The sequence below is a fragment of the Pseudomonas sp. GM102 genome (genome assembly GCF_000282555.1).
Taxonomy (GTDB): domain Bacteria; phylum Pseudomonadota; class Gammaproteobacteria; order Pseudomonadales; family Pseudomonadaceae; genus Aquipseudomonas.
On sequence record NZ_AKJB01000058.1, the window covers coordinates 57672 to 114566 of the forward strand.

Genomic DNA, 56895 nt, shown 5'->3' on the forward strand with positions numbered 1-56895 from the left:
CAGCCAGTCAACTGGCTAGCCAGACGCACGTTCTGACCACCGCGACCGATGGCCTGAGCAAGATTGTCTGCGCCAACGGCGATGTCCATTGCATGGGCATCTTCGTCAACAATAATTGCCGCCACTTCAGCCGGCGACATTGCATTGATCACGAACTGCGCCGGGTTATCGTCCCACAGGACGATGTCCACACGCTCGCCGCCCAATTCGCCCGACACTGCCTGAACGCGCGAACCGCGCATACCGATGCAAGCGCCTTGCGGATCAATGCGTTTGTCCTTGGAGCGGACCGCGATCTTGGCGCGCGAACCCGGGTCGCGGGACGCAGCCATTACTTCGATCAGGCCTTCAGCGATTTCCGGCACTTCGATGCGGAACAACTCGATCAGCATTTCCGGCGCGGTACGCGACAGGATCAGCTGAGGGCCGCGGTTCTCGGTGCGGATTTCCTTGAGCAGCGCACGCAGACGCACGCCAACCCGGAAGGTTTCGCGAGAAATGATGTCTTCACGGGCCAGCAACGCTTCAGCGTTATTGCCCAGATCGACGATCACGTTGTCGCGGGTGACTTTCTTCACGGTGCCGGAGATGATTTCTCCCAGGCGCTCGCGATAGGCGTCAACGACTTGAGCACGCTCGGCTTCGCGAACTTTCTGCACGATGACTTGCTTGGCAGTCTGTGCAGCAATGCGGCCGAACTCGATGGATTCGATCTTTTCTTCGACAACGTCACCGACCTTGGCACCAGGATGCGTTTCTGCAACCTTGCTCGGCCAGGTTTCGATGGCCGGATCGTCCAGGTCTGCTTCTTCGACGACCGTCCAGCGACGGAATGTCTCGTAAGCACCGGTGTGGCGATTGATTTCCACACGCAGATCGACTTCGTCCTCGAAACGCTTTTTGGTAGCAGTGGCCAGGGCCAGCTCCAGCGCTTCAAAAATTACGTTTGCCGGTACGCCCTTTTCATTGGATACCGACTCAACAACCAGCAGTACTTCTTTGCTCATCGTACGCCTCGCCTTTCGCAAGCCATTGGATCCGCGGGATCCGCGTCTCAGTCAAAACTGGGAATAATGTTGGCCTTGTCGATCATATCGATCGGCAACAGGAACTCATGGTCTTCAACCTGCACCACAACGTCCTGCTCTTCTACACCGCGCAGAAGGCCCTGAAAGTTGCGCCGACCTTCAAAAGGCGAGCGCAGCTTGATCTTCACTTGTTCACCGGCAAATTTTGCAAACTGCTCAATAGTGAACAGTGGGCGTTCCATGCCAGGCGAGGAAACTTCAAGGGTGTATTCAACGGCGATCGGATCTTCAACATCCAGTACACCGCTGATCTGACGGCTGACGATGGCACAATCGTCCACCAGCACGCCGCCCTCTTTATCAATATAAACGCGCAACATTGAGTGGCGACCTTGAGCCGAAAACTCAATACCCCAGCATTCATAGCCTAGGGCCACGACCACCGGGGCCAGCAAGGCCTGCAACTCTTCTAGCTTGCTCGACACCTGAACCCCCTCGTGCATGTATGTGCATGCTGTGCAAAATAAAAAAATGGGCGAAACGCCCATCCTTGAAACGCCGTTGAACAGCGGCGTTGAAAGTGTCCAGCTAACAAAAAGCCCCTGAAAAGGGGCTCCTTAAACTGGTTGCGGGGGCCGGATTTGAACCGACGACCTTCGGGTTATGAGCCCGACGAGCTACCAGACTGCTCCACCCCGCGACAAAGCTGGGGCGGAAGTATACGACCGATCCCTGACAGGGTCAATGTAACCTTCCACCTACAAGAAAGCCCGCAACAGCGGGCTTTCCTGATAATTGGTACCGAGAAGGGGACTCGAACCCCTACACCCTATGGGCACAACCACCTCAAGGTTGCGTGTCTACCAATTCCACCACCTCGGCAATACTACGCTTGAAACCCTTCTTACTTCTGCTCTTGAGCTGGAGGTACGTCAGTCGCTGGAGTAGCCGACTTTTGCTCTTGAAGCACCGGGACATCATCAGAAGCCGGTTGTTGCTTTGGAACTTCTAACACTGCCGGGTTTGGCAAACCTACTTGAGTCAGCTCATGAGCCTTCTCTTTAGCAAAGTAACCTAACCCCAAGCTGGTTATGAAGAAACCGGCGGCAAGTATAGCAGTAAACTTACTAAGAAAGGTAGAGGAACCTTGGCTTCCGAACACAGTATTTGAAGCACCTGCTCCGAAAGACGCGCCAGCATCCGCACCTTTACCCTGCTGCAGCAAAACCAGAGCAACTACGCCCAATGCACCCAGCAGATGAAAAACGACTACGACTGTTTCCAGCATTTTTTCAGTTTCCCGCGGCGCGACAAATCGCACCGAACTCATCTGCATTCAGGGAAGCCCCACCAATGAGCCCCCCATCGATATCCGGCATGCCGAACAGTTCGACCGCATTGGCCGCCTTCACGCTGCCGCCGTATAGAAGCCGCACACCTTGCGCGACCTCAGAATTCTCTGCCGCCAACTGAGCGCGAATGGCTGCGTGCACATCCTGCGCCTGTTGCGGCGAAGCAGTCAGTCCGGTGCCAATGGCCCAGACCGGCTCGTAAGCGATTACTGCCTTTGCAAAGACACCTACACCCAGCTCCTCAATGATACCGCCAAGCTGACACCCGACAACATCAAGAGTTTTTCCAGCTTCGCGCTCTTCAAGGGTCTCCCCTACGCACAACACCGGAATCAAGCCACATGCCTGCGCCGCCGCGAACTTGCGAATCAGCATTCCGTCCTGCTCGCCCATTATCTGGCGGCGCTCGGAGTGCCCGACAAGCACCAGGGAACAACCTGCATCCACCAACTGACTCGGCGCAACTTCACCGGTCAATGCACCTTGCATGGATTCCACTGCAGAATTCTGCGCGCCGACCGAAATCGACTTGCCTTTCAAGCCATCAATCACTTGATTGATATGCAAGCAAGGCGGGAATACCGCGACATCAACACCGCTTGGCAAGGCCAGATGACTAAGGCCATTGATCAGCTCAGCGACGCTGGCGCGGGTACCGTGCATCTTCCAGTTACCAGCTACCATAGGGCGACGCATGCTGTACCTCGTCGGTCAAAGTGGGCGCAGATGTTACCCAACACAATCATGGCTGGCAAGCCGAAATCAGACAGAAACTTCAGTTACCAGTTTTGCCAGCTCTTCGGCGTAACCGCGAACCTGCGTTTCGTCCTCGCCCTCGACCATGACCCGCACCAGCGGCTCTGTCCCGGACTTGCGCAACAGTACGCGCCCACGACCGGCCATCGCCTGGGTAACACGATCACTGGCCTCTTTGACTTTCGGATGCTCGAGCGGACTCGCACCACCGCCAAACCGGACATTGATCAACACTTGAGGACACTTGCGCAGCGCCTGACGGGACTGAGCCAGGCCTTCTGTGCGCCTCTTCAGCGCCATCAACACCTGCAACGCGGCAATGATCGCATCACCAGTAGTGGTGTGACTGAAGCAGACAATGTGCCCCGAATTCTCCCCACCCACCTGCCAATCGCGCTCCAGCAACTCGGAGATCACGTAACGGTCGCCAACGTTGGCGCGCACAAAAGGAATCGCCAGATCAGCCAGGGCCAATTCCAGCCCCAGGTTACTCATCAGCGTACCGACCACACCGCCCTGCAACTTGCCGCGCTCTTGCAGATCGCGAGCGATGATGAACAACAACTCGTCGCCGTCGACGACAGCGCCAGTGTGATCGACCATCTGGACCCGGTCACCATCACCGTCAAAGGCAATACCCAAATCGGCGTGCTCGGCCAATACGGCAGCTTGCAGTGGCTCCATATGGGTCGAACCGCAATTTTCATTGATGTTCAGGCCATTAGGATGAGCAGAAAGCACAACGACATCGGCTCCCAGCTCACGGAACACACTAGGCGCCACTTTATAGGTCGCACCATGGGCACAGTCGATCACGATTTTCAGCCCGGCAAAACTGGTACCGGTCGGGACGCTGCTCTTGCAGAATTCGATATAACGGCCCGAGGCATCGTTGATTCGCGATACCTTGCCAATTTTGCTCGATTCAACCACGGTCATCGGGGTGTCGAGCAGCTCTTCGATCATCAGCTCGACTTCATCCGGAAGCTTGGTGCCCTTCCCGGAGAAAAATTTAATGCCGTTGTCGTCATGAGGGTTGTGCGAAGCGCTGATCACGATGCCGGCTTCGGCATGAAAGGTACGTGTCAGATAGGCGATGGCCGGCGTCGGCATCGGCCCGAGGAGCATCACATCAGCACCCGCCGAGGTCAGCCCTGCCTCAAGCGCCGACTCGAACATGTAACCGGAGATCCGGGTGTCCTTGCCCACGAGCACCTTGCAGGCACCCATGCTGCGAAATGCCATGCCTGCCGCCCAGCCAAGCTTGAGCATGAAATCAGGAGTAATCGGGTATTCACCGACCCGACCACGAATGCCGTCGGTGCCAAAGTATTTTTTGCTCATAAGTACTCCATCATTCTTATTCGGCTGATTCTACTGCGGCAATCATTCGCACTACGTCGACCGTTTCAGCCACATCATGGACGCGCAATATACGCGCCCCCTTGAATGAAGCCAGTGCCGCGAGCGCCAAACCGCCATGCAGACGCTCTCCCACCGGCCGATTCAAGGCTTGCCCGATCATGCTCTTTCGCGAAACCCCGACCAACAGGGGCCGCCCCAAGGCATGCAAGGCTTCCATATGCTTAAACAAGCTCAGGTTGTGCTGCAAGGTTTTCGCGAAGCCGAAGCCCGGATCGAGGATGATCCGCTCAGCAGGTATGCCCACCGACGCACACTGAAGCATGCGTTCGGCGAGAAACTCGCCGACCTCTTTCGTCACATCCTGATACTGCGGATTGTCCTGCATGTCGCCCGGCTCACCGAGCATATGCATCAGACACACCGGCAAACCGGTGGCCGCCGCGGCATCCAGGGCTCCGTCCCGGCGCAACGAACGCACATCATTGATCAAACCCGCCCCAAGCCTTGCGGTTTCACGCATGACCGCCGGCGTGGAAGTATCGACCGAGATAATCACATCGAGTTCACGACTGATGCGCTCAACGATAGGTGCTACACGCTCGAGCTCTTCAAGCGGTGAAACCGCCCTGGCACCGGGCCGGGTCGATTCGCCACCAACGTCGATCAGCGTCGCGCCAGCCGCCACCATTGCCTCGGCGTGACGCAGGGCCGCATCCAGCTGGCTGTATTGACCGCCATCGGAAAAGGAGTCGGGAGTGACATTGAGAATGCCCATGACATGCGTCTGGGCCAAATCAAGAACCCGGTTGCCGCAAGGCAACCGGGCCGAGGACTGAACAGAAGTCATTTCAAACCTTATACGTCAGCAGCCGGGCCACCGATTGGCGTTTCCGGACGCCCATCCTGCACCGCCGGAGGCGTGCCGGAAGTATCACTACCGCCAGACCAGTCGCGAGGCTCGCGAGGAGCACGACCTGCCATGATGTCATCGATCTGATCAGCATCGATCGTTTCGTACTTCATCAAGGCATCCGCCATGGCGTCAAGCTTGTCACGGTTATCCGTAAGGATCTGTTTGGCCGTGCCGTAGCACTGGTCAATGATGCTGCGTACTTCGGAGTCGATCAGTTTGGCTGTCTCGCCGGAGAAGCTGGCATGTTGACCACCGCCGCCACGACCGAGGAACACTTCGCCCTCTTCTTCGGCGTACATCAACGGGCCGAGTTTTTCCGACAAGCCCCACTTGGTCACCATGTTCCGTGCGATCTGGCTGGCACGCATGATGTCGTTGGATGCACCGGTGGTGACACCGTCGAAGCCAAGGGTCATCTCTTCAGCGATACGACCGCCGTACAGCGAGCAGATCTGGCTGATCAGCGCACGCTTGGACAGGCTGTAGCGATCTTCTTCCGGCAGGAACATGGTCACACCGAGCGCACGACCGCGCGGGATGATCGACACTTTGTAGACCGGATCATGCTCAGGTACGACGCGACCGACGATAGCGTGACCAGCTTCGTGATAAGCAGTGTTCTGCTTCTCTTTCTCGGACATGACCATGGATTTGCGCTCGGCACCCATCATGATCTTGTCTTTGGCCAGTTCGAACTCTTTCATCTCGACGATACGCTTGCCGGCACGGGCTGCGAACAACGACGCCTCGTTTACCAGGTTGGCCAGGTCGGCACCGGAGAAACCAGGAGTACCACGCGCGATCACGGCCGGAGCGACGTCGTCACCCATTGGCACTTTGCGCATGTGGACTTTGAGAATCTGCTCGCGACCACGGATATCCGGCAGACCGACCACGACCTGACGGTCGAAACGACCCGGACGCAGCAATGCAGGGTCCAGCACGTCGGGACGGTTGGTCGCTGCGATGACGATGATGCCGTCATTCATTTCGAAGCCGTCCATCTCCACCAGCAACTGGTTGAGTGTCTGTTCGCGCTCGTCGTGACCGCCACCCATGCCGGCACCACGGTGGCGACCGACGGCGTCGATTTCATCGATGAAGATGATGCATGGCGCGTGCTTCTTCGCCTGCTCGAACATGTCACGAACACGACTGGCACCGACACCGACGAACATTTCGACGAAATCGGAACCGGAAATGGTGAAGAACGGCACTTTGGCTTCGCCGGCAATCGCCTTGGCGATCAAGGTTTTACCAGTACCAGGAGGACCGACCATCAGCACGCCACGAGGAATGCGACCGCCCAAACGCTGGAACTTGCCCGGATCACGCAGGAATTCGACCAGCTCGCCAACTTCTTCCTTGGCTTCGTCGCAACCGGCAACGTCAGCCAAAGTGGTTTTCACCTGATCTTCGGAGAGCAGGCGCGCCTTGCTCTTGCCGAAGCTCATCGGCCCGCCCTTGCCACCGGCACCGCCCTGCATCTGCCGCATGAAGAACATGAAGACAGCGATGATTACGAGGATCGGGAAGCTTGCGACCAGGAGTTGAGTCCAGATGCTTTGCTGCTCAGGCTGCTTGCCTTCAACTACCACGTGATTATCCACGAGGTCGCCGATCAGGCCATTGTCCTGGATTGCCGGACGAATGGTCTTGAAGCTGTCGCCATCGTTGCGCTTGCCGGTAATTACGTAGCCATCAACTGCTACGCGCTCGACCTTGCCATCCTTGACCTGCTGGATGAAGTCGGAATAGTTGAGGGTCTGCGGCTCGTTAGGGCTGGAGAAGTTGTTCATCACCGTCACCAGGACAGCCGCGATGATCAACCACAGGATCAGATTCTTTGCCATATCGTTCAATTAACTACCCTCTGAAGCAAGCTCCGCTAATGGCGCGTGCTTCGCATGATATTCACCGGCCTAACTTACTACATTACCTACGGCTCTGGCAGGCGCCGTCTGTAACCCTTTGTGAAACACTTTCTACACAATATTCGCTAATGCTCACGGGACGAAATACGAAAAACCTATCGACCCGCAAAAAAACCTCGATTTACTCACTACGGCCGCGGTAGCCCCAAGCCAGCATGTATTGCTCGCGGGAACTGCCACGGGAAGAGTCCGGCTTGATCATCTGGACCTTGTCGAATTTCTGACGAGCGTCCTTCACGTAAGCATCAAACCCTTCGCCCTGAAACACCTTGATCACGAAATTACCACCCGGCTTGAGTATCCGAGCCGCCAGATCAAGAGCCAGCTCACATAGAAACATGGCTTTTGGCATGTCCACCTCAGGCGTACCACTCATATTGGGGGCCATATCGGAAATCACAAGGTCCACCTGCGAATTCCCCACGGCTTCGAGGATCTGAGCGAGCACTTCGTCCTGGGTGAAGTCACCCTGAATGAAAGTCACGTCCGGAATGCTGTCCATTTCCAGGATGTCCGAGGCGATCAGACGCCCCTGACCACCGATCAGCCGACTAGTGACCTGCGACCAGCCGCCGGGCGCCGCACCCAGGTCGACAACGCTCATACCAGGACGGATCAGCTTGTATTTCTCCTGGACCTCCAGAAGCTTGTAACTCGCACGCGAGCGGTAACCATCCTTCTGCGCCTGCTTCACATAGGGATCATTGACATGTCTTTTCAGCCAACCAAGGCTTGTCTTGGAACGCGCCATTGGGCACCTCGATGATAAGGGTCGTGATTAATTGGGCGGATCCACGAACCCTCGGGTAAAATGGCCGCCATTTTACAGAATCCAGACTAAAGGGTCAGATTATGCCGCTCACTCAAGAGCAGAAGAAACAGTACAAATCCATTGGCCACCATCTGAAACCAGTTTTGATTGTGGCTGACAACGGTTTGACTGAAGGTGTGTTAGCCGAACTTGAACGCGCTTTGGCGGATCACGAGCTGATCAAAATCAAGCTCAACATCCTCGATCGCGAATCGCGCCTGGCAGCCATTGCAGAGCTCTGCAAGGCCGGCAAAGCCGATCTGGTTCAGGTCATCGGCAAGATGGCACTGATTTACCGCAAGAACTTCAGCGTCAACAAGCAGCTGTCGAACGTCCATCGCTTCAAGTGATGACAAGGGTCAAGGGTGTGCTTCGCGCACCCTCACACTCCATCCCGGCACCGGTTGCATCACCAGCACCAGCCCGGAAAATCCCAGAACAAGATAGCTGAACAGCTGCCAATGCGCCGCCTGCGGCCAGCCGACGTGGACCGCGAAATACATCGCGCCCCCATACAGCGCCATCAGCAGCAGTTGCCCACGAATATCGCGCCATAGACTGGCAAGGCCCTCGGCCTGAATCAGCACCAAAGCCTGAAAAATCACACACGCCGTGGCAAATCCCACCATCAGCGTATTCAGCATGCCTGCGATTTCGTCGATCAGCAGCGGTGCCAGGCCTATTCGCCCCAGCACCGGCAGCAGACCGATGTGCAACAGCCACAGGCCGCCAACCCACAACATTTGGGTCAGCTGCCAAAGCATGGCGCCCGCACGTAGCGGGCGCCTTCTTTCAGAGGTGGCGAACTTCGACAATCTCATACTCGATAACGCCACCTGGCGTTTTCACGGCGACCACATCACCCTCTTCCTTGGCGATCAAGGCGCGAGCCAGTGGCGAACCCACCGAAATCTTGCCGAGTTTGAAGTCAGCCTCATCCTCACCCACGATGTGGTAAGTGACGCGCTCATCCGTCTCGACGTTGGCGATTTCAACGGTAGTGCCGAAAATCACTTTGCCGGTATGAGGAATGGACGTGACATCGATGATGACCTGATTCTGAATCCGGCCTTCAATGTCACGAATCCGCGCCTCGACCATACCCTGCTGCTCGCGAGCAGCGTGGTACTCGGCGTTTTCCTTCAAGTCACCCAACTCGCGGGCCGTACCGATGTCCTGGCTGAGCTTCGGACGGACGACCTTGGTCAGGTGAGCGTGTTCTTCTTCCAGGGCTTTCGCGCCCTGGACGGTCATTGGGTATTTGATCATGCCTTCAATCCTGCGTGTAAATCCTGCAAGCGGCGCACGGTCTTCTCGGGACCGAACTTCAGCGCTTCGCAGATAGCTTCGCCAGCAGCAATGGTAGTGGTGCAGTAGATCTTGTGCTGCAAGGCATTGCGACGAATGGAGTAGGAATCGGCGATCGACTGGCGACCTTCGGTGGTGTTGATGATCAGGGTGACTTCGTCATTCTTGATCATGTCGACCACGTGCGGACGACCCTCGGTCACCTTGTTCACACGACGCACTTTCAGGCCTGCGGCTTCGATCAGCTTGGCAGTACCGGCGGTAGCGACCACTTCAAAGCCCAAGTTGATCAGATCACGGGCCACGCCTGCAACCAGTGGCTTGTCATCATCACGCACGCTGATGAATGCGGTACCGCCAGTCGGCAGCACTTCGCTGGCGCCCATCTGGGCTTTGGCAAAGGCTTCGCCGAAGGTGTCGCCCACACCCATCACTTCACCGGTGGACTTCATCTCTGGGCCCAGGATCGGGTCCACGCCAGGGAATTTGGCGAATGGGAACACCGCCTCTTTCACGCTGTAGAAGTTCGGAATGATTTCTTTGGTGAAGCCAATTTCCTTCAGGGTTTTACCGGCCATCACGCGAGCCGCGATCATTGCCAGGGAAACACCGATGCACTTGGACACGAACGGTACGGTACGGGAAGCGCGCGGGTTGACTTCGATGACGTAGATGTCTTCGCCTTGCAGCGCCAACTGAACGTTCATCAGGCCGACAACGCCCAGTTCCAGGGCCATTTTCTTGACCTGTTCGCGCATCTCGTCCTGGATGTGAGCAGGCAGCGAGTACGGCGGCAGGGAACATGCGGAGTCACCGGAGTGAACGCCGGCCTGTTCGATGTGCTGCATGATCGCGCCGATCACCACGTCGGTGCCGTCGCAGACCGCATCCACGTCCATTTCGATGGCGCAGTTGAGGAAGTGATCGAGCAGCACCGGGCTGTCGTTGGACACTTTCACCGCATCACGCAGGTAGCGCTTGAGTTCTTCTTCTTCGTAGACGATTTCCATCGCGCGGCCGCCCAGTACGTAGGACGGACGAACCACCAGCGGGTAACCGATCTTGGCCGCGGCACGAATTGCTTCGTCTTCGCTGCGCACGGTGGCATTTGGCGGCTGACGCAGGTTCAGACGCTCAACCATTTGCTGGAAGCGCTCACGGTCTTCGGCACGGTCGATGGCGTCAGGGCTGGTGCCGATGATTGGCACGCCGGCTTCTTCCAGGGCGCGAGCCAGTTTCAGCGGGGTTTGGCCGCCGTACTGGACGATCACGCCTTTCGGCTTCTCGACGCGGACGATTTCCAGTACGTCTTCCAGGGTCACTGGTTCGAAGTACAGACGATCGGAGGTGTCGTAGTCGGTGGAAACGGTTTCCGGGTTGCAGTTGACCATGATGGTCTCGTAACCGTCTTCGCGCAGGGCCAGTGCCGCGTGTACGCAGCAATAGTCGAACTCGATGCCCTGGCCGATACGGTTTGGACCGCCGCCGAGGATCATGATCTTGTCGCGACCCGACGGCGCGGCTTCGCACTCTTCCTCGTATGTCGAGTAGAGGTAAGCGGTGTCGGTGGCGAACTCGGCCGCGCAGGTGTCAACGCGCTTGTAGACCGGGAAGATTTCCAGCTTGTGACGGTGGCGACGCAGAGCCTTCTCGGTCACGCCCAGCAGCTTGGCCAGACGCATGTCGGAGAAACCTTTGCGCTTGAGGCGGAACATCAAGTCGTGGTCGATGCTGGCCAGACCCAGGGTCTTGACCTTCTCTTCTTCCTTGATCAGGTCTTCGATCTGTACCAGGAACCACGGGTCGATCATGTTCATGCCGAAAATGTCTTCGACCGACAGGCCGGCGCGGAACGCGTCAGCGACGTACCAGATACGCTCGGCGCCCGGCACGGTCAATTCGCGCTTGAGGATGCTCATGCTTTCCGGATTGCTCAGGTCGAGCTTCTCGTCCAGGCCGCAAACGCCCACTTCCAGACCGCGCAGGGCTTTCTGCAGGGATTCCTGGAAGGTCCGGCCGATGGCCATGACTTCACCGACCGACTTCATTTGAGTGGTCAGGCGTGCGTCGGCTTTCGGGAATTTCTCGAAGGCGAAGCGTGGCAGCTTGGTGACAACGTAGTCGATGGACGGCTCGAAGGACGCCGGGGTCTTGCCACCGGTGATGTCGTTCGACAGCTCGTCGAGGGTGTAACCGACGGCCAGTTTTGCCGCGACCTTGGCGATCGGGAAACCGGTGGCTTTCGAGGCCAGGGCCGAGGAACGGGATACCCGCGGGTTCATCTCGATCACGACCATGCGACCGGTGTTCGGGCAGATGCCGAACTGGACGTTGGAACCGCCAGTCTCGACGCCGATCTCGCGCAGTACCGCCAGGGAGGCGTTACGCAGGATCTGGTATTCCTTGTCGGTCAGGGTCTGTGCTGGCGCAACAGTGATCGAGTCACCGGTGTGCACGCCCATCGGGTCGAAGTTTTCGATGGAGCAGACGATGATGCAGTTGTCCTTCTTATCGCGGACAACCTCCATCTCGTATTCTTTCCAGCCGATCAGCGATTCGTCGATCAGCAGCTCTTTGGTCGGCGACAGGTCCAGACCGCGGGCGCAGATCTCTTCGAACTCTTCACGGTTGTAAGCAATACCGCCACCGGTGCCGCCCATGGTGAAGGACGGACGAATGATGCACGGGAAGCCGAGACGCTCGAGAACCGCGTTGGCCTCGTCCATGCTGTGGGCGATACCCGAACGCGGGCAGTCCAGACCGATGGATTTCATCGCCTTGTCGAAGCGCGAACGGTCTTCGGCCTTGTCGATGGTGTCAGCATTGGCACCGATCATTTCTACGCCGAACTTCTCCAGAACGCCTTCGCGTTCCAGGTCCAGTGCGCAGTTCAGAGCGGTTTGGCCACCCATGGTTGGCAGCAGCGCGTCCGGACGCTCTTTCTCGATGATCTTGGCAACGGTCTGCCACTTGATCGGCTCGATGTAGGTGGCGTCGGCCATGGCCGGGTCGGTCATGATGGTGGCCGGGTTGGAGTTCACCAGGATGACGCGATAACCCTCCTCGCGCAGAGCTTTACAGGCCTGGGCGCCGGAGTAGTCGAATTCGCAGGCCTGGCCGATCACGATCGGGCCAGCGCCGAGAATCAGGATGCTTTTAATGTCTGTACGTTTTGGCATGGGTTGTCACTCAAATCCGCAGGTCAGTCGGCAAGCCGTCTTGTTCAATCTCTGAAACCTTGAGGGGGCCACCGGTTTCGGGACCGCCCTCAGGCTTCGCTACATCAGGGCGAGCGATTAGCGTCGCTTGGCCATTTCGTTGATGAAGCGATCAAACAGTGGCGCTACGTCGTTCGGGCCAGGGCTGGCTTCAGGGTGACCCTGGAAGCTGAAGGCGCTCTTGTCGGTACGCTCGATGCCTTGCAGGGTGCCGTCGAACAGCGATTTGTGGATCGCCCGTACGTTGCCTGGCAGGGACGCTTCGTCTACCGCAAAACCATGGTTCTGGCTGGTAATCATCACCACACCGCTGTCCAGATCCTGGACCGGGTGGTTGGCACCGTGGTGGCCATGGCCCATTTTCAGGGTCTTGGCGCCGGAGGCCAGAGCCAGCAGTTGGTGACCGAGGCAGATGCCGAACACCGGAATCTCGGTTTCCAGCACGTCCTTGATCGCCTGGATCGCGTAGTCGCATGGCTCAGGGTCGCCCGGGCCGTTGGACAGGAACACGCCGTCCGGTTTCAACGCCAGCGCTTCAGCGGCCGGAGTCTGTGCAGGCACCACGGTCACGCGGCAACCGCGCTCGACCAGCATGCGCAGGATGTTGACCTTGACGCCATAATCGTAGGCCACCACGTGGTACGGCAGATCGGAAGCGTCGATGGTCGCGTGGCTGTCGGTTTTCAAGTCCCAGACAGTCGAGCGCCACTCGTACTTCTCTTTGGTGCTGACGACTTTTGCCAGGTCCATGCCTTTAAGGCCAGGGAAACCCTGAGCGGCGGCGATGGCGGCTTCTTCGGAAATGTTGTCACCGGCCATGATGCAGCCGTTCTGCGCGCCTTTCTCACGCAGGATGCGTGTCAGGCGACGGGTGTCGATACCGGCGATAGCCACAACGTTGTTGGCTTTCAGGTAGTCGGACAGGGACATCGTGTTGCGCCAGTTGCTCGCAACCAGTGGCAGATCACGGATGACCAGGCCAGCGGACCAGACGCGGTCGGACTCGGCGTCTTCCGGCGTGGTGCCGGTGTTGCCGATGTGCGGGTACGTCAGGGTAACGATCTGTTGGGCGTAGGAAGGATCGGTAAGGATTTCCTGATAGCCGGTCATTGCGGTGTTGAACACCACCTCACCAACGGTTTGACCGTCGGCTCCAATGGCTTCGCCGCGAAAAATGCTGCCATCAGCAAGGGCGAGTATGGCTGGCTTAGTCAAGAAGACCTCCCGTAAATAAAGCCTGAAAGGGCGATCGCAGGTTGTAAAAAAGCGGAGTGACGTATGGACACGTCACCCCGCTTCTTCACTGAATTATTCTGCGCGCTTTTAGTGGACACACTAAAGCTGTAGCTTACAGAAAAAGGCATTTTTGGTCTACCGCCAATGAGCCCTAAAGGCCGGAGAATGCGACAGGACGTCGCTTGGCGGAATAAAACCGGGCCCAAACGCTGAGTTTGAGCCCGATTTCGGGCACATCTTACCGCAGGTCGAGCACGTCTTGCATGTCGTAAAGGCCTGGTTCACGACCATCCAGCCACAAAGCTGCACGTACCGCACCCTTGGCGAAGGTCATACGGCTGGATGCTTTGTGCGTGATCTCCAGTCGCTCGCCCTCACAGGCGAACAGCACCGTATGATCACCGACCACATCCCCACCGCGAACAGTCGCGAAGCCGATCGTTTCACGCTCACGCACACCGGTGTGACCTTCACGACCATAGACCGCGACCTTCTGCAGATCACGATCCAGCGCACTGGCGATCACTTCGCCCATGCGCAGAGCCGTACCTGAAGGGGCGTCGATCTTGTGCCGATGATGAGCCTCGATGATTTCAATGTCAGCCTCATCGCCCAGCACACGAGCTGCCATATCGAGCAGCTTCAGCGACAGGTTTACACCAACACTGAAATTGGCCGCGAACACAATCGCAATATCCTTGCTCGCCTCGGCCAGCAACTGCTTCTGCGCCACGTCCAGCCCCGTGGTGCCGATCACCATGGACTTGCCCGCCTTACGGCAGAACTCCAGGTTTTTCAGCATCACTTCCGGGAGCGTGAAGTCGATCAACACATCGAACTCATCGGCCACCGCATCCAGCTTACCGGACAACGGCACACCGATTCGCCCCAGCGATGCCAGCTCACCGGCATCCACGCCAATCAGCGTGCTGCCGGGGCGCACAATGGCTGCCGTCAGGCCGGTAAGCGGCGCACGCTGCTGCACCGCCTCGACCAGAATCTTGCCCATGCGCCCGGCAGCGCCCATCACAGCTATACGTCGCATGCCGACTCCTTACAAATCGCCAAAGAAGCGCTTCACGCCTTCGAACCAACCAGTGGTTTTCGGCGAATGACTGTTGTCGCCCGCCAGGGAGCTGCGCAACTCCTCCAACAATTCGCGCTGACGACGACCCAGGTTGACCGGAGTCTCGACCGCCACGCGGCACATCAGGTCACCAGCACCGCCGCCACGAACCGGCGCGACGCCTTTGCCGCGAACACGGAACTGCTTACCGGTCTGAGTCCCTTCAGGGATCTTCAGCTTGACCCGACCATCGAGGGTCGGAATCTCCAGCTCGCCGCCCAGCGCTGCGTCGACGAAGCTGATTGGCACTTCGCAGAACAGGTGCTTGCCGTCCCGCTGGAAGATCGCGTGTTCGCGCACATTGATCACCACGTACAGGTCGCCGGTCGGGCCACCTTGTGCACCCGCCTCGCCTTCGCCAGACAGGCGAATACGGTCACCGGTATCGACACCGGCCGGCACTTTCACCGACAGGGTCTTGTACTCTTCGACACGACCTTCGCCGTGGCAGGAATCGCACGGATCGGAAATGATCTTGCCCTGGCCATGGCAGCGCGGGCAGGTCTGCTGCACCGAGAAGAACCCCTGCTGCATGCGTACCTGACCGATACCGCCGCACGTCGGGCACGTGATCGGCGAGGAGCCTTTCTTGGCGCCCGAGCCATCGCACGGCTTGCAGTTGACCAATGTCGGAACGCGGATATTCACGGTCGTGCCGCGCACCGCTTCTTCCAGGTTCAGCTCCAGGGTGTAACGCAGGTCGCTGCCGCGCTGAGCACCGCCACGAGCACCGCCGCGACCGCCACCGAAGAAGTCACTGAAGACATCGCCAAAGATATCGGAGAAGTTCTGACCGCCAAACCCGGCACCGCCGCCGCCCATGCTCGGGTCGACACCGGCATGACCGTATTGGTCATAGGCCGCGCGCTTGCTGGAATCGGACAGCACTTCGTAGGCCTCGTTGGCCTCCTTGAACATATCTTCCGACGCTTTGTCATCGGGATTACGGTCCGGGTGGTGCTTCATCGCCAGGCGACGGTAGGCCTTTTTCAGGTCCGCTTCGCTTGAACCACGCTCAACACCCAATACTTCGTAATAGTCACGCTTTGCCATAAGTCTTTGCACTCTTAAGGACGTTCGGCAAACCTCTCCTGAGCCTCGCCAAACTCGTTGAGCCCCAATACAGGCCCGGACCCAACTCACGTCAATTCAACGATCCTGGTCTTTGATTCGATGCGGTACTTTCGACTCGAAAAGCAGGAGCATTTCCGGTCATACCGCCAGCATTCGAGCGTTGTCGCATGCTGTAAAAATTCACTTACTCCAGACACGCCAACGCGGGAGCAAGCTCCCGCGCGGCGACATCCTACCAGTCACCGCCTGAAGGCAGTCAACCGGGCGACCAACAACTTACTTGTGGTCTTTGACCTCTTCGAACTCGGCGTCAACGACGTCGTCAGCCTTTTCAGCTTTTTCGTCGTGCGGCGCCGCGCCTTCAGCTGGCTGAGCCTGATCAGCGTACATTTTCTGAGCCACTGGCGCGGAGACCTTGGACAGCTCTTCAACCTTGGCTTCGATAGCGGCCTTGTCGTCGCCTTTGATGGCGGTTTCCAGGGCAACTACAGCGGCTTCGATTGCAGTCTTCTCTTCAGCGCTCACTTTGTCACCAGCATCAGCGACCATTTTGCGCGTCGAGTGAACCAGGGCATCGCCTTGGTTACGGGCGCTGGCCAGCTCTTCGAACTTGCGGTCTTCTTCAGCGTTAACTTCAGCGTCGCGAACCATCTGCTGAATTTCTTCCTCGGACAGACCGGAGTTGGCCTTGATCACGATCGACTGAGTCTTGCCGGTAGCCTTGTCTTTCGCGCCGACGTGCAGGATGCCGTTGGCGTCGATGTCGAAGGTCACTTCGATTTGTGGCACGCCACGTGGTGCTGGTGGAATCTCGGCAAGGTCGAACTTGCCCAGGGACTTGTTCTGTGCGGCTTGCTTACGCTCACCTTGCAGTACGTGAATGGTCACTGCGCCCTGGTTGTCGTCGGCAGTCGAGAACACTTGCGATTTCTTGGTAGGAATCGTGGTGTTTTTCTCGATCAGCGCGGTCATTACGCCGCCCATGGTTTCGATACCCAGGGTCAGCGGACTGACGTCGAGCAGCAGAACGTCTTTCACGTCACCAGCCAATACCGCGCCCTGGATAGCAGCACCCATGGCAACAGCTTCGTCAGGGTTGACGTCTTTACGTGCTTCTTTACCGAAGAAATCGGTCACCAGCTTCTGAACCAGTGGCATACGGGTCTGACCGCCAACCAGGATCACGTCGTTGATCGAACCAACGTCGATACCGGCGTCTTTCATCGCGATGCGGCAAGGTTCGATGGTGCGCTGAACCAGGTCTTCAACCAGCGCTTCGAGCTTGGCGCGGGAGATTTTCACGTTCAAGTGCTTAGGACCGGTAGCGTCTGCAGTGATGTACGGCAGGTTCACGTCGGTCGACTGGCTCGAGGACAGTTCGATCTTGGCTTTCTCAGCGGCTTCTTTCAGGCGCTGCATGGCCAGCGGGTCACCCTTGAGGTTCATGCCGCTTTCTTTCTTGAACTCGTCAACGAGGTAGTCGATCAGACGAATGTCAAAGTCTTCACCGCCCAGGAAAGTGTCACCGTTGGTAGCCAACACTTCGAACTGGTGCTCGCCATCGACTTCAGCGATTTCGATCACGGAAACGTCGAAAGTACCGCCGCCCAAGTCGTAAACGATCACGGTGTGATCGCCTTTCGCCTTGTCCATACCGTAGGCCAGTGCGGCTGCGGTTGGTTCGTTGATGATACGTTTAACGTCCAGACCCGCGATACGGCCGGCGTCTTTGGTGGCTTGACGCTGGCTGTCGTTGAAGTAGGCCGGAACGGTGATCACCGCTTCGGTCACTGGCTCGCCGAGGTAGTCTTCGGCGGTCTTCTTCATTTTCTTCAGAATTTCAGCCGAGATTTGTGGCGGCGCCATTTTCTGGCCGTTCACTTCAACCCATGCGTCGTTGTTGTCAGCCTTGACGATCTTGTAAGGGACCATCTGGATGTCTTTCTGTACGACTTCTTCGTCGAAACGACGACCGATCAGACGCTTCACCGCGTACAGGGTGTTATGCGGATTGGTCACTGCCTGACGCTTGGCCGACTGGCCAACCAGGATTTCACCGTCGTTGGCATAAGCGATGATCGACGGCGTGGTACGCGCGCCTTCAGCGTTTTCAATAACTTTGGCTTTGCCGTTTTCCAGCACGGAGACGCAGGAGTTGGTAGTCCCCAGGTCGATACCGATAATTTTGCCCATGTTCACTCTCCCGAAACTTTGGATTTGGATGCCGCAGTAGTGGTGGCTGACTGCGGTAGCACTTAAACGCTTGACTTCTAAATGGGGGCCTTGCGGCTAATTTCAAGCCTGCTCGTCAATCGAAGGCGAAACCGGTGCAGGTGCCTTGCTGACCACGACCATGGCCGGGCGCAGCAGGCGACCGTGAAGCTGGTAGCCCTTCTGAAACACCTTGAGCACGCTGTTTGGCTCGACGTCGGCGCTTTCCTGCATGGCCATTGCCTGGTGATGCGAGGCGTTGAAGGGTTCGCCTTCAGGATCGATCGCTTCCAGGTGATAACGTTTCAGGGTGTCCTGGAACATTTTCAGGGTCAGTTCGATCCCTTCGCGCATCGGACGAATGTTCTCGTCGTCAGGGTTGGACAGCTCCAGGCCGCGCTCCAGGCTGTCGATGATCGGCAGCAGGTCGCCAGCGAACTTTTCCAGGGCGAATTTGTGAGCCTTTTCAACGTCCTGCTCGGCACGGCGGCGGACGTTCTGCAGATCGGCGGCTACACGCAAAGCCTGATCCTGCGCACCAGCCAATTGCTCTTCGAGCACTTGTACACGAGCCGCCAGGTCTTCACCCGAAGCCTCGGGGCCCTGGTTGGCGTCTAGATTTTGCGTATCCACTGTCTGTTCGTCAGCCATAGATTTCTCCTTCCAATATCGTCCGCGAGCTCAACTCGCGCTTCTGCCCCGGTATATGGGGCCGCAAAATTCAGCTTCAAGGGCTATTTGATGATTACCCCTACAAAAAACAGCTGCATTGTCATTCCTCATTGCGCTAAGGATTTTCGCAAATCAAGCAAATCGACCTAAGAGAGGGCATTGTCAGCCTGAAACAAAACACTGTATAAATAACCAGACCTAAAGCCTGGGAGCGGCCTTTATGCTGGTGCACCTGTCCGTACATAACTACGCCATCGTTGAACATCTCGATCTCGAACTCGATCGCGGGATGAGCGTGATCACAGGGGAAACCGGCGCCGGCAAGTCGATCATGCTCGACGCCCTGGGCCTGACCCTGGGCGATCGCGCCGACAGCGGCGTGGTCCGCCCGGGCGCCGACAAGGCCGATATCCTGGCCACCTTCGATCTGGTCGACATCCCGGAAGCCAGCGCCTGGCTGGCCGAGCGCGATCTCGAGAACGACGGCCCGTGCATTCTGCGTCGAGTGATCACCGCTGAAGGGCGCTCGCGCGGCTACATCAACGGCACTCCCTGCCCCCTCGGTGACCTGAAGGCCCTGGGCGAGTTGCTGATCGACATCCACAGCCAGCACGAACACCAATCCCTGCTCAAAACCGATACCCATCGCCGATTGCTCGACGAATACGCCGGCGCCACGGACCTCGCCCGCCAGGTGCAACTGGCTGCCCAACGCTGGCGCCAGACCCGCCAGGAACTGGAACGCCTTTCCAACTCCGGCGACGAACAACGCGCCCGCCATCAATTGCTCAGCTACCAACTCGAAGAACTGGAAAACCTCGGCCTTGGCGAAACCGAGCTGGAGCAGCTGGAACAGGAACACAAGAACCTGACCAACGCCGAAACCCTGCTGGGCATTTGCCGGCAAGTGGTCGAACAATGCAGCGAAAGTGATTCAGGCAATGTATTGAATGCACTCACCGCCAGCCTTAACCGCCTATCGAGCGTGAACAATTCGATCGGCGCCCTGGGTGAAGCCAGCAGCCTGCTGACCAGCGCACAGATTCAGGTTGAAGAAGCCGTGGGCGAGCTGAACCGCTTTCTCGACAATTTCGATGCCGACCCGGCCCGCCTTCAATACCTGGAAGAGCGCCTTGATGCCATCTACACCCTGGCGCGCAAACACCGCATCCAGCCGACCGAGGTCGCCGAGATGCAACAGAAGCTACTCGATGAAATCGAAACCCTGAATGCCAACGACGAATCCATCGAACGACTGAGCGATGAGCTGGCCTCCTACGCCCGTCATTATCAGGAGAAGGCGCGGGAGCTGAGCGATCTGCGGCATCAAGCCTCAAGCAGCCTGGCCAGTGCCGTAGAACAGGAAATCCAGCGCCTGGGCATGCCCGGCGGCCGCTTCACCATCGAGCTGCGCCCCAACAGCAGCGACGAACTGCTGCCCAATGGACTCGAACAAGTAGAACTGCTGGTAAGCGCCAACCCGGGGCAACCATTGAAAGCCCTGGCAAAAGTGGCGTCGGGGGGCGAACTGTCGCGTATCAGCCTGGCGATTCAGGTGATCACTGCACAGACCTCCCGCGTACCGACCCTGGTGTTCGATGAAGTGGACGTGGGTATCGGCGGCCCGACCGCCGAGATTGTCGGCCAGTTGCTGCGACGCCTCGGGGAGCGTGGGCAGGTTCTGACCGTGACTCACTTGCCGCAAGTGGCGGCGCAGGGGCATCAACATCTGTTTGTACACAAGGTCCGCGGTGAAGACGCCACACATACGGCCGTCTCAAAACTGAGCAAGACCGATCGCGTTGAAGAAGTGGCACGGATGCTGGGCGGCATCGATCTCACCAAGGAATCACTGGCTCACGCGAAAAAGATGGTCGTTACCGCGAAAATTTGAGAACAGCAGAAAGCACGAAGGCGACCCTGGGGTCGCCTTCGCTCGTTTCGCGAACCTGAAGTTCGCGCGACATGCTTACTTTTTCTTGCGTACGTACAGTACAAGATTGTGATCAACCATCTCGAAGCCATACTTGTCGACGATTGCTTTCTGCAGCCGCTCGATTTCTTCGTCGAAGAATTCGATCACTTCACTGGTCTCGACGTTGACCATATGGTCATGATGCTTGCCGTCGTCCAGCTCGAAGACCGCATGGCCTCCGTCGAAGTTGTGCCGCACCACAAGGCCAGCTGCCTCGAACTGGGTCAGGACACGGTAAACCGTGGCCAGACCGACGTCCTCACCAGCCTCCATCAGCGCCTTGTAGACATCCTCGGCACTCATGTGGCGTTGCTCGGCGGAATCGAGCATTTGCAGAATTTTGACCCGTGGAAGGGTCACTTTGAGGCCGGCTTTGCGTAGTTCGCTATTTTCAACCATGGTCAGCTTTCTCGCGATGCTGCTTCGCAGCTTCTCTTAATGCGGGTATGATCGGCGTTTACGTTGTCCCAGCCAAGATAGTGGAAGTCGCCCACCGATGCAAAACACCAAGCTCTTGCTAACCAGTTTCACCTTTGTGGGACTGCTCGCACTCGCCGGTTGTTCATTCCCCGGGGTTTACAAAATCGACATCCAGCAGGGCAATGTCGTCACGCAGGACATGATAGACCAGTTACGCCCGGGAATGACCCGCCGGCAAGTACGGTTTATCATGGGTAACCCTCTGCTGACCGACACGTTCCATGCCGATCGCTGGGATTATCTCTACAGCCTGCAACCGGGTGGCGGTGAACGCCAACAGGAACGCATTAGCGTTATCTTCAACCCAAATGACCAACTTGTCAGCCTCTCTGGCGATTTCATGCCGGGCGTGAGCCGCGACGAAGCCATTCTCGGCAAGGACAGTGACACTACCGTGACCGCGCCTGCCGAAAACGCCGAGAAGCCGAAGCCAGAAAAACCAGTCAAGCCAGGTTCGTTGCTGGACCAGATCCAAAAGGATGTGGACAACGTGGAAACCGTTCCAGTCCCGACGCCAGAACCGCTGGAAACCTCGCCGCAATAATTTGCGACGCAATAAAAAACCCGGCATGTCCGGGTTTTTTATTGTTTGGCGTTTGACCGGAATCACTGATTCCGGGCTTTGGCCTCCGCCGCCTTGGCGGCGCGCAACCGGCGAACTTCTTTCGGATCGGCAAGCAACGGCCGGTAAATCTCGAGGCGATCCCCTGCCTGAACCGGACGATTGGCCGGTTCAGCAATCACCTTGCCAAAGATTCCAACCGGACAACTGGCCAGATCCAGCTCAGGGAATTCGCTGTTCAGGCCGGATTTGAGCAACGCATCCCGCACCGTTGCGCCCATCGGCACCGTTACGGTCAGCAATACCTGACGATCAACAGCGGCATACACCACTTCAACCTTGATCACAGCCTCAACCATGCTTCTGTTTCGCACGCTGGCAAAACGCATCCATCAGCGTATTCGCTGCCTGATTGAACAAAGGCCCCAACGTCGCACGCACCAGCGGTCCCGAGTAATCGAACGACAAGTCCAGACTGATCTTGCAGGCCTTCTCGCCCAACGGCTTGAACACCCAGATGCCATGCAACTGGCTGAACGGGCCTTCTTCGAGGTTCATCTCGATCGAATGCCCGGGCACCAGGGTATTACGCGTCACGAAATGCTGACTCAGGCCACCCTTGGCCACGCCGACGCTGGCGCGCATGAGCTCAGGAGTACTTTCCAGAACTTCGGCCGACGAGCACCACGGCAGGAATTCCGGATAGCGGGCCACATCGTTGACCAGGTCATACAGCGCTTGTGCCGGATACGGCAGCAGGGCCGAACGTTGAATGTGTGTCGTCATGTCAGCGTTACTTCCACAGCTGGGCGGCAAACACTACAAGAATGCCGATGGGCGCCACATAGCGCATCAAGAACAGGGACAGGGCGAACAGCACCGGACGGCGGATCGACAATTCGTCGCGCACTGCTTCACGCCCCATCACCCAGCCCGCAAACACCACGAAACACAAACCACCGAGTGGCAACATGATCCGCGAGGTGAAGAAATCGATCACACCAAAGAAGTCCAGGCCACCGGCTGCTCCCCATTGATAGAGATGAAAGATCCCGCCTTCGTTCACGAAAAACTTGGCTTCCTTCCAGATATTGAAGGAAAACACCGTACCCAGACCGACGAACCAGCAGATGAATGCCAGCCAGAAGGTGACCCAGGCGCGGCTGATCTTCGTGCGCTCAACCAGGTAAGCCACCATTGGCTCGAGCAGGGAAATCGCCGAACTCCAGGCCGCAATCGCTACCAGCACGAAGAACACTACGCCCATCAATTGGCCGAACGCTACGTTGCCAAAGGCAAATGGCAGGCTGACGAACATCAGGCCGGGGCCTTCGCTCGGGTTCAGGCCGGCAGCGAACACAATCGGAAACAATGCCAGACCGGCCACCAGGGAAACGAAAGTATCGAGCAGCGCCACACCGACAATGGTGCCGGAAATCGACGAGCTCTTCGGCATATAAGCACCGTAGATCATGATCGAACCGACGCCCACGCTCAGGGAGAAGAACGCGTGCCCCATGGCCGGCAGCAAGCCATCGAGCACTTTTTCCGGGTGGAAGTCGAACATGAAATGCACGCCCTCCATGAAGTGGCCGGTGGTCATGCTGTAGCCCAGCAGGACAATCACCATCACGAACAGCAGCGGCATCATGATCCGCAGGCTGCGCTCCAGCCCGGCGACCACGCCTTTGGCGATCACCACGGCGGAGAGGAGCATGAAAATCGTGTGCCAAAGTGTCAGGCGCCATGGGTCGGCGATCACATTGCCGAAGTAGGCGCCGACCTGATCAGGTGTCGCGCCCTGGAAGTCGCCACGCCCCATGTCGATGATGTAATCCAGCGACCAGCCGCCGACCACACTATAGAAAGACAGAATCAGCAGTGCCGTGATCATCCCGGCGAACGCCCCCCAGGACCACTTCGCCGAATGCCCCGCTTCCAGCGCCAGGACCTTCAAGGCATTGGCCGGGCTCTGCCGTGCACGCCGGCCGATCAGGGTTTCGGCCAGCATCACGGGCACACCGATCAGCGCGATACAGGCCAGGAACATCAGCACGAAGGCTCCACCACCGTAGACGCCGACCATGTAAGGGAATTTCCAGATACTACCCAAACCCACGGCCGAACCGGTCGCGGCGAGTATGAAGACCCAGCGGCTAGCCCAACTGCCGTGGACAGAAACCTTGTCTGTCGACATCGTTATCACGCCCAAGCGTTCAAAAAAGAGGCCGCATTGTCCGGGATTCAATCAACCTGCTCAAGCACGTAGCTTCACCGTAGCCGACAGCGGTGTAACTCCATATAATGCCGCCCCTATGGCTAAACAGAAGAAACACCCAACAGGGACCATCGCGCAGAACAAAAAGGCGCGACACGATTACTTCATCGAGCATAAGTTCGAGGCTGGTCTGGTCCTGGCCGGCTGGGAAGTAAAAAGTTTGCGGGCAAGCAAGCTACAACTGGTTGACAGTTACGTGCTGCTCAAAGATGGCGAAGCCTGGCTGCTCGGCAGCCACATTACGCCGCTGATGACTGCCAGCACCCACGTCATCGCAGATCCGACCCGCACCCGTAAATTGCTGCTCAATCGGCGCGAGCTGGAAAAGCTGGCTGCTGCAGTGCAGCAAAAAGGTTATGCCTGCGTGTGCCTGTCCTGGTACTGGAGCAAGCACATGGTCAAGTGCGAGATCGCTCTGGGCAAGGGCAAGAAGGAATACGACAAGCGTGATACCGAACGCGAACGCGACGCCGGTCGTGAGTTGCAGCGGGCGGTGCGAAACAAGGGCAAGGAAGATTAATTTTCCTGCCTGATCGCGGCTTTTGTGGCGAGGGAGCTTGCTCCCGCTCGGCTGCGAAGCAGTCGTAAACGATCTGCTTAACGGTGCTGGCCTGGGGGCCGCTTCGCACCCCAGCGGGAGCAAGCTCCCTCGCCACAGAGAAGCTGATTACACTCCCTTGCGCCTTACATCCCCTTGCGCCGCTCCGCCCGAGCCACGCGTTGCACTTCCTGACGCACCTCTTCCAGCACTTCCTGCACATACAGAATGTGTCGACTGGAAACCTCCCGCGCCTGCTCTGCCCGACCTTCGATAATCGCCAGATACAATTCTCTGTGCTGCGCGATCAGCATGTCGCGGGTTTCTGAACGCTGTTTGTACATGCCGCCAATGTTGGTCACCACGTTGCGCTTGAGCAGGTCGAACAGCCCACGAATGGTGTGCAGCAACACCGCGTTATGACTCGCCTCGGCGATCGCCAAGTGAAATCTTGCGTCCGCCGCGCCCTCTTCCAGCCGACTCACTTCGTCATGACGCGAATAGCAGTCCTGCAATTCGTCGAATGCCGCCGTCAGCCGCTCGCGATCCACATCAGTCGCGCGCAATGCCGCGTAGTACGCACAGGAGGCTTCCAGCGTATGACGAAACTCCAGCAAATCGCGCTGGGCCTCGGGGTTGCTTTCCAGCAGATGCAACAGCGGATCGCTGAACGTCGAGCCCAGGGATTCCACCACGTAGTTGCCGCCGCCCTGACGACTGACCAGCAGCCCTTTGGCCGTCAGTTTCTGAATCGCTTCGCGCAACGAAGGGCGTGAGACGCCGAACTGCTCGGCCAACGCGCGCTCTGCCGGCAAGCGTTCGCCAGCCTTCAATGTGCCCTCGAGGATCATCCCCTCAAGCTGCTCGACAATATCGTCAGACAAACGGCGCTGCCGAATCTGATCAAACCCCATCACTCAATTCTCCACGATCCCGGCGGCTCGCCGGGCTCTCTATTCTGGCCTATCAGCGCCGCACCGGCACCTACCAGACGACGTTTGATCGAACAGATCAGATGCGTTCTGCACCGCTCATTCGACAAAAGTTTTAGGGCGGCAAATTGACACACCGCATACAAGGCTTTTACCCTAGCCAACAGCGATTGTAAATTGGTATTACCAATTAACCAAGAACGCTGACCAGTGCCTGACCAACAACAATTAGGGGCCACCCCATATGCAAACCTGGCAACAGCTCTACAGCCCGCTCGGCAGTCTCGGCGTGTCCGCACTCGCGGCCGTCATCCCCATCGTATTTTTCTTCCTGGCCTTGGCCGTGTTCCGCCTCAAAGGCCACGTGGCCGGCAGCATCACCCTGGCGCTGTCGATTGCGGTGGCAATCTTCGCGTTCCAGATGCCGGTCGACATGGCCTTCGCGGCAGCCGGATATGGCTTCGCCTACGGCTTGTGGCCGATTGCGTGGATCATCGTGGCAGCGGTGTTCCTGTACAAACTGACGGTCAAGAGTGGTCAGTTCGAAGTGATCCGCAGCTCGGTACTGTCGATCACTGACGACCAGCGCCTGCAAGTGCTGCTGATCGGCTTCTGCTTCGGCGCCTTCCTGGAAGGTGCCGCCGGTTTCGGCGCACCGGTAGCGATTACCGCCGCGCTGCTGGTGGGACTGGGCTTCAATCCGCTGTACGCCGCGGGCCTGTGCCTGATCGCCAACACCGCGCCGGTAGCCTTCGGTGCCTTGGGGATTCCGATCATCGTCGCCGGGCAAGTCACCGGCATCGACGCGTTCAAGATCGGCGCCATGACCGGTCGCCAGCTGCCATTGCTGTCGCTGTTCGTGCCGTTCTGGCTGGTGTTCATGATGGATGGCCTGCGTGGCGTTCGGGAAACCTGGCCGGCGGCGCTGGTAGCTGGTTTAAGCTTTGCCATCACCCAATACTTCACCTCGAACTTCATTGGCCCGGAACTGCCGGACATCACTTCCGCGCTGGCCAGCCTGATTTCCCTGACGTTATTCCTGAAAATCTGGCAGCCAAAACGCGCCGCCGGCCAACACATCGTCGGCGCCGTCTCGGCTTCCGTGGTGTCCAGCGCCGGTGGTTTCGGCCAACCGCGCACCACCGTGGCTTCGCCTTACAGCCTGGGGGAAATTTTCAAAGCCTGGTCGCCGTTCCTGATCCTCACCGTACTGGTCACCATCTGGACGCTGAAACCGTTCAAGGCGATGTTCGCTGCGGGTGGCTCGATGTATAGCTGGGTGTTCAACTTCGCGATCCCGCATCTGGATCAAATGGTGATCAAGGTCGCTCCGATCGTGACCGCCCCGACGGCGATTCCGGCGGTGTTCAAACTCGATCCGATTTCCGCGACCGGCACGGCGATTTTTTTCTCTGCGCTGATCTCGATGCTGGTGCTGAAGATCAATCTAAAAACTGGTATTACCACTTTCAAAGAAACGTTCTACGAGCTGCGCTGGCCGATTTTGTCCATCGGCATGGTGCTGGCCTTCGCCTTCGTCACCAACTACTCGGGCATGTCGTCGACCATGGCGCTGGTACTGGCGGGCACAGGCGCGGCATTCCCGTTCTTCTCGCCGTTCCTCGGCTGGCTGGGCGTTTTCCTGACTGGTTCCGATACTTCGTCCAACGCACTGTTCAGTTCGCTGCAAGCAACCACTGCGCACCAGATCGGCGTCAATGACACCTTGCTGGTGGCGGCAAACACCAGCGGCGGCGTGACCGGCAAGATGATTTCGCCGCAATCGATCGCCGTGGCCTGTGCCGCGACTGGGTTGGTGGGCAAGGAATCGGATCTGTTCCGCTTCACCCTCAAGCACAGCCTATTCTTTGCAACGATCGTCGGCCTGATCACGTTGGCTCAGGCCTACTGGTTCACCGGCATGCTGGTGCACTAAGAACTACACGCGACACGGAAAAAACCGACGCCGGGTTACGCCCCCGGCGTCAGCTATTCACAACCGGGTCTGCAAGGCTGCTGAAAGCTTCCCTCTCTATATTCAGCAGCCTCAGCGGACGGATAACCGGGACCACCCGGAGACACGCCTGATGAGCGAGCTTTTTTACAACGCAGTGCCAAACGCGACCCGCGTCGCCCCGCCACTGTCCGAGCCTCGGCAATACCCTAGCGAAAAACCGTCACGGGTCTACCTGTTCGGGACCTGCGTGGTGGATCTGTTCTACCCGGAAGCCGGGATGGACGCGATCCACCTGCTGGAACGCGAAGGCATTCGTGTCGACTACCCGCAAGGGCAAAGCTGCTGCGGGCAACCGGCCTACACCTCGGGTTACACCGAACAGGCCCGGACCGTGGCGCGCTCGCAACTGGCGCTGTTTGCCGGCGATTATCCGGTGGTGGTGCCGTCGGGGTCTTGTGCGGGCATGTTGCGCGAACACTACGCCGACTTGTTCAAGGATGAACCGCAAACGCTGAAACAGGTCCAGGCCCTCGCGGCACGGACTTATGAATTGGCGGAGTTCCTGCTGTTTGTCTGCAAGGTGCAGCTCAAGGACAGCGGCGAGCCGGTCAAGGTGGCGTTGCACACGTCGTGCTCGGCACGCCGTGAAATGAACACCCACCTGCACGGCCGTGAGTTGTTGGCGCAGCTAAGCAACGTGGAGCGAGTCGACCACAGCCACGAAAGTGAATGCTGTGGCTTTGGTGGGACTTTCAGCGTCCGTATGCCAGATATTTCCGGCGCGATGGTGGCTGACAAGACCCGGTCGTTGAAGGAATCCGGTGCGCACAAGGTACTCAGTGCCGACTGCGGTTGCCTGATGAACATCAATGGCTCGCTGGAGAAACAGCAGGAAGCGTTGCGCGGTCAGCACCTGGCCAGTTTCCTGTGGCAGCGTACCGGAGGTGCCCGATGAGCACTTCCACGATTATTCCTACGGTTGCCGTAGAAGAAGATTTTCGTGCCCGGGCTCACAAGGCGTTGGCTGACACGCAACTGCGAAACAACTTTCGCAGTGCGATGGATTCACTGATGAGCAAACGGGCAGCGTCCTTCAGCGATGCCCATGAAAGAGAACATTTGCGAGTGCTGGGCAATGCTGTCCGCGCCCGTGCTTTATCCAAGTTGCCCGACCTGCTCGAGCAACTTGAACAGAACCTGACCCGCAACGGTGTGACAGTGCACTGGGCGGAAACGGTGGACGAAGCCAATGGCATCGTCCTCTCGATCATCCGCGCTCACGAGGGGCGGCAAGTGATCAAGGGCAAATCGATGGTCAGCGAAGAGATGGAGATGAACCATGTCCTCGCGGCTCAAGGCATTGAATGCCTGGAGTCGGACATGGGCGAATTCATCGTCCAGCTCGACCACGAGAAGCCTTCACACATCATTATGCCGGCGATCCACAAGAATGCCGGTCAGGTCGCGTCCTTGTTCCACGACAAACTTGGCGTGGAGTACACCAAGGACGTTGACCAACTCATTCAGATCGGTCGCAAGGTCTTGCGGCAGAAGTTCTTCGAAGCGGACATCGGCGTCTCCGGCGTCAACTTCGCCGTGGCAGAAACCGGCACCTTGCTGTTGGTGGAAAACGAAGGCAACGGGCGCATGACCACCACCGTGCCGCCGGTGCACATCGCCGTCACCGGAATCGAAAAAGTCGTGGAAAACTTGCGCGATGTGGTGCCGCTGCTATCACTGCTGACCCGTTCAGCCCTCGGCCAACCGATCACCACCTACGTCAACATGATCTCCGGGCCGCGCAAGGAACATGAACTCGACGGCCCGCAGGAAGTGCACCTGGTGTTGCTCGACAACGGTCGCAGCCAGGCGTTTGCCGACAGCGAATTGCGCCAGACCCTGAACTGCATCCGCTGCGGCGCCTGTATGAATCATTGCCCGGTCTACACCCGAATCGGCGGCCATGCCTATGGGGAGGTTTACCCTGGGCCTATCGGAAAAATCATCACCCCGCACATGGTCGGCCTGGCGAAAGTCCCCGACCACCCGAGCGCGTCTTCGTTATGCGGTGCTTGCGGTGAAGTCTGCCCGGTAAAAATTCCGATCCCCGCATTGCTGCGTCGCCTACGGGAAGAGAACGTCAAAGCACCGGACAGTCCGCATCAAGTGATGCGCGGTCAGGGCAGCAAGTACTCGCGCAAGGAACGGTTTATCTGGAACGCCTGGGCGAAGCTCAATAGCTCGCCAACGCTCTATCGCCTGTTCGGCTTCTTCGCCACCCGCCTGCGAGCGCTGACGCCGAGCAACGTCGGCCCGTGGACCCAGAACCACAGCGCACCGAAACCCGCGGCCCGCTCACTGCATGACATGGCCCGCGAGCATCTGGCCAAACAGGGAGACCGCTGATGAGCGCCAAGCAAAATATCCTCGCCAAATTGCGCACCAGTCTGACAGGTACCACGCCGGTGCCTGACAACTTCGATGTCGAATTGGTGACCGAGCCCTACACCTACGCGCCAGAACAACGCATAGCGCAGCTGCGCAAACTGATGGAAGCGGTGCACACCGAAATTCATCTGACGTCCAGAGATGGCTGGCCCGAATTGCTGGCGCGACTGCTGCAGGACCGCCAGTTGCCGAGCCTGTTGATTGCGCCGACGACACCCCACGGTCAACGCATCACCCAGCATTGGGCGAAAAATCCTGGCCTGCCAGCACTCAAAGCCTACGACCGTCCGGTCGAGGAGTGGAAAGCCGAGTTGTTCAACGACACCCCGGCCAGCCTGACCACCACCCTCGGCGCAATCGCCGCGACAGGTAGCCTGATTCTCTGGCCGACGCGAGAAGAACCGCGCCTGATGAGCCTGGTGCCGCCGGTGCATTTTGCCTTGCTCAAGGCCAGTGAAATCCGCGACAACTTCTATCAGGTGCAGCAGGAGTTCGAATGGGCTCAAGACATGCCGACCAACGCCTTGCTGGTGTCCGGCCCGTCGAAGACTGCCGACATCGAGCAAGTATTGGCTTACGGCGCCCACGGCCCGAAAGACCTGGTCGTTCTGATCCTGGAGGACCAATGAGTCTACCGGCAGCTTTCCTGCGAGATGCACAGCAACTGATTCCTCAGGCACGACGTTTCGACGATCCGCTGTCGACCTTGGCCTTCGGCACCGACGCCAGTTTCTACCGGCTGGTTCCGAAACTGGTGATCCGCGTCGAGTCCGAAGATGAAGTGGTGGCGCTGCTCAAACTGGCGCAACGGGATAAAGTCCCGGTGACCTTCCGCGCAGCCGGCACCAGCCTGTCTGGCCAGGCCATCAGCGATTCGGTGCTGATCGTGCTGGGCGATAACTGGAACGGTCGCGAGATTCGCGGGCAAGGAACACAGATCCGCCTGCAACCGGGCGTGATCGGTGCTCAGGCCAACGCCTGGCTGGCACCGTTCGGACGCAAGATCGGACCAGACCCGGCATCGATCAACGCCTGCAAAATCGGTGGCATCGTCGCCAACAATGCCAGTGGCATGTGCTGCGGAACAGCGCAGAACACCTATCACACATTGGCCGGCATTCGCCTGGTATTGGCTGATGGCAGCCGTCTCGATACCGAAGATGCCGCCAGTGTGATGGCCTTCCGTGAGAGCCACGCCGAGTTGCTGGAACAACTGGCGACTTTGGGCCGCGAGACCCGCGCAAACACTGAATTGGCTGCGAAAATTCGCCACAAATACCGTCTGAAAAATACCACCGGGCTGTCACTCAATGCGCTGGTGGATTTCGACGAGCCTGTGGATATCTTGAGCCACTTGCTGGTGGGCTCCGAAGGCACGCTCGGGTTCATCAGCGCAGTGACCTATGACACGGTAATCGACCACCCGAACAAGGCGTCGGCACTGATCGTGTTCCCCGACGTAGAAACCTGCTGCAACGCCGTCACCGTGCTGAAAAGCCAACCCGTATCGGCGGTGGAATTGCTGGACCGCCGCAGCCTGCGCTCGGTGCAGGACAAGCCCGGCATGCCGGCTTTCGTACAGCACCTGTCGACCAATGCCTGCGCCCTGCTGATCGAATCCCGCGCCGCTTCGTCCTCTTTGCTCCAGGAACAGCTGACACAAATCATGGCTGCGCTGACTGGGTTCCCGGTAGAGAAGCAAGTCGACTTCACCGAAGACCCGGTGGAAAACGCCCGGCTCTGGGCGATCCGCAAGGACACCTTCCCTGCCGTCGGCGCGGTGCGCAAAACCGGCACCACGGTGATCATCGAAGACGTCACCTTCCCGGTGGAACAACTGGCCATCGGCGTCAACCGCCTGATCGAGCTGTTCGACAAACATCACTACGACGAAGCAATCCTTTTCGGACACGCCCTGGAAGGCAATCTGCACTTCGTCTTCACCCAAGGCTTCAACAGCGCGCAAGAAGTCGCACGCTACCAGGCGTTCATGGACGACGTGGCGCAGTTGGTGGCCGTTGAATTCGGCGGTTCGCTGAAGGCTGAACACGGCACCGGTCGCAACATGGCGCCCTTTGTCGAACTGGAATGGGGCAGCGACGCTTACCAGTTGATGTGGCAGCTCAAACGCCTGCTCGACCCTAATGGCATTCTCAACCCGGACGTGGTGCTCAGCGACGATCCACAGATCCACCTCAAGCATCTGAAGCCACTGCCCGCAGCCGATGAGATTGTGGATAAGTGCATCGAGTGCGGTTTCTGCGAACCGGTGTGCCCGTCGAAAGGCCTGACATTGAGCCCACGCCAGCGCATCGTGATCTGGCGAGATATCCAGGCCAAGAAGCGCGCAGGCGTCAACACCACCGAGCTCGAAGCTGCGTACGAATACCAAGGCATCGACACCTGCGCCGCCACTGGCCTGTGTGCGCAACGTTGCCCTGTAGGAATCAACACTGGCGAACTGGTGAAAAAACTCCGCAGCCGTCAGGCAACGCATACGAAAACCGCTAACTGGATTGAAGGAAATTTCGCCACCGCGTTGCAAGGCGCGCGCTTCACTCTGCACGTCGCCAACGGTGCGCGGATGCTGTTGGGGGCGCCACGCTTGGCAAAACTTTCGGCATCGCTGACGCGGTTGTCCAAAGGTCAGGTTCCGCAATGGACCAACGCCATGCCGCAACCGGAAAGGGCCATTCGCTTCAGCCCGACGGTGTCGGACGAGCGGCCTCGAGTGGTGTACCTGGCAGCCTGCGTGTCGCGGGTCATGGGCCCGGCGGCGGGTGATAAAGAGCAAATGTCGTTGTACGAAAAGACCCGTGGCTTGTTGGAAAAGGGCGGTTACCAGGTAGTTTTTCCGGACAATCAGGACAACCTCTGCTGCGGCCAGCCATTCGCTTCCAAGGGTTACGCCGAACAAGCCGAACACAAGCGCCAGGAACTGATCGGCGCGCTGCTGCACGCCAGCCGCGGCGGGCTCGACCCGATCTATTGCGACACCAGCCCCTGCACCTTGCGGCTGGTTCAGGACCTGGGCGATGTGCGGCTGGACCTGTACGACCCGGTGCGTTTCATCCGCACCCACTTGATGGATCGTCTCGATTTCACCCCTCAGGAAGCGCCAATCGCGGTGCATGTCACGTGCAGCACTCAGCATCTGGGCGAGAGCCAGGCGTTGATCGATCTTGCGCGCAAGTGCAGTAAAAACGTGGTCATCCCGGAAGGCATTCACTGCTGCGGTTTTGCCGGAGACAAGGGCTTCACCACCCCGGAATTGAATGCTCATTCGTTGCGCACGCTCAAGGACGCGGTACAGCAATGCAGCGAAGGGATTTCCACCAGCCGCACCTGTGAGATTGGTCTGACGCAACATGGCGGAATTGACTACCACGGGTTGGTCTATCTGGTGGATCGGGTAACCCAGGCCAGGGCGACCTGAAGAAAAATAGAACCCTGACGCACCGTCGCAGTCCACCGATCAAGTCCCGCAAACGCGGGACCTTTCCAAAAATTGGCAGCCCGTCCTGATGGCCAGTGAAATCTGGCCCCTTAGGTCAAGGAGATACCCATGAAACGCTCAGTGCTGTTAGGTCTGTTCGTTACTGCCTCAATGCTGGCCTCCTCCTCGTTTGCCGCCAGCGATGATCTCTGTGCAACCAACCTGCAAGCCATCGCCAACGCCAAGACCCAGACCCTGGCGCCGGAAATGAGTGCGCGCGTCGAGGCAAGTGTCCAGCAGGCCAAGGCCTACCAGGCGCAAAACACCGAGGAAGGCACCAAAAAATGCATCTCCGAAACCACTCAAACCCTGCAGGAGATCCAGAACGCGGGCAAAGGTGATAAAGGCTAAGCCCTACTGAAGGCCAACCTTCGGGTTGGCCTTCAGATCCCTAAGCTTGCGGAGCATCAGGCGTTTCTTGTCCCTTTTTCGCACCCGCCTCCCAGAAAAATCTTTCACCCCATCGCCAGCAAAAACAGAACCCTTGCACGCCATCACAGTCCATTTGTTAAGCCCCAATCAGCGTGGCCCAATCCCCCCCCCCGTTCCAGGAGATACCCATGAAGCGTTCCGCCCTGGCTGGACTGCTCATCGCTGCAACAATGCTGGCCTCCTCCGCGTACGCCTCAAACGATAGCGATCAATGCGTAATGAAGCTGCAGGAAGTTAACAGCAAGCTGTCCAGCGCTGCCACGCTGGACGCCGCCACCAAAGGTGTCGTCATCACCAAAGCCGAACAAGCCAAGGCCGCCCACGCCGCCAATAATGACAAAGAGTGTGTATCCCTGACGCAGCAGGCGCTTCAGGACATTCAAAGCCACGCGCACGGTCAGTAGAGCCTGACCAGAGCCAATCCAGCATTGGCCCTGACACGCAAGCACGGACAGAAGGTCGACTCGCCGCGCGCATTGGCGTACACTGCGCTTGCCTGCTGGTTACACACAGCAGGTTCGGGGCCGTTTAGGATTCGACGCCGGTTGCGAAACTTTAGGTGCATGCCGAGTTGGTAACAGAACTCGTAAATCCACTGTTGCAACTTTCTATAGTTGCCAATGACGAAACCTACGGGGAATACGCTCTCGCTGCGTAAGCAGCCTTAGCCCTTCCCTCCTGGTACCTTCGGGTCCAGCAATCATCAGGGGATGTCTGTAAACCCAAAGTGATTGTCATATAGAACAGAATCGCCGTGCAGTACGTTGTGGACGAAGCGGCTAAAACTTACACAACTCGCCCAAAGCACCCTGCCCGTCGGGTCGCTGAGGGTTAACTTAATAGACACGGCTACGCATGTAGTACCGACAGCGGAGTACTGGCGGACGGGGGTTCAAATCCCCCCGGCTCCACCAATCCGAAAACGACAAAGCCCGCCAAGTGCGGGCTTTGTTGCATCTGGGGTTTGGTAAATTGCGGCCACCCGCATCCCCCCGTAGGAGCGAGGCTTGCCCGCGAAGAGGCCCGCAAAGCATCATCACGTTGCGTCTTTGGACCGGAGCAAAAATTCTGTGAACGGATTTGAACGACGTCATCCTAGGAAATTTCCCGCAATCCGTAGCGACTTCCATGAACTGGTGAACATAGTTTTTAGAAGATAATCTTCACTCTTCGCAGCAACCCTGCGGACGGTTTTGACAGGCCGAAATAGCGTAAGGACCCCAAAATCAATGGAACGCCCTTATGAAAAAGACCACCCGAAATCCACATGAGAACCCGGCTACTTCAGAGTCGGAAGAACTCGACCTGACCCAACTCTCCAAAGCCACCCAACGCGCCGTCAGCGCCCGCTTGCGCGACCCGAAACAGCCCGATCCCGTGAGCCATATTTTCACCATTCTCCCCGACGTCGACACACCCACCCTGCTCGCTCATGCCAGTGAAACCCTTGCCTCCATGAACGTCATGACCACCGATCTGGCCGACCAGCTCGAAGGCTCGCATCGCAACGTGGCATTGGCGATTCAGCAACTGGCCGTGCTGGCTGAGATGTTGATCAACCGAGCGCTGGATAACCTCGACTCGCCCACACCGGCGGTCACGCCCGTCTGCCACTGAGTGATCACGCTCGTTGATCGAATGGAGGTTTTGTCATGGATCGATACATGCCGGTCACCGGCATCGACTGCACCATTGCGTCGCTGCTGATCGACACCGAAGCACCGCTGGACGTGTTGCATGAAACGGCGGCGTACCGCATCCGCACGGCGACTCAATTGCTGGAGAGTTTCGCGGTGAACGAAGGCGTTCACAGCGAGCTGGCGCGGGTATTGGTGACTTCGCTGCGCGATGGCTGCGATTTGCTGGATGTGGTTGGGCGAAGGTTACAGATGCAGGTTTCGGCGTTGTAACGAAGCCAGCATAGGAAATTGCCGCTACCCCAACACAAAAAGGCACCTGACGAAAATATCGCAGGTGCCTTTTTTTGGATTTGAGCGGGTAGAGATGTGCTGAACGCTTGAGCGTCGGAGGTCAGGGAAGTAAAACCGCTCAAGAATCGCTGAAACGCCGCTAACCAGTGAGATATCTCACTTATTTTTTTGCCCGTTTTCACTTAGCGCACATTCAAATTTAAGATAATGTTTAGCGTATGCCAAGCGTAGACCGTTAATTACGGGCGTTTCTAGGCACTCCTTCAAGATAATCTTTCGGCCGTTTTGAGATATTTTCCATATGCCTACGTTTATCCATCACGACCTTGAGCTTCTCAATCCATCCTTCGACTCGGATCTAGTTGATGTCCTGAGCGAGCTAGAACACCTAAGGCGTCTGAGGCTTGAGGGCGACACACCTCCGCAGGTGTTCTATCAGCTCAAATCGCTTTTTCACACTCTTGAAAGCCTTGGCTCTGCTCGTATCGAGGGCAATCATACGACCTTGGCTGACTATATAGAGAGCAAGGTGGAAGGCACGGCACAGGATACAGATCAATTACGCGAAGTGGCCAACATTGAAAAAGCAATGGATTACATCGAGCAAGTCATGGAGCTCGGCGTCCCTCTGACAGAGCAGACAATCAGAGAGTTGCATGCAATGACCGTAAGTGATCTGCAAAGAGAGGGTGACAAAACGCCTGGAGCTTACCGCGGTGGAGCCGTTCGCATATCCCAATCTGAGCACCTGCCTCCCGATTTCATCCAGGTCCAAGCTTATATGCAGGAACTGGTAGAGTTCGTGAATCGCGAAGACTCTCCAAAATATGACCTCATGAAGGTTGCACTGGCACATCACAGATTTGGATGGATACACCCTTTCGGCAACGGTAACGGTCGGGTGGTAAGGCTGCTCACCTACGCTCTCCTAATGAAATACGGATTCAACGTGAGCACAGGAGGAAGGGTATTGAATCCTACAGCCGTGTTTTGCAACGACCGTGAACGATATTACTCAATGCTTGCTACCGCCGACAAAGGTACAAAGGAAGGCTTGGAGGAGTGGTGTACATATGTGCTTGAAGGTATTCGCGACGAGCTAGAAAAGGTAGGTCGCCTTACTAAATACTCCTATCTCACCAAGTATATTCTCGTTCCTGCCGTCGCCTTTGCAAGGGAGAGAGAGTGGATCACCGAGACAGAAGAGTCGGTGTTGTCGATTGCAATAAAATCGAAAGTTGTGAAGTCGGCCGATGTGGCAGCCGTACTTCCCAATCAGTCGAGCAATCAAAGAACATATCTGATCAAAAAGCTTGTCGATCAAGGAATGCTCCTTCCACTTAATCCTGGAGCCAGACAGTACACAATCGGGTTTTCAAACAATTACCTGATCCGAGGCGTAATCAAGTCTCTGAGAGAACAGGGTTTCATACCCGAACCGCTGGAGAATCCTTAATTTTTCGCATCTCCCGCCCGTGATATGCAAAGCCCAATGTTTCTCACAAAAGATACCTGACGAGCATATCGCAGGTGCCTTTTGGGGATTGAGCGGCATTAGATGACTCAACAATAGGTTTCATAATCTGTAACTTACTGTCGACTCAGCGGACGCAGAGCAGCCACACTTTCGCCCTTGTGTAAAAAAAGGATTTCTCTGACAGATTAGAACCACGTCATCCTGGGAAATTTCCCGCAACCCGTAGCGACTCCCATGAACTGGCGAACAAGGTTTCCGGACGATAGTCTTCACGCTTCGCTGCAAACCCTGCGGACGGTTTTGACAAGCCGAAACAGCGTAAGGATCCCTAACCTCATGGAACGCCCTTATGAAAAAAATCACCCTGCATTTAGTTGAAAATCCGGCCACTTCAGAGCCTGAAACTCTCGACCCAACCCAACGTCCCCAAGCCACCGAACGCGCCGTCAGCGCCCGCCGTCGCAACCTGAACAGAAACATCTTCAGCGTCCGCCCCGACGTTGACACGCTCACCCTGCTCTCTCATGCCAGTGAAACCCTGGCGTCCCTCAACGTCATGACTCTGGACTTTGCCAACCGACTCGATGGACCACAGCGCAATGTGGCGCTGGCGCTTCAGCAGTTGACGATGCTGACCGAGCTTTTGGTCAACCGAGCGCGGGATAACCTTGATCCGAACGCGTCGGTGGCCGCAGACAAGCCTCCTGTCCTTCACTGAGTGATCACGCTCGTTGATTGAGCGACGGCTGCAGACGCAGATTTCGGCGTAGAAAAGCAAAATGGGCGGCCTCATTGAGGTCGCCCATTTTTGCTGATGCCGCAAACCATTAGCTGGTTGGGTTTTGAGTGTGACTGCATGCCCATGACTCAACAGAAGGTTTCACTTTGTGTAACTTACTGTTGAGTACCCTTGGCAACGATTTTTCGTCGAGCCCGTGAAAATGGATTGTTACCCAAAAGTCAGTACAAATGGCGCCGCCGCTTTTTGGATGGCTCTGACCACATGAGGTGCCTGCTCTCGATGCTGGGGATAGCGCTCCAACACCACCTCCAACGCAGCCAGCAGTGTCTGGATACGCTCCTTCGGATAGGTGACTTCACATGTCTGTGCAAACTCCAGCAATCCTTGTCGCGACGCAAACATTGACTTGTTGCCCGCTAGATCCAGCGCCAATACATCCTCCGGGATATAAGCCGTGGTATTGACGATGTCATAAGCTGGCGCCAGGTGCGCATCACGTTGCGTAGGCTCCGAGTAAAGCAAGCCAAAATTCTTCAGGTGAGCGTCGCCATTTCCGACGATGCAGCTCAGCGCCACGCTATCGAAGAGTTGATCAAGGGAGGATCGCAGATGCTGCGCGGGGCAGAACAAGCGAATCGCCTTGGCGATTGCTGCATAGCTTTTGCTGTACTTCTGATCGGCTGAAAGCCCCATCAACGCTGCCATGTCCTCGAAGCCAAGTGGATTAAGTTGGTCGTCTCGATCAAAACGACGCATCACAAACAACTTGGCATTGTCGGAGAGGAAAAACTCCGGGACGGGGATGCCCGCCTCCTTGGCAATGGACATGCAAAGGAACTCGTTGATCGCCAGACCTGGAAACTCGTCTCGGCCACTTTTGATGATCAAATCGGAAGTTTTCGAGGTGATTCGTGGTCGCGACTCCTGCTGCTCCGGCACCAGGACTTTCGGTTGAACACCTGAAATACCTGCACGCAGGATGTAGCGATCAAGCAGGTCTGCAAAGATATCTTCCGTGCCGCCCCACGTCAGAATTTCTTCAAGTTTTTCTCCCGCAAATGTCTGCTCCCCCAACAGGGCATCGACCGCCTCCGAGCGCACATGAACCCTGCCGATGGGTGAACTGCTACCAGAAAGAGCGAGTAACAACATTGGGTCAACGTTTACGGTTTTAGCCAGGCGATTACGTAGCTGCTCCAGCACATAGCCTTCCGGCAGGTTCATCTGGAAGATAGGATGCAGGTCTCGTCGACGAAACTCGTCGGGGCGAACGGGCATCGTCAAGCTGATTGCCCTGTTGGGTAATGCATCTTCGTCGTAGCGGAAAATGAAATCTTCCGCGCTGGTGAGGATTCGGCCGCTGCTCCCTTCGGGGGTACTGACTTTGAGCGAGGTCATTTTCATTAAAACAGCTCACCAAGTTCTTCCAGGGTCGGCATGGCTGCCGGAATGACAGCAAATTCGCAATCCAGAGCACCTAACACCCGCGCATAAGCACTCATGCTCACAGAAAGAGTGCCCTTCTCTACTGCGATGACTTTCTGCCGAGTCAGCCCGGCGAGTTCGGCGAGATTTGCTTGCGTCAGGCCACGATTCATACGCTTTTCGCGTATTTGCTTACCTAAGCGGGAGATCAACAGAGAATAATCCATGTTCATTTACCGTGACATTTATATTTAAATGTACCGTATACATAACATTATTGCGACTACCGGGTATTTCGTTCTCTCAGAGGGACACGCCGGAGGCCTTCCATCCACATGAATTTTTCTTCACCCCACCACCTCTCCCCAACCTGTACATTGCCCTCGCTCATTCAAGAAACTACGGTTTGCCCGCGCTCCCGCGGGCTTTTTTTTGTCTGCGGTTTTGTTGGCGGTCAGTTCAAATAGCCCGCGCAGGGGAAACCTTCGGCAGTTCCTGCAGGCATTTCAATCGATACAAATATTCCTGCTCCCCATGCTGCTGCGAACACCGCGCCTGATAACACTTCCTGATCAAACCAAAACCGGCCGCTTCAGCCAGCCGCTGGCTCGCCACGTTGGCCGAGTCCGTGGTCAGGTACAACGTGAAACCGGGCAGGCTTTTGATCAATTCTTCGAGCGCTGTGCGCATATAACCTTTGCCCGAATATTCGATATTGGCCCAGTAGCCGAGGACGTAGCGGTTGCGGCGCCGGGGCTTCAAACCGATGCAGCCGATGATCGTGTGCGCCGCATCGTCGACGATAAACAGCCGCCGCTCACCTGTTTCGCTTTTGAATTCTTCGACTGCCCGCGCGAGGAACGATCTGACCTCGTCCTCGGTGGTGTAGGGTTTGGCCCAGGGCAGAAATTCGGAATGGGTGGTAAAACTGGCGTTAAGCGCATGCTGCAACGCTTTACACCATTCGGGGTCGGGGGCACTCAATCTCAATGTATGAGTGCCCACCGTCAGCGAAAGCTCCATTGCATCTTCCTTGAATTCAAACTCCGTAGCGTCAAACAGTAGCAGTGCCAGGAAGGACACTGCTACTCAGGAGTTCAACGGCCCCCGGCCTAAATCTCCGCGTTGGCGGGTGAACTTGTAAACGGCTCAACGACAGGTCGCTCAGCTTGCTGTCGCACAGGCAGCTCCAACCGCGCCCGTCCATAGAACGCCAACGCCGTCAGCAAACATGCCAGCCATACAAAGATTCCGGCCCAGAAGGTGTGGGACATGTAGTGCCAACCCTGTAGAACCCGCGTCGTGCCGTAGACGAAACCGAGCAGCAACGAGCCGTGCATCAGCGCTTTGGAATACCGCCAGCGGTAGCGGCGAGCCACAAAGTACAGCGCGAGCATCGTGAAGCCGCCCGACGCATGTCCACCCGGCCAGCAACGACCATCGCCTGCGACTTTTAGCAGATCGAAATTCTGGTACCACTCCTTGTGTTCGATTTTCCCGGCGTACTGAGTCGTTTCGACCGGGCAATACACACTGGTGTGGCCTTTTAGGTAGTGGATAACGCCAGTGCTGATGGAAAACGCGAACACCACATAGAGGAAGTCCCGACGGTGTTTACTGGCAAACCGAAGCACCGGCGCGACTTTGATTTTTTCCAGGAACGCGATGATCTTCGAATGCTTTTCAATCTTCAGACGCGGCCAGAGAAACGACAGCAAGGCGCCGATGATCGCAACTTCACCGGTCCAGTTCGGGATGATCCGCGCCCATTTATGGGTGATCTGCTCGAACAGCCGGACATGCTCCAACGGGAACACCCGGGTGGCCGGATCATAAAAAAGATCGCTGAAGGCAATGTCGATTTTAGTCAGGTCAAACAGCAGGAACACCACGACCGCACAGGCCAGCGGAATACCAAAGTTCCCCCAGTAAAAGCGGTAACGGGAAGAAGTCAGCATTGTACGCCCTGATCCAGAGCAATGATGGTGAAGCTCATTCAGTGGTCACCGAGCGCCAGTCAGAGGCTTCGATGAAACCGAGCATGTGCGGCGGCTGAGACTTTTTGGCGGAGATAAACAGGGAAGCGCCGTAACCAAGGGTTGCGGTCGGTAACTTGAGATCTTTTTCCAGTTGCACCATGCATTCGCTGTGGGTCACCAGAATCAGGTTGCGCCCGGCCACCTTGTGCGCCAGGGCATCGCGCAGCATGCTGCCCCTGCAGCGCATCAACCAGTCTTCACCAACGCCGACCTTGTTGAACATGTAACCGGCGGTTTGCGCCGTACGCATCATCGGGCTGTTATAGATGTCGGCCTGATCCAGCCCCAAATGCTCGAACTGCGCGCCGACACTCACCGCCACGCTGCGGGAGCGATCGGTGATGCCATCGTTGCCGATCAGACAGGCAGCCGTGGAATGATCACAACGCTCGACGTGGCGCACCAGCACGATCATGTCGCCCTTGGCCCAACCGGTCGCCAACGCCCGGGCACCCGCCACATTGCCATGGGCCAGGTCCGGGACAGCAGCGGGTCGCAACAGCCAAATCGTCAGCGGAATAACCAACAAGGCAGATGCCAGCACGACTGCGGCGTTTCGATAACGAGCCAAACGGCTCAGATCGATCGAGCGTTTTATCCCGAACAGACTCAGTCTCAATTCCACATCAAGCCGCCTCGCCGGCATGCACCATTTGTCATTCGATGCCGCGAGGGTAAAGAGGCGCGCGTCGGCAACCGGTGAAACCCATGTGAAAACCTTGTTACAAACTTTGCCCAACAAAAACCTTTCAGCTCCCGGGATTGCTGCCGATACAGACCTGCTAACCCCCCTTGCTGGCTCTTAAAACAACAATCTTCCAGCCAACCGACGATCAAGAAGCACAACGTTCCTGGAGGAATATTGATGAATAGCTGGTTCGGTAATATCAGCGTGAACCTGAAACTGGGCCTGGGATTCGGCCTGGTCCTGGCACTGACCTGCGTTCTCGCCCTGACCGGCTGGACGAGCCTGGGCGGGTTGATTGACCGCAGCAACTGGATGAGCGACATCACTCAGCTCAACGCCGGCCTGACCAAGCTGCGTGTGGTTCGCCTGCAATACATGCTGACCAACGGTGACGAAACCGCCGCTCAGAATGTGCAGACCACCCTCGACGGCTTCGTCGCTCAGCAACAATCGTTGCTGTCGAGTTTCAAGAGCCCGGAAAACGTCAAGTTGCTCAAAGAGCAGAGCGCGACCATCAGCGCTTACCAGATATCCCTGAACAAAATGCGCAGCGCCTATCGCACCGGTAACAGCGCCCGCGACGCCATGGGCGCCAATGCTGAAACCGCCAACACGTTGATCGAAGCGATCAGCACCCGCGTGCAGCAAATGCCCCTGAGCGACCAGCGCTTCGAACAGTTCCAGGCCATCACCGCGGCCAAGGAAGCGTTCATCCTGGCTCGCTACGAAGTGCGTGGTTACACGGCCAGCACCAACGCCGAGACTGAGCAAAAAGCCGTCGCCCAACTGGACACGGCCATCTCCAGCCTGAAACAGCTCAATGTGCATTTCGCCGAGACCCAGCAAGACGCCCTGCGTCAACTGGAAACCGCGCTGAGCAACTACCGCAGCGCCTTGCAAGCGTATAAGGCCGCCAACACCGATGCGGTGCAGGCGCGCAAGGAAATGACTGACCAGGGCGCCACCATCGTGACCCTGAGCGACCACCTGTATCAGATCCAGCTCGACCGCCGCGACGCCGAAAGCGCCCAGGCCCGCACGCTGCAACTGATCAGCACCTTGCTGGCATTGCTGGTGGGTGTCATTGCCGCCGTGATCATCACCCGTCAGATCACCGGTCCGTTGCGCGATACCCTGGCCGTGGTCGAGCGCATCGCCAGCGGCGATCTGTCCCAGGACGTCAAAGTGACTCGCCGCGACGAACTCGGCGTGCTGCAGCAAGGCATCGCACGCATGGGCGTGACCTTGCGCGATTTGATCAGCGGTATCCGCGATGGCGTCACCCAGATCGCCAGCGCCGCGGAAGAACTTTCAGCCGTGACCGAGCAAACCAGCGCCGGGGTCAACAGCCAGAAAATCGAGACCGATCAAGTGGCCACCGCCATGCACGAGATGACTGCCACAGTGCAGGAAGTCGCGCGTAACGCTGAAGAAGCGTCCCAGGCCGCAGCCGCCGCTGATGGCGAAGCGCGAGAAGGCGATAAAGTCGTCAACGAAGCTATCGCCCAGATCGAACGCCTGGCCAGCGAAGTGGCGCGCTCCACCGAAGCCATGAGCGTGCTGCAGCAGGAAAGCGACAAGATCGGCAGCGTCATGGACGTGATCAAGGCCGTGGCCGAACAGACCAACCTGCTGGCACTCAACGCCGCCATCGAAGCGGCCCGTGCCGGTGAAGCCGGTCGTGGTTTTGCCGTGGTGGCCGACGAAGTTCGTGGCCTGGCCCAGCGCACGCAGAAATCCACCGAGGAAATCGAAGGCCTGGTGGCCGGTCTGCAGAACGGCACTCAACAAGTGTCGGCGGTAATGAACAACAGCCGTGCCCTGACCGACAGCAGCGTGGCGCTGACTCGCAAGGCCGGCGTGTCACTGGAAAACATCACCCGCACGGTGTCCAACATCCAGTCGATGAACCAGCAGATCGCTGCCGCCGCCGAGCAACAAAGCGCCGTGGCCGAAGAGATCAGCCGCAGCATCATCAACGTACGCGACGTGTCCGAACAGACCGCCGCTGCCAGCGACGAAACAGCTGCGTCCAGTGTTGAACTGGCGCGGTTGGGTAATCAGTTGCAGATGATGGTGAGTCACTTCCGGGTCTGACGTTAAGTCAGCGGTGAATGACAGATCCATTCGCGGGCAAGCCTCGCTCCTACAGGAGCGAGGCTTGCCCGCGAAGACTATCTACCGATCACCAGAGTCGTTCATGCTTCCCATGGATTAATCACCTCAATCCCGGGAAACTCGAAGTCCCGAACATTGCGAGTGGCAATCAATGCTCCATGGGTTCGGCAGATTGCCGCTATTTGCGCATCAGCCATTGATGCCGCTCGACCATTTGCTTCACAGCCAGCGACCAGCGTTGCGTATTCCACCGCGGCATGGGCATCAAAAGGCAAAATCCTTCCGGCAAAGTCCTCTTCGAACATCGCCATCGCATGAGCCTCAAGTTTCTGTTTACGCTTGCCAAACGGGAGCCGGGCAATGCCATGGAGAATTTCCGCCACAGTGACCGCACTAATTGCCAACTCCATTGCTGGCTGTGCATCAACCCAGGCAAGTACCCGAGTGTCAGGTTCAACTCGCATAAACTCTGAAAGAACATTGGTATCGAGCACTATCATTCAGAGAAATCCACCGCTCTCGCTTTCTCTTGGCGTGCAGGTAAATCGAGTTCAACTCCACCGCTTGCGCTGAACCTGTTGCGGATTCGGCTGCCAAGCCCGCTCGCACGATCGACGGCGGCCAATGCTCTTCCCAAAATCAGGCGAGCCTCTTCCTCCATCGAATGCCCATTGTGAGCTGCGGCGATGCGCAGTCGTTCCTTAATCTGATCATCTAGGTTTCGAATAGTGATGCTAGCCATAACGCCCCCTGCAATCAATGAAATCATTGATTGAGGCTAACACACCTTACTTCACTAAAACTTCAGAACTGCCAAACGGACTCAAGCACTAATCGCATTGGTAAACACCAACCGATTGCCAAACGGATCAGCCACAGTCATATCCTGGCTACCCCACGGCATGGCCTGAATCTGTGGGCGAGCGAAAGAATATTCCTTGGCCAACAATTGCTGCTGGAATGCCTCTAGCTCATACGTCTCGATACGCAACGCCGAGCCCGGTGTGCTGTCGCCGTGGTGTTCGGACAGGTGCAGTACACATTCGCCACGCGATATCTGCAGGTATAGCGGGAAGTTTGTTTCGAAGCGATGCTGCCAGTCGATCTTGAACCCCAGGAAGTCGACGTAGAACTCCAATGCCTTGGTTTCATCGAAAATCCGCAGGATTGGGGTGGTTTTGCCGAAGCTCATGGAGTTGCTCCCAGATTGAGAAGGCCCAGAGTGTAGCTGGGCTGGATGTCAGCGCTTCGGCTTGTTTGCGGCTTTCTTTAATTGCGATGTGCCACCATCAGGCGTAGATCAAAAGATCGCAGCCTTCGGCAGCTCCTACAGGGGTTGCGATCTTTCCGGCATCACCGATCACCGAAACCCTTTACGCAAATCCCCTTCCCGCGCCAGAAACCGTCCCTCTCTTCTCCCATTTGCCTGACCTTCGCTGTAACTCAAAACACCATTTATCCACACCCCATCAATGCCCTCCGCCGCCCGTTGCGGATCGTTGAAGTCGGCCACATCGCGAATCGTCGCAGGATCGAACAACACCAGATCCGCCCAATACCCTTCGCGAATTTCGCCACGTTCCTTCAAGCCAAATCGCGCTGCCGACAGCCCGGTCATCTTGTGTACGGCGGTGTGCAGCGGAAACAGTCCGACATCGCGACTGAAATGTCCGAGCACTCGTGGGAACGCACCCCATAAGCGTGGATGAGGAAACGGGTCTTCCGGCAAGCCGTCGGAGCCGACCATCGTCAGCGGATGCGCGAGGATTTTTCGTACGTCGGCTTCGTCCATGCCGTAATACACCGCCCCGGCCGGTTGTAGGCGTCTGGCGGCATCGAGCAACGAAACGTCCCACTCGGCGGCGATATCGATCAATTCCCGGCCACCCATTTGCGGATGCGGTGTGGACCAGGTGATGGTGATGCGATGGGCGTCGGTGACTTGCTTGAGGTCCAGCGTCGAAGAGCTCGCCGCATAGGGATAACAATCGCAGCCCACTGGGTGGGTTTTCGCGGCGCGTTCGAGGGAAGCCAGCAGTTGCGGGCTGCGTCCCCAGTTACCGGCGCCGGCACATTTGAGGTGGGAAATGATCACTGGCGTTTTCGCGTGACGACCGATCTGGAATGCTTCGTCCATGGCCTGCAGCACCGGTTCGAATTCGCTGCGCAAATGGGTGGTGTAAACCGCGCCGAATGCCGTCAGCTCTTCGGTCAATTGCATCACCTCGTCGGTCGAGGCGCAGAAGGCGTTGGCATAGGCCAGGCCTGTGGATAACCCCAAGGCACCGGCCTCAAGGCTTTCGCGCAACTGCTCGCGCATCGCACTGATTTCAGCGGCGCTGGCCGTGCGAAACAGGTCGTCCAGGTGATTGCTGCGCAGCGCGGTGTGGCCCACCAATGCGGCCACATTCAGCGTGGTATTTGCCGCTTCGACGGCGGCGCGATAGTCGCTGAAGCGCGGATAGACGAACGCAGTCGCTGTGCCGAGCAGGTTCATCGGGTCCGGCGGCTCGCCACGCAAACTCACCGGCGCAGCGCTGATTCCGCAGTTGCCGACGATCACCGTGGTCACGCCCTGGCTGAGCTTGGGCAACATCTGTGGCTGGCGGATCACCACTGTATCGTCGTGGGTGTGCACGTCGATGAAACCTGGAGCCAACACCCTTCCGGCCGCGTCGATTTCTTCGCTGGCACTCGCATCGTGCAAGTCGCCGATACGCTCAATGCGACCGTTCAGAATCGCCACATCAGCGGGGTAACCGGGGATGTTGCTGCCATCGATAATCAGCGCGTTGCGGATCAGCGTGTCGTACGTCATGTCAGTCTCCCAGCGGCAAGTGATCGTCGCCGCCGCGGTAGTCGTCCAGGGCCAGTTTGATCCGCCGCAGACGTTCTTGATTGTCTTCAGGATTGGCCAGCGCCAGCTCAGTGGCGAGCACGTCGATGGCCAGCAACATGCCGTAGCGCGCCGCCGTGGGTTTGTAGATGAATGAGGTCTCGGCGCTTTGCAGCGGCAACAGCACATCGGCCAGTTGCGCCAGTGGCGAGTCAGCCCGGGTGATCGCGAGGATTCGGGCGCCGTAGCTGCGAGCCAGGTCCACTGCTTCGAGCAGCTCGGGCGTGATGCCGGTCAGCGAGCAGGCGATGACCGCGTGTTCGGCACCGAGGCTGGCGGCGGTGACGCGCATCATCACCGGGTCATGACACACCGCAATCGGGTAGCCGAGGCGCACCAGCCGCACTTGCAATTCACCGCTGCACAAGGTCGAGCAGCCGCCCATGCCGAAGGCGTGAATCATCCGCGCCTTGCCCAGCAGTTTCACCGCATCGGCGAAGCGCGACTCGTCGAATGCCGACAAATGCTGACGCAGGGTCGATTCGATATCGCCGACGATCTGTCCGTAGAACGCCGACTGCTCGGGTGTACCCGCCGGGTCGAGAAAGCGACTGCCGACGCCGCTGGCCTGGGCCAGTTGCAGGCGCAAATCCCGCAGGTCGCGGCAGCCGACTGTACGTGCAAAACGCGACAGTGTGGCGGTGCTGACTTCCGCCCGCAGCGCCAGCTCATCGAGGCTGGCGGAGGCGGCAAATCCTACGTCGTCGAGCATCAACCGAGCGATGCGTCCTTCACCAGCGCTGAAGGAATCCTGACGGGCGCGGATCTGATAGAGGATGTCCATGGCGGATGGCTCCGACTAAAGCAGGTAAGAAAGACCTACGGTCAAACCGAAGGCGACCACCGAGATGATGGTCTCGAGCACCGTCCAGGTCTTGAAGGTCTGGGTGACGGTCATGTTGAAGTATTCCTTGATCAACCAGAAGCCACCGTCGTTGACGTGGGAAAAGATAACCGACCCCGCCCCCGTCGCCAGCACCAATAACTCAGGATGCGGATAACCCAAGCCAACGGCCACCGGCGCGACAATCCCTGAAGCGGTGGTCATGGCCACCGTTGCGGAACCGGTGGCGATGCGCATCAACGCGGCGAACAGCCAGCCCATCAACAGGGGCGACAGCTGGAATTCATCAGCCAGGCTGACGATCTGATCGGTGACGCCAGCGTCCACCAGAATCCGGTTCAAGCCACCGCCGGCGCCTACCAGCAAGGTGATGCTGGCGGTCGGCGCCAGGCATTCGTTGGTGAACTTGAGGATCGATTCACGATTGAAGCCCTGGGCCAGGCCGAGGGTCCAGAAGCTCAGCAGCGTTGCCAGCAGCAAGGCAATCACCGAGTTGCCGATGAACAACAGAAACTGGTTGAAACCACTGCCCGGGGTGGAAATCAGATTGGCCCAACCACCGATCAACATCAGCACCACCGGCAACAAAATGGTCGCCATGGTGACGCCGAAACCCGGCAGGCTATCGCGCGGTTCACGCTCGAGGAACTGGCGCTCCAAAGGGTTATCCGCCGGCAGCTGAATGCGCGGCACGATGAATTTGGCATACAGCGGACCGGCGATGATCGCGGTCGGAATGCCGATCAGAATTGCGTAGAGCAACGTTTGCCCCACCGACGCCTGATAGACCTGCACCGCCAGCATCGCCGCCGGGTGCGGCGGTACCAGTGCGTGGACCACCGAGAGGCCCGCCACCATCGGCAAACCGACCATCAGAATCGACACGCCCACCCGCCGCGCCACGGTGAACGCGATGGGCACCAGCAAGACAAAACCGACCTCGAAGAACAGCGGCAACCCTACAAGAAAGGCAATACACACCATCGCCCAGTGCGCATTTTTTTCACCGAAGCGGTCGATCAACGTACGCGCCACCTGCTCGGCGCCGCCGGACTCGGCCATCATCTTGCCAAGCATCGTCCCCAGCGCCACCACCAGCGCAATGTGCCCCAGCGTCTTGCCCACCCCGGCCTCATACGCCCCCACCACACCCGACGGCGGCATTCCGGCCAGCAGCGCCAAGCCGATGGACACTAGGGTGATGACGATGAAGGGATTGATCCGGTAACGGGCGATCAAAACGATCAGCGCAATGATCGCGATGGCGGCGTACACCAGCAGCCAATAGCCGAAGGAAAGCGTCATGCGGCACTCCTCGAAAGGGTCACGTCGAATAAGTTGTGAAACTCATAAATCATTTCGACGAGCTACTTTCAAACGAAGTGAAAGTAATTTTCGTGGAGGGATAAGGGATGTCGTGTAGAGGTATGGCAGGTCGTGAGTTATGAAAATCGGGTGGGGGAACTTTCATCCCCTCACCGACTTGCCATCAGAGATTGCGCGATAGCGCCCTGCGTACGCCATCACTGTTCAGCACAGGGCTTTCTGTCTCGGCAGGGGCTTGCTCCGGTGCAGGACTTTCGACCTGGAAAGAGGTTTCAGCCTGGACCGGGCTTTCAACTTGAACAGGGCTTGGTGCAGGGCGGCGATTGGTAATCTGATTCTCCAGTTTCTCGATGTAGGCGTTCAAATCGCTAATCAGCCGCTTCTTGCGCTGGGAACCCTGATACCACGCGTAGAAAAAGTAGCCCGCCGCCGCCAGGAAGCCTAGCCCGGCTGTGGCAAAACCGGCGATGAACAATCCAAGCACGATCAGCACGGTCCTCCACTTAAAGGACGAAAGCTCCAGTTCAGTATTGAGCACCTTCGCGTCACGCAGCACCCAACGCTTGGACGCCGTGTGGTTCTGCAAAATGGTGTGCAGAGGCGAACCATCCTTTTTCAAGGCACTGATCAAAGAAACTTGCTGACCTGTGCGCAAAGGAATATCAACGCCGCGCAGCTTTACATCGTGCTCGATGCCGTCCGGGGTTTTGACCCAGAACTCATGATTGATGATCGAAACAGAACTGATGCGCACAGGCGTCACATCATCGTCGTTACCGTTCACACGAACGCCGCCCGTGGATGTCACACGGGTCTCGCTGAGCTTTTCGCTGCTCACCACTTCACCGCTCAAGACAGTGAAACAAACGGTTTTATCGCCATGGGTGAAGTTGTGCATTTCGATTCCTTGATAGACCCACGTCGATCGACGCGCAGGAGAAAGATCCGTATGCGGCGGATGCTACTAAGTAGCCACTAGACTGTCCAGAATTCGCCCCCCAGTGACGTAGAGCGGGGAACGATCACTCATCGATTTCAGTCGTGATGCTCGCTGGCGCGTTTGAGCAGTTTCTTGCAGCGTTCGGACAAATGCAGCACGCGTAGCTGCTTGCCAGCCTTGGTGTAGCGCTCGCGTAATGTCCTCAGCGCAGCGATGGCCGAGTAGTCGACGAAGCTCAGGTGGCGACAATCAAGGGTCACCTGGGCCGGGTCGTTGGCGGGATCGAACTGGTTGAGGAATGGCGCGGTAGAGGCGAAAAACAGTGTGCCGTGCAGGCGGTAGAGTTTGCTGCCGTCGCTTTCCTGATAGCTGTCGGCATACAGTTCGCGAGCCTGTTGCCAGGCAAAGTTGAGCGCCGCAATGATGATCCCGCACAACACGGCGATGGCCAGATCGGTAAACACTGTAATCACCGTGACCGCGATGATCACCAAGACATCGTTCAGCGGCACCTTGTTCAGCACCCGTAACGAAGCCCAGGCGAACGTCTGCTGCGACACCACGAACATCACCCCGACCAGTGCGGCCAGCGGGATACGCTCGATCAGCGGCGAAAGGAACAGCACGAACAGCAGAATCATAATCCCGGCCACTGCACCGGACAGCCGACCGCGACCGCCCGAGCTGAGGTTGATCATGGTTTGCCCGATCATGGCGCAGCCGCCCATGCCGCCGAACATGCCAGAGACCACGTTGGCAGCGCCCAATGCCACGCACTCGCGATCCGGGTAGCCACGGCTCTCGGTGATCTCGTCGGTGAGGTTCAGCGTCAGCAGGGTTTCCAGCAGGCCGACCAATGCCATCAATATCGCGTAAGGGACGATGATGCGCAGGGTTTCCAGGCTCCAGGGGATGTCTGGCAGTGCGAAGCCCGGCAAACTGCCGGCAATGTGCGCCATGTCGCCCAAGGTGCGGGTCGGCAGGCCGAGCAGATAGACCGCCAGCCCAACGCCCAGAATCGCCACCAGCGCCGGTGGCACGGCACGCGTCAGGCGCGGCATCAAATAAACGATGGCCATCGTCAGCGCCACCAGCCCGACCATCATGTACAGCGGCGCACCACTCAACCAGCCGTCACCGCTCTTGAAGTGCTCCAACTGGGCCAGGGCAATGACAATCGCCAGGCCGTTGACGAAGCCGAGCATTACCGGGTGAGGCACCATGCGCACCAGTTTGCCCAGCCTCAACAAACCGAACGCCAGCATGATCAACCCGCCCAGCAGCACAGTCGCCAGCAAGTACTGCACGCCGTGCTGCACCACCAGCGCGACGATCACCACAGCCATCGATCCGGCGGCACCGGACACCATTCCCGGCCGCCCGCCAAACAGCGCAGTCAGGGTGCAGATGATGAAAGCGCCGTACAGCCCCATCAATGGATTGAGGTGGGCCACCAGCGCGAAGGCGATGCATTCGGGCATCAGTGCGAAAGAGGTCGTGAGTCCGGCCAGGACATCGGCGCGCAGACGTATGGGTTTCATGGCTTACCTAAAAATACAGGCGGGAGAAGAGAGGGCGGATGTTACGGAATTGAGGGCGGGCCGACCAGTGAATGGGGCACCGGAAACGCTTTCGCGAGCAAGCCCGCTCCCACATGGGCCCTGTGCCGTTCCATTATCGTGAATCGACGCAAGTCCACTGTGGGAGCGGGCTCGCTCGCGAAGAACGATGACGCAATCTCCGAATCAGCCCTTGAAATCCGCAATCGCATAAGCCGCCAATTTGCCCTGGATGAAGTCCAGGAAGCACTGAATCCGTAGGGCAAGTTGCGAGTTGCGGTAGTACACCGCGTTGATCGGTTGGCGATATCCGCTGTTAAATTCCGCCAGCAGTACCTGCAAGCGCCCGGCGTGGATGTCGTCGATGGTCATGAAGTGCGACAGGCAAGCAATGCCTTGGCCGGCCAGCGCCAGGTGCCTGACCGTCTCGCCACTCGACGCACTGATCGACGCCTGGATCGGCCAGCGGTCACCGTGGACATAGCGTAGCGGCCATTGGTTGAGGCCTTCATTGTGGGTAAAGCCCAACAGCTTGTGCTCGGTCAAATCCGCGACAGCGCTCGGTACGCCGTGTTGTTCCAGATACGCCGGGCTGGCGACGATGTGCAGCGGGCTGCAACCCAGGGAGCGGGCGTGCAAGGTCGAGTCGGCCAGCGTGCCGATGCGGATGGCAATGTCGGTACTTTGTTCGAGCAGGTCGATGATCAGGTCGTTGCTGTTGAGTTCGAGCTGGATGTCTGGGTAGAGACGGCGGAATTCATCGATGTACGGCACGATGGCGTGCAGCATGAATGGCGAGGCAGCATTGATTCGCAGACGTCCGGAGGGGGTTTGCTGGCGTGAGGACAGGCGCTCTTCGAGTTCGTCCATCTGATCGAGAATCAGCTTGGCGTGCTCGAAGAAGTACTTGCCCTCCTCGGTCAGGTCCATGCGTCGCGTGGTGCGGTTGATCAGCGTGGTGTCGAGCTTGGCCTCCAGTCGCGACAGCGTGCGGCTGACCGCCGACGGCGTTTGCCCGACCTGTTCGGCCGCAGCCGAAATCGATCCGCACTCAATCACGCAGACGAAAATCTGCAACTCATCGGATCTGGCTTTCACGTGTGTCCCTTATCGATTGTCCTGCGCCGTTCTACTGCGGAGCGGGGCTTGCCTGTGGCGAGGGAGCTTGCCCCCGTTGGTGCGCGAAGCGGACCCCAAACCTGCCAACGCGGTGATTCAGATAGTCCTCAGTTACTTATTTTACGACGGCTTCGCCGCCGAACGGGGGCAAGCCCCCTCGCCACGGGGCTCCCTCGCCACAGATTCAGTGCCCGCTTCAGACATCGATAGTAGCTGAGCGTTATGCCTTAAGGCCAAACACCTCGCTCAAGTGCCGCTCATAACGCGCCACATCGGCTTCGACGTTAGGGCGTTTCATCACATCGACGCACAAGAAGGTCGGCAAACCGGTCATGCCAAGGAAGGTGTTGGCCTTGTGGAACGGGAAGTACACCGCGTCCACGCCTTTGGCTTCGAAGAAGTCGGTCGGGTCGTCGAAGGCTTGTTGCGGCGCGTTCCAGGTCAGCGACAGCATATATTTTTTACCGTGCAACAAACCGCCGCTGCCGTACTTCTGCGACGCGTCGGAACGCGTGCGGCCATCGCTGGCGTAAAGGCTGCCGTGGCCTTCGGTGAAGACTTCATCGACGTACTTCTTGACGGTCCAGGGGGCGCCCATCCACCAGCCGGGCATCTGATAAATGATCACGTCGGCCCAGAGGAATTTGGCGACTTCCTCCGCGACGTCGTACCCCTCGTCGATGAACGTGGCTTTTACATCCACACCACCGCGATCCAGCACGCTCAGCGCCGCTTCGTGCAACGTCGTGTTGTAGCGACCATCGGAGTGGGCAAATTTTTTGCCGCCATTGAGCAACAGGACTTTTTTCATGGGAGAAATCTCGCAAGGTTGAAATTCGATGGCGGCAGAGTAGCGATCGACCTCGCGTGGAATAAGCCCAGGATCAGCAAAATTCATTTGACCAATACGCACGAATCAGCAGGCGATTATTGCCATAAGCTTGTGCCGATTCTAACTTTCAAGGAAAACCTGATGAGCGAACTGCATGGCTTCATCCTGCACGCCAAGACCCGCCCGGAAAAATCCGCGGCCTTCGAAGCGTTGTTCCGTGCTTATGTCGAACCAAGTCGCGCCGAACCCGGTTGCATCGAGTACCACATGCTGCGCGACAAACAGGACCCGTCGCTGTTTATCTTCTACGAGATCTGGCAATCCCAGGCTCATCTGGATACGCACTCGAACCTGCCGCACATGAAGCAGTTCCTCGACCAGCGCATGGAGTTTCTGGAACGGGATTTCGATATCCGGCCGATCGAGATGCTCAGCACTTCGTCCGCTAGCCGCTGATCAGCAAGTGGCCACCGAGTACGCCGAGGCCGATGAAGAATACGCGCTTGAACAACACGGCGCTGATCCGCTGGCGCAGCCATTGCCCCAACAGCATGCCGAGCACCGCCGGAATCAGCGCCAGCAGCGATGCACTCAACTCGCCACCGCCGAGGGCACCGCGCCATAACAGCCCGGCGGCCAATGCCAGGGTAGAGACGGTGAACGACAGGCCCAGTGCCTGCACCAGTTCATCCTTGCTCAAGCCCAGTGCTTGCAGATAAGGCACCGCAGGAATCACGAAAACCCCGGTGGCCGAAGTGATGATGCCCGTCAGCACACCGCAGAGCGGACCGAGCCAACGCTCGGTGCGACCGCCGATGCGCAAGGTCGGCAGGAACAACCCGCTCAAGGCGTATATCAACAACGCCGCCCCCAGCCCCCGCACCACCCAATGCCCACCGGCCATGCCGATCCAAAGCGTACCGGCGCCCGTGCCGATAAAAATCGCCAGCAGCATCGGCCACAACCGGTTCAGCAGCCTGCGCAAATGACCGCCGAATGCCAGTTGCCAGACGTTGGTCAGCGTCGCGGGAATAACCAGCAACGCCGCAGCCTGCGACGGTGCCATAGCCAGACCGAGCAAGCCCATGGCAATGGTCGGCAGGCCGAGACCTATCACGCCTTTGATCATCCCGGCCAGCAGGAAGGTCGCTATAACCAGCAAGGACAAGGCCAAGCCTAGATGTTGGTAGAACGTGGCGAGTGTATTCATGGGGCTATCCTGAGTCCTAATGGTTGCCTTGGAAATCTGCCATACACTGAGGCTGCCTCTTGATTTGGTAGAGGCTAAAGTTTTCGTTGCGGCTGATGACAGCCTGTGTCGATCACACAGTCCCTGTAGGAGCGAGGCTTGCCCGCGAAGACGTCCGCCCAGACAACCAACCTCCCGAGGCTGTAACGATGCACTTCGACCTCACCGACCTGCGCCTCTACCTGAACATCCTCGACACCGGCAACATCACCGCCGGTGCCGCCCGCAGTCATCTGTCTCTTGCGGCGGCGAGTGCTCGAATCCGCGCCATGGAAGCTTCACTGGGCATCGAGTTTCTAGAGCGAGGTCGCCGCGGTGTCAGCCCGACTCCCGCCGGAAAGGCCCTGGCGCAGCATGCCCGAGCCCTGTTGCAACAGGCCGAGCGCATGCAGCAGGACCTGGCCGAATACGCCAAAGGGGTCAAAGGCCAGGTGCGATTGTTGTGCAATACCACGGCGATCACCGAGTACCTGCCGGAGTTGCTGGCAGACTTTCTGCGCGATCATCCGAACCTCGACATCGACCTGCAAGAGCTGCCCAGCGCGCGCATCACCCACGCCTTGCGCCAAGGTGCGGCGGACCTGGGCATCGTGTCCGACGCCGTGGATGCCGATGGCCTTCAGACCCGCTATTTCCGTGACGACCCACTGGTGCTGATCCTGCCCTGCGATCACCCCTTGGCCGACACCGGGCCGTTAAGTTTCAGCGCCACCCTGCACCACGATTACGTCGGCCTGAACGCCAACAGCGCCTTGGCCGTGTACCTGGAAGAACAAGCCCTGCACAGCGGCTTACGGATGCAGATCCGCATTCGTGCCGATGGCTTCGATGGCGTGATGCGCATGGTCGCCCGAGGTGCCGGGCTGGCGATCGTGCCCTTGGCAGCGGTCGAACGCTGGCCGACTGAAACACCGTTCAAAAGCATCGCACTGAAAGAGCCATGGGCGCGACGCAAACTGTTGCTGTGCGCCCGGGACTTCGCCGTGCTGCCCGGTTATGCCCAGGCCTTGCTGAACGTCTTGACTCTCCCCTGAGGGGCAGACTTTACCCTTGAAGTTTCATCTTCAGGCCAAGCCAGCCTCGAACAGATCAAGGTCAATTGCCCGCTCGAAAATCTTTAAGGACGATGCGCGTTTCTGAGCAGGTCGATGTCGAGTACAGACAACTGACCGGTGAACGGGCGCTATAGGGTGCGACTTCAGTTCTTAGACCCATTGCCCGGAGTCCACATGACCGCACCTATCACCGTCCTACGCGATACCCACCCACTGCCCGTGCTCGACGCCTGCAAATGGGAAAAACTCGAAGGCGACCCGCACACCGTCAACCTCAACGCCTACACCAGCGAAGACGGCAGCAAGATCATGGGTACCTGGATCTGCACGCCGGGCAAGTGGTATGTGGAATATGTGAAGTGGGAATACTGCCATTTCCAGGAAGGCTACTGCATCATCACCCCGGAAGGCATGGCACCGATCCATCTTCGCGCCGGTGATATTTTCGTCATCGAGCCAGGCATGAAAGGCACGTGGGAAGTGGTTGAGACCGTGCGCAAATATTTCGTGTTTGCCTGATGCAAAAAACCGAGAGGCCACCCGACATGGTCTC

General features: G+C 57.9%; 56 protein-coding genes, 2 tRNA genes, 1 other RNA gene and 1 pseudogene (1 of these 60 cut by a window edge). 21 read left to right on the top strand and 39 right to left on the bottom strand.

From position 1 onward, the window contains the following. The 10 genes from nusA to rlmE all read right to left on the bottom strand — a co-directional run. Window positions 1-1007, bottom strand: partial view of a transcription termination factor NusA gene (nusA, locus tag PMI18_RS15530; RefSeq protein WP_007900474.1) — the 5' portion only. The gene continues 475 nt to the left of window position 1, outside the view; only the first 1007 of its 1482 coding nucleotides appear in the window; its start codon is at window positions 1005-1007; its stop codon lies off the left edge, out of view. Window positions 1008-1054: 47 nt separating this feature from the next. Next, window positions 1055-1513 (bottom strand): ribosome maturation factor RimP, encoded by a 459-nt coding sequence (rimP, locus tag PMI18_RS15525; RefSeq protein WP_010463487.1) that lies wholly within the window; start codon window positions 1511-1513, stop codon window positions 1055-1057. A 138-nt stretch (window positions 1514-1651) separates the two neighbouring features. Continuing rightward, a tRNA-Met gene (locus tag PMI18_RS15520) sits at window positions 1652-1728 on the bottom strand. A 96-nt stretch (window positions 1729-1824) separates the two neighbouring features. Continuing rightward, window positions 1825-1910: transfer RNA gene (locus tag PMI18_RS15515), tRNA-Leu, on the bottom strand. A 22-nt stretch (window positions 1911-1932) separates the two neighbouring features. After that, entirely contained in the window at window positions 1933-2316 is a 384-nt protein-coding gene (gene secG / locus PMI18_RS0129545; protein ID WP_030128079.1) for a preprotein translocase subunit SecG, read from the bottom strand. Window positions 2317-2320: 4 nt separating this feature from the next. Next, on the bottom strand, window positions 2321-3076 hold the full coding sequence (tpiA, locus tag PMI18_RS15510; protein WP_007900488.1) for a triose-phosphate isomerase: 756 nt from the start codon (window positions 3074-3076) through the stop codon (window positions 2321-2323). 66 nt (window positions 3077-3142) lie between these two features. Further along, window positions 3143-4480, bottom strand: coding sequence for a phosphoglucosamine mutase (gene glmM / locus PMI18_RS15505; protein WP_007900491.1), 1338 nt, complete (start codon window positions 4478-4480; stop codon window positions 3143-3145). Window positions 4481-4496: 16 nt separating this feature from the next. Next, window positions 4497-5348 (bottom strand): dihydropteroate synthase, encoded by an 852-nt coding sequence (folP, locus tag PMI18_RS15500; protein ID WP_007900495.1) that lies wholly within the window; start codon window positions 5346-5348, stop codon window positions 4497-4499. An 8-nt stretch (window positions 5349-5356) separates the two neighbouring features. Beyond that, window positions 5357-7267, bottom strand: coding sequence for an ATP-dependent zinc metalloprotease FtsH (gene ftsH / locus PMI18_RS15495; RefSeq protein ID WP_030128083.1), 1911 nt, complete (start codon window positions 7265-7267; stop codon window positions 5357-5359). Window positions 7268-7469: 202 nt separating this feature from the next. After that, a complete protein-coding gene (gene rlmE, locus PMI18_RS15490; protein ID WP_007900501.1) occupies window positions 7470-8099 on the bottom strand; it encodes a 23S rRNA (uridine(2552)-2'-O)-methyltransferase RlmE in 630 nt (209 codons plus the stop codon). A gap of 101 nt (window positions 8100-8200) precedes the next feature. On the opposite strand from rlmE, the gene PMI18_RS15485 reads away from it, so the two are divergent. Beyond that, window positions 8201-8509 carry a YhbY family RNA-binding protein gene (locus PMI18_RS15485; RefSeq protein ID WP_007900503.1) on the top strand — a complete coding sequence of 103 codons (309 nt, stop codon included), beginning with the start codon at window positions 8201-8203 and terminating at the stop codon, window positions 8507-8509. A gap of 9 nt (window positions 8510-8518) precedes the next feature. On the opposite strand, the gene PMI18_RS15480 is transcribed toward PMI18_RS15485, so the two are convergent. The 8 genes from PMI18_RS15480 to grpE form a co-directional block, all read right to left on the bottom strand. Further along, the gene (locus tag PMI18_RS15480) at window positions 8519-8923 is read right to left on the bottom strand and encodes a hypothetical protein (protein WP_007900505.1); all 405 of its coding nucleotides are present in this window, start codon (window positions 8921-8923) and stop codon (window positions 8519-8521) included. A gap of 28 nt (window positions 8924-8951) precedes the next feature. Next, the gene (gene greA, locus PMI18_RS15475) at window positions 8952-9428 is read right to left on the bottom strand and encodes a transcription elongation factor GreA (protein ID WP_007900510.1); all 477 of its coding nucleotides are present in this window, start codon (window positions 9426-9428) and stop codon (window positions 8952-8954) included. Further along, window positions 9425-12646, bottom strand: a complete 3222-nt coding sequence (carB, locus tag PMI18_RS15470) for a carbamoyl-phosphate synthase large subunit (RefSeq protein WP_007900512.1) — start codon at window positions 12644-12646, stop codon at window positions 9425-9427. Before carB ends, greA begins: the two co-directional genes overlap by 4 nt. A 117-nt stretch (window positions 12647-12763) precedes the next feature. Next, on the bottom strand, window positions 12764-13900 hold the full coding sequence (carA, locus tag PMI18_RS15465; protein WP_007900514.1) for a glutamine-hydrolyzing carbamoyl-phosphate synthase small subunit: 1137 nt from the start codon (window positions 13898-13900) through the stop codon (window positions 12764-12766). A gap of 259 nt (window positions 13901-14159) precedes the next feature. Continuing rightward, the gene (gene dapB / locus PMI18_RS15460; RefSeq protein WP_007900515.1) at window positions 14160-14966 is read right to left on the bottom strand and encodes a 4-hydroxy-tetrahydrodipicolinate reductase; all 807 of its coding nucleotides are present in this window, start codon (window positions 14964-14966) and stop codon (window positions 14160-14162) included. Window positions 14967-14975: 9 nt separating this feature from the next. After that, window positions 14976-16100, bottom strand: a complete 1125-nt coding sequence (gene dnaJ, locus PMI18_RS15455; protein WP_007900528.1) for a molecular chaperone DnaJ — start codon at window positions 16098-16100, stop codon at window positions 14976-14978. A gap of 297 nt (window positions 16101-16397) precedes the next feature. Beyond that, window positions 16398-18314: a molecular chaperone DnaK gene (dnaK, locus tag PMI18_RS15450; RefSeq protein ID WP_007900530.1), complete on the bottom strand. Its 1917-nt coding sequence runs from the start codon at window positions 18312-18314 to the stop codon at window positions 16398-16400. Window positions 18315-18416: 102 nt separating this feature from the next. Then, complete coding sequence (grpE, locus tag PMI18_RS15445) at window positions 18417-18983, bottom strand: nucleotide exchange factor GrpE (RefSeq protein WP_007900531.1); 567 nt, start codon at window positions 18981-18983, stop codon at window positions 18417-18419. 241 nt (window positions 18984-19224) lie between these two features. Here grpE and recN point away from each other — a divergent pair, with 241 nt between their 5' ends. Next, window positions 19225-20898, top strand: a complete 1674-nt coding sequence (gene recN, locus PMI18_RS15440) for a DNA repair protein RecN (RefSeq protein WP_007900533.1) — start codon at window positions 19225-19227, stop codon at window positions 20896-20898. 75 nt (window positions 20899-20973) lie between these two features. Here the strand turns inward: recN and fur are convergent, their stop codons facing one another. Next, entirely contained in the window at window positions 20974-21378 is a 405-nt protein-coding gene (gene fur / locus PMI18_RS15435; protein WP_003197684.1) for a ferric iron uptake transcriptional regulator, read from the bottom strand. A 97-nt stretch (window positions 21379-21475) separates the two neighbouring features. Between fur and PMI18_RS15430 the strand changes: the two genes are divergently transcribed. Then, window positions 21476-22003: an outer membrane protein assembly factor BamE gene (locus PMI18_RS15430; RefSeq protein WP_007900538.1), complete on the top strand. Its 528-nt coding sequence runs from the start codon at window positions 21476-21478 to the stop codon at window positions 22001-22003. Window positions 22004-22065: 62 nt separating this feature from the next. On the opposite strand, the gene PMI18_RS15425 is transcribed toward PMI18_RS15430, so the two are convergent. From PMI18_RS15425 to PMI18_RS15415, 3 genes are read right to left on the bottom strand one after another with little or no spacing between them, the layout of a single operon-like run. Next, on the bottom strand, window positions 22066-22380 hold the full coding sequence (locus PMI18_RS15425; protein WP_007900540.1) for an RnfH family protein: 315 nt from the start codon (window positions 22378-22380) through the stop codon (window positions 22066-22068). Next, window positions 22373-22807 (bottom strand): type II toxin-antitoxin system RatA family toxin, encoded by a 435-nt coding sequence (locus PMI18_RS15420; RefSeq protein ID WP_007900547.1) that lies wholly within the window; start codon window positions 22805-22807, stop codon window positions 22373-22375. Before PMI18_RS15420 ends, PMI18_RS15425 begins: the two co-directional genes overlap by 8 nt. A 7-nt stretch (window positions 22808-22814) precedes the next feature. Then, the gene (locus PMI18_RS15415) at window positions 22815-24218 is read right to left on the bottom strand and encodes a sodium-dependent transporter (RefSeq protein ID WP_007900550.1); all 1404 of its coding nucleotides are present in this window, start codon (window positions 24216-24218) and stop codon (window positions 22815-22817) included. 118 nt (window positions 24219-24336) lie between these two features. On the opposite strand from PMI18_RS15415, the gene smpB reads away from it, so the two are divergent. Further along, window positions 24337-24819 carry an SsrA-binding protein SmpB gene (gene smpB / locus PMI18_RS15410; protein ID WP_007900551.1) on the top strand — a complete coding sequence of 161 codons (483 nt, stop codon included), beginning with the start codon at window positions 24337-24339 and terminating at the stop codon, window positions 24817-24819. Between the two features lie 164 nt (window positions 24820-24983). Here the strand turns inward: smpB and PMI18_RS15405 are convergent, their stop codons facing one another. Continuing rightward, window positions 24984-25751: a GntR family transcriptional regulator gene (locus tag PMI18_RS15405; protein ID WP_007900552.1), complete on the bottom strand. Its 768-nt coding sequence runs from the start codon at window positions 25749-25751 to the stop codon at window positions 24984-24986. Window positions 25752-26013: 262 nt separating this feature from the next. Here PMI18_RS15405 and PMI18_RS15400 point away from each other — a divergent pair, with 262 nt between their 5' ends. The 12 genes from PMI18_RS15400 to PMI18_RS15350 all read left to right on the top strand — a co-directional run bounded on the left by PMI18_RS15400 (window position 26014) and on the right by PMI18_RS15350 (window position 38228). Beyond that, window positions 26014-27705, top strand: coding sequence for a lactate permease LctP family transporter (locus PMI18_RS15400; RefSeq protein WP_007900553.1), 1692 nt, complete (start codon window positions 26014-26016; stop codon window positions 27703-27705). A 151-nt stretch (window positions 27706-27856) separates the two neighbouring features. After that, entirely contained in the window at window positions 27857-28681 is an 825-nt protein-coding gene (locus tag PMI18_RS15395) for a (Fe-S)-binding protein (RefSeq protein WP_007900554.1), read from the top strand. Next, window positions 28678-30132: a LutB/LldF family L-lactate oxidation iron-sulfur protein gene (locus tag PMI18_RS15390; protein ID WP_007900556.1), complete on the top strand. Its 1455-nt coding sequence runs from the start codon at window positions 28678-28680 to the stop codon at window positions 30130-30132. The genes PMI18_RS15395 and PMI18_RS15390 overlap by 4 nt, the downstream gene beginning before the upstream one ends. After that, window positions 30132-30803, top strand: coding sequence for a LutC/YkgG family protein (locus PMI18_RS15385; protein WP_007900557.1), 672 nt, complete (start codon window positions 30132-30134; stop codon window positions 30801-30803). The genes PMI18_RS15390 and PMI18_RS15385 overlap by 1 nt, the downstream gene beginning before the upstream one ends. After that, a complete protein-coding gene (locus PMI18_RS15380; RefSeq protein ID WP_007900558.1) occupies window positions 30800-33610 on the top strand; it encodes an FAD-binding and (Fe-S)-binding domain-containing protein in 2811 nt (936 codons plus the stop codon). Before PMI18_RS15385 ends, PMI18_RS15380 begins: the two co-directional genes overlap by 4 nt. 129 nt (window positions 33611-33739) lie before the next feature. Beyond that, window positions 33740-34021 carry a hypothetical protein gene (locus tag PMI18_RS15375; protein WP_007900560.1) on the top strand — a complete coding sequence of 94 codons (282 nt, stop codon included), beginning with the start codon at window positions 33740-33742 and terminating at the stop codon, window positions 34019-34021. 209 nt (window positions 34022-34230) lie between these two features. Next, on the top strand, window positions 34231-34506 hold the full coding sequence (locus PMI18_RS15370) for a hypothetical protein (RefSeq protein WP_007900562.1): 276 nt from the start codon (window positions 34231-34233) through the stop codon (window positions 34504-34506). A gap of 116 nt (window positions 34507-34622) precedes the next feature. Next, window positions 34623-35016, top strand: a transfer-messenger RNA (tmRNA) gene (gene ssrA, locus PMI18_RS30340). A 328-nt stretch (window positions 35017-35344) separates the two neighbouring features. After that, the gene (locus tag PMI18_RS15365; RefSeq protein WP_007900565.1) at window positions 35345-35719 is read left to right on the top strand and encodes a DUF6124 family protein; all 375 of its coding nucleotides are present in this window, start codon (window positions 35345-35347) and stop codon (window positions 35717-35719) included. A gap of 35 nt (window positions 35720-35754) precedes the next feature. After that, a complete protein-coding gene (locus tag PMI18_RS15360; RefSeq protein ID WP_007900566.1) occupies window positions 35755-36012 on the top strand; it encodes a hypothetical protein in 258 nt (85 codons plus the stop codon). Between the two features lie 322 nt (window positions 36013-36334). Further along, the gene (locus tag PMI18_RS15355) at window positions 36335-37489 is read left to right on the top strand and encodes a Fic family protein (protein WP_007900568.1); all 1155 of its coding nucleotides are present in this window, start codon (window positions 36335-36337) and stop codon (window positions 37487-37489) included. A gap of 370 nt (window positions 37490-37859) precedes the next feature. Next, on the top strand, window positions 37860-38228 hold the full coding sequence (locus PMI18_RS15350; protein WP_007900569.1) for a DUF6124 family protein: 369 nt from the start codon (window positions 37860-37862) through the stop codon (window positions 38226-38228). Window positions 38229-38459: 231 nt separating this feature from the next. Here PMI18_RS15350 and PMI18_RS15345 read toward each other — a convergent pair whose 3' ends face one another. The 5 genes from PMI18_RS15345 to PMI18_RS15325 all read right to left on the bottom strand — a co-directional run bounded on the left by PMI18_RS15345 (window position 38460) and on the right by PMI18_RS15325 (window position 42341). Next, window positions 38460-39656 carry a type II toxin-antitoxin system HipA family toxin gene (locus PMI18_RS15345; protein ID WP_007900570.1) on the bottom strand — a complete coding sequence of 399 codons (1197 nt, stop codon included), beginning with the start codon at window positions 39654-39656 and terminating at the stop codon, window positions 38460-38462. Continuing rightward, window positions 39656-39904, bottom strand: coding sequence for a helix-turn-helix transcriptional regulator (locus tag PMI18_RS15340; protein ID WP_032830757.1), 249 nt, complete (start codon window positions 39902-39904; stop codon window positions 39656-39658). Before PMI18_RS15340 ends, PMI18_RS15345 begins: the two co-directional genes overlap by 1 nt. 232 nt (window positions 39905-40136) lie before the next feature. Beyond that, window positions 40137-40700, bottom strand: coding sequence for a GNAT family N-acetyltransferase (locus PMI18_RS15335; protein ID WP_007900581.1), 564 nt, complete (start codon window positions 40698-40700; stop codon window positions 40137-40139). A gap of 89 nt (window positions 40701-40789) precedes the next feature. Next, window positions 40790-41635 (bottom strand): phosphatase PAP2 family protein, encoded by an 846-nt coding sequence (locus tag PMI18_RS15330; RefSeq protein WP_007900585.1) that lies wholly within the window; start codon window positions 41633-41635, stop codon window positions 40790-40792. Between the two features lie 34 nt (window positions 41636-41669). Then, window positions 41670-42341, bottom strand: coding sequence for a histidine phosphatase family protein (locus tag PMI18_RS15325; protein ID WP_007900588.1), 672 nt, complete (start codon window positions 42339-42341; stop codon window positions 41670-41672). 375 nt (window positions 42342-42716) lie between these two features. On the opposite strand from PMI18_RS15325, the pseudogene PMI18_RS31900 reads away from it, so the two are divergent. Together PMI18_RS31900 and PMI18_RS31905 are read left to right on the top strand one after the other, a co-directional pair. Continuing rightward, window positions 42717-43595 (top strand): annotated as a pseudogene (locus PMI18_RS31900) (methyl-accepting chemotaxis protein); the annotation flags it as partial. 201 nt (window positions 43596-43796) lie between these two features. Then, window positions 43797-44501 (top strand): methyl-accepting chemotaxis protein, encoded by a 705-nt coding sequence (locus PMI18_RS31905; RefSeq protein WP_411736821.1) that lies wholly within the window; start codon window positions 43797-43799, stop codon window positions 44499-44501. A gap of 101 nt (window positions 44502-44602) precedes the next feature. Here the strand turns inward: PMI18_RS31905 and PMI18_RS15315 are convergent, their stop codons facing one another. The 10 genes from PMI18_RS15315 to PMI18_RS15270 all read right to left on the bottom strand — a co-directional run bounded on the left by PMI18_RS15315 (window position 44603) and on the right by PMI18_RS15270 (window position 54017). Then, the gene (locus PMI18_RS15315; RefSeq protein ID WP_007900596.1) at window positions 44603-45022 is read right to left on the bottom strand and encodes a type II toxin-antitoxin system VapC family toxin; all 420 of its coding nucleotides are present in this window, start codon (window positions 45020-45022) and stop codon (window positions 44603-44605) included. Beyond that, window positions 45019-45264, bottom strand: a complete 246-nt coding sequence (locus tag PMI18_RS15310) for a FitA-like ribbon-helix-helix domain-containing protein (protein ID WP_007900597.1) — start codon at window positions 45262-45264, stop codon at window positions 45019-45021. The genes PMI18_RS15315 and PMI18_RS15310 overlap by 4 nt, the downstream gene beginning before the upstream one ends. An 81-nt stretch (window positions 45265-45345) precedes the next feature. After that, window positions 45346-45714 (bottom strand): glyoxalase superfamily protein, encoded by a 369-nt coding sequence (locus PMI18_RS15305; protein WP_007900600.1) that lies wholly within the window; start codon window positions 45712-45714, stop codon window positions 45346-45348. A 168-nt stretch (window positions 45715-45882) separates the two neighbouring features. Next, a complete protein-coding gene (locus PMI18_RS15300) occupies window positions 45883-47340 on the bottom strand; it encodes an N-acyl-D-amino-acid deacylase family protein (protein WP_007900604.1) in 1458 nt (485 codons plus the stop codon). 1 nt (window position 47341) lies between these two features. Next, window positions 47342-48202, bottom strand: a complete 861-nt coding sequence (locus PMI18_RS15295; RefSeq protein ID WP_007900606.1) for a MurR/RpiR family transcriptional regulator — start codon at window positions 48200-48202, stop codon at window positions 47342-47344. A gap of 15 nt (window positions 48203-48217) precedes the next feature. Further along, window positions 48218-49567 carry a GntT/GntP/DsdX family permease gene (locus tag PMI18_RS15290; RefSeq protein ID WP_007900609.1) on the bottom strand — a complete coding sequence of 450 codons (1350 nt, stop codon included), beginning with the start codon at window positions 49565-49567 and terminating at the stop codon, window positions 48218-48220. 184 nt (window positions 49568-49751) lie between these two features. Next, window positions 49752-50486 carry a hypothetical protein gene (locus PMI18_RS15285; protein ID WP_007900612.1) on the bottom strand — a complete coding sequence of 245 codons (735 nt, stop codon included), beginning with the start codon at window positions 50484-50486 and terminating at the stop codon, window positions 49752-49754. A gap of 137 nt (window positions 50487-50623) precedes the next feature. Beyond that, window positions 50624-52069, bottom strand: a complete 1446-nt coding sequence (locus PMI18_RS15280; RefSeq protein WP_007900614.1) for a SulP family inorganic anion transporter — start codon at window positions 52067-52069, stop codon at window positions 50624-50626. A 204-nt stretch (window positions 52070-52273) separates the two neighbouring features. Next, complete coding sequence (locus PMI18_RS15275) at window positions 52274-53185, bottom strand: LysR family transcriptional regulator (RefSeq protein WP_007900617.1); 912 nt, start codon at window positions 53183-53185, stop codon at window positions 52274-52276. A gap of 241 nt (window positions 53186-53426) precedes the next feature. Then, a complete protein-coding gene (locus tag PMI18_RS15270) occupies window positions 53427-54017 on the bottom strand; it encodes an NAD(P)H-dependent oxidoreductase (RefSeq protein WP_007900619.1) in 591 nt (196 codons plus the stop codon). Between the two features lie 162 nt (window positions 54018-54179). Here PMI18_RS15270 and PMI18_RS15265 point away from each other — a divergent pair, with 162 nt between their 5' ends. Then, window positions 54180-54494, top strand: a complete 315-nt coding sequence (locus PMI18_RS15265) for a putative quinol monooxygenase (RefSeq protein ID WP_007900620.1) — start codon at window positions 54180-54182, stop codon at window positions 54492-54494. On the opposite strand, the gene PMI18_RS15260 is transcribed toward PMI18_RS15265, so the two are convergent. After that, complete coding sequence (locus PMI18_RS15260) at window positions 54484-55248, bottom strand: sulfite exporter TauE/SafE family protein (protein WP_007900621.1); 765 nt, start codon at window positions 55246-55248, stop codon at window positions 54484-54486. The genes PMI18_RS15265 and PMI18_RS15260 overlap by 11 nt on opposite strands. 188 nt (window positions 55249-55436) lie before the next feature. On the opposite strand from PMI18_RS15260, the gene PMI18_RS15255 reads away from it, so the two are divergent. Together PMI18_RS15255 and PMI18_RS15250 are read left to right on the top strand one after the other, a co-directional pair. Beyond that, on the top strand, window positions 55437-56321 hold the full coding sequence (locus PMI18_RS15255) for a LysR substrate-binding domain-containing protein (RefSeq protein WP_007900624.1): 885 nt from the start codon (window positions 55437-55439) through the stop codon (window positions 56319-56321). A 195-nt stretch (window positions 56322-56516) separates the two neighbouring features. Beyond that, the gene (locus PMI18_RS15250) at window positions 56517-56861 is read left to right on the top strand and encodes a cupin domain-containing protein (RefSeq protein WP_007900627.1); all 345 of its coding nucleotides are present in this window, start codon (window positions 56517-56519) and stop codon (window positions 56859-56861) included. The last annotated feature ends 34 nt before the right edge of the window (window positions 56862-56895 follow it).

Bases quoted from the DNA above. Each gene is read 5' to 3' on its own strand.
- PMI18_RS15430 (WP_007900538.1), top strand. From the start codon at position 21,476: ATGCAAAACACCAAGCTCTTGCTAACCAGTTTCACCTTTGTGGGACTG.
- PMI18_RS15370 (WP_007900562.1), top strand. From the start codon at position 34,231: ATGAAGCGTTCCGCCCTGGCTGGACTGCTCATCGCTGCAACAATGCTG.
- PMI18_RS15335 (WP_007900581.1), bottom strand. From the start codon at position 40,700: ATGGAGCTTTCGCTGACGGTGGGCACTCATACATTGAGATTGAGTGCC.
- PMI18_RS15280 (WP_007900614.1), bottom strand. From the start codon at position 52,069: ATGAAACCCATACGTCTGCGCGCCGATGTCCTGGCCGGACTCACGACC.
- PMI18_RS15265 (WP_007900620.1), top strand. From the start codon at position 54,180: ATGAGCGAACTGCATGGCTTCATCCTGCACGCCAAGACCCGCCCGGAA.
- PMI18_RS15400 (WP_007900553.1), top strand. From the start codon at position 26,014: ATGCAAACCTGGCAACAGCTCTACAGCCCGCTCGGCAGTCTCGGCGTG.
- PMI18_RS15360 (WP_007900566.1), top strand. From the start codon at position 35,755: ATGGATCGATACATGCCGGTCACCGGCATCGACTGCACCATTGCGTCG.
- PMI18_RS15395 (WP_007900554.1), top strand. From the start codon at position 27,857: ATGAGCGAGCTTTTTTACAACGCAGTGCCAAACGCGACCCGCGTCGCC.
- fur (WP_003197684.1), bottom strand. From the start codon at position 21,378: ATGGTTGAAAATAGCGAACTACGCAAAGCCGGCCTCAAAGTGACCCTT.
- PMI18_RS15340 (WP_032830757.1), bottom strand. From the start codon at position 39,904: ATGGATTATTCTCTGTTGATCTCCCGCTTAGGTAAGCAAATACGCGAA.
- PMI18_RS15425 (WP_007900540.1), bottom strand. From the start codon at position 22,380: ATGGTTGAGGCTGTGATCAAGGTTGAAGTGGTGTATGCCGCTGTTGAT.
- PMI18_RS15315 (WP_007900596.1), bottom strand. From the start codon at position 45,022: ATGATAGTGCTCGATACCAATGTTCTTTCAGAGTTTATGCGAGTTGAA.
- PMI18_RS15310 (WP_007900597.1), bottom strand. From the start codon at position 45,264: ATGGCTAGCATCACTATTCGAAACCTAGATGATCAGATTAAGGAACGA.
- greA (WP_007900510.1), bottom strand. From the start codon at position 9,428: ATGATCAAATACCCAATGACCGTCCAGGGCGCGAAAGCCCTGGAAGAA.
- carB (WP_007900512.1), bottom strand. From the start codon at position 12,646: ATGCCAAAACGTACAGACATTAAAAGCATCCTGATTCTCGGCGCTGGC.
- PMI18_RS15385 (WP_007900557.1), top strand. From the start codon at position 30,132: ATGAGCGCCAAGCAAAATATCCTCGCCAAATTGCGCACCAGTCTGACA.
- PMI18_RS15350 (WP_007900569.1), top strand. From the start codon at position 37,860: ATGAAAAAAATCACCCTGCATTTAGTTGAAAATCCGGCCACTTCAGAG.
- ftsH (WP_030128083.1), bottom strand. From the start codon at position 7,267: ATGGCAAAGAATCTGATCCTGTGGTTGATCATCGCGGCTGTCCTGGTG.
- PMI18_RS15390 (WP_007900556.1), top strand. From the start codon at position 28,678: ATGAGCACTTCCACGATTATTCCTACGGTTGCCGTAGAAGAAGATTTT.
- PMI18_RS15365 (WP_007900565.1), top strand. From the start codon at position 35,345: ATGAAAAAGACCACCCGAAATCCACATGAGAACCCGGCTACTTCAGAG.
- smpB (WP_007900551.1), top strand. From the start codon at position 24,337: ATGGCTAAACAGAAGAAACACCCAACAGGGACCATCGCGCAGAACAAA.
- dnaJ (WP_007900528.1), bottom strand. From the start codon at position 16,100: ATGGCAAAGCGTGACTATTACGAAGTATTGGGTGTTGAGCGTGGTTCA.
- rlmE (WP_007900501.1), bottom strand. From the start codon at position 8,099: ATGGCGCGTTCCAAGACAAGCCTTGGTTGGCTGAAAAGACATGTCAAT.
- recN (WP_007900533.1), top strand. From the start codon at position 19,225: ATGCTGGTGCACCTGTCCGTACATAACTACGCCATCGTTGAACATCTC.
- PMI18_RS15355 (WP_007900568.1), top strand. From the start codon at position 36,335: ATGCCTACGTTTATCCATCACGACCTTGAGCTTCTCAATCCATCCTTC.
- PMI18_RS15300 (WP_007900604.1), bottom strand. From the start codon at position 47,340: ATGACGTACGACACGCTGATCCGCAACGCGCTGATTATCGATGGCAGC.
- PMI18_RS15480 (WP_007900505.1), bottom strand. From the start codon at position 8,923: ATGCTTTGGCAGCTGACCCAAATGTTGTGGGTTGGCGGCCTGTGGCTG.
- PMI18_RS15415 (WP_007900550.1), bottom strand. From the start codon at position 24,218: ATGTCGACAGACAAGGTTTCTGTCCACGGCAGTTGGGCTAGCCGCTGG.
- PMI18_RS15420 (WP_007900547.1), bottom strand. From the start codon at position 22,807: ATGACGACACACATTCAACGTTCGGCCCTGCTGCCGTATCCGGCACAA.
- PMI18_RS15295 (WP_007900606.1), bottom strand. From the start codon at position 48,202: ATGGACATCCTCTATCAGATCCGCGCCCGTCAGGATTCCTTCAGCGCT.
- PMI18_RS15485 (WP_007900503.1), top strand. From the start codon at position 8,201: ATGCCGCTCACTCAAGAGCAGAAGAAACAGTACAAATCCATTGGCCAC.
- PMI18_RS15305 (WP_007900600.1), bottom strand. From the start codon at position 45,714: ATGAGCTTCGGCAAAACCACCCCAATCCTGCGGATTTTCGATGAAACC.
- dnaK (WP_007900530.1), bottom strand. From the start codon at position 18,314: ATGGGCAAAATTATCGGTATCGACCTGGGGACTACCAACTCCTGCGTC.
- PMI18_RS15380 (WP_007900558.1), top strand. From the start codon at position 30,800: ATGAGTCTACCGGCAGCTTTCCTGCGAGATGCACAGCAACTGATTCCT.
- PMI18_RS15405 (WP_007900552.1), bottom strand. From the start codon at position 25,751: ATGGGGTTTGATCAGATTCGGCAGCGCCGTTTGTCTGACGATATTGTC.
- secG (WP_030128079.1), bottom strand. From the start codon at position 2,316: ATGCTGGAAACAGTCGTAGTCGTTTTTCATCTGCTGGGTGCATTGGGC.
- PMI18_RS15270 (WP_007900619.1), bottom strand. From the start codon at position 54,017: ATGAAAAAAGTCCTGTTGCTCAATGGCGGCAAAAAATTTGCCCACTCC.
- PMI18_RS15375 (WP_007900560.1), top strand. From the start codon at position 33,740: ATGAAACGCTCAGTGCTGTTAGGTCTGTTCGTTACTGCCTCAATGCTG.
- folP (WP_007900495.1), bottom strand. From the start codon at position 5,348: ATGACTTCTGTTCAGTCCTCGGCCCGGTTGCCTTGCGGCAACCGGGTT.
- tpiA (WP_007900488.1), bottom strand. From the start codon at position 3,076: ATGCGTCGCCCTATGGTAGCTGGTAACTGGAAGATGCACGGTACCCGC.
- PMI18_RS31905 (WP_411736821.1), top strand. From the start codon at position 43,797: ATGACTGCCACAGTGCAGGAAGTCGCGCGTAACGCTGAAGAAGCGTCC.
- PMI18_RS15330 (WP_007900585.1), bottom strand. From the start codon at position 41,635: ATGCTGACTTCTTCCCGTTACCGCTTTTACTGGGGGAACTTTGGTATT.
- PMI18_RS15285 (WP_007900612.1), bottom strand. From the start codon at position 50,486: ATGCACAACTTCACCCATGGCGATAAAACCGTTTGTTTCACTGTCTTG.
- PMI18_RS15250 (WP_007900627.1), top strand. From the start codon at position 56,517: ATGACCGCACCTATCACCGTCCTACGCGATACCCACCCACTGCCCGTG.
- PMI18_RS15255 (WP_007900624.1), top strand. From the start codon at position 55,437: ATGCACTTCGACCTCACCGACCTGCGCCTCTACCTGAACATCCTCGAC.
- dapB (WP_007900515.1), bottom strand. From the start codon at position 14,966: ATGCGACGTATAGCTGTGATGGGCGCTGCCGGGCGCATGGGCAAGATT.
- glmM (WP_007900491.1), bottom strand. From the start codon at position 4,480: ATGAGCAAAAAATACTTTGGCACCGACGGCATTCGTGGTCGGGTCGGT.
- PMI18_RS15345 (WP_007900570.1), bottom strand. From the start codon at position 39,656: ATGAAAATGACCTCGCTCAAAGTCAGTACCCCCGAAGGGAGCAGCGGC.
- PMI18_RS15260 (WP_007900621.1), bottom strand. From the start codon at position 55,248: ATGAATACACTCGCCACGTTCTACCAACATCTAGGCTTGGCCTTGTCC.
- PMI18_RS15290 (WP_007900609.1), bottom strand. From the start codon at position 49,567: ATGACGCTTTCCTTCGGCTATTGGCTGCTGGTGTACGCCGCCATCGCG.
- grpE (WP_007900531.1), bottom strand. From the start codon at position 18,983: ATGGCTGACGAACAGACAGTGGATACGCAAAATCTAGACGCCAACCAG.